The organism is Lapidilactobacillus dextrinicus DSM 20335 (genome assembly GCF_001436095.1).
GTDB lineage: Bacteria > Bacillota > Bacilli > Lactobacillales > Lactobacillaceae > Lapidilactobacillus > Lapidilactobacillus dextrinicus.
Genome location: NZ_AYYK01000004.1, coordinates 344,168 through 399,249, shown reverse-complemented (window position 1 = coordinate 399,249; position 55,082 = coordinate 344,168). Strand labels below are relative to the sequence as shown.

The following is a 55,082-nucleotide window of genomic DNA, read 5'->3' as shown; positions in this document are numbered from 1 at the left end:
CTTTACGTGAGGCGCAAAATAATGGCTATCATGCTTTTTTATTGTTCATTGTTCAAATGACAGGCATGCACGCCATGACGATTAATACCAAACTGCAGCCGGAACTAGCAACAGCTATTCGGTTAGCGCAAGCAGCTGGGGTCCAAGTTTTAGCTTATGACTGTCAAGTAACACCGGCTACAATTACAGTGAATCAACCGGTCATTTTTGATTTGGAACGGGACTATTAGGGCTACTTTTAAGTGTTATCTTCAATATGCTAGAATTAAACTATGAACTATTTTTAAAATAAAGCTGAGGAGGTTATGATGAGTCGTAAATGGGAACGAATTTATTTTGGTTTAGCAATAATGATAATGATTTTAATTTTTATTAGCTCATCAATGACTTACCATCAACAAACGGTAACACCTGAATTAGGGCGATTAAACTTAAATTGGCTACATCGTTGGTTAGATCCGGTTAAAATTAATTATGCTGGCAATATTTATTCTGTTGAAACAGAAGGCTTAGTTGGTATGATTGAATTTTTACTGCGTAAGTTAGCACATTTTGGTAGTAATTTTTTGTTAGGTTTATTTGCATATTGGGGTTTCACTAGTAAAGTTCCCAATAAGTGGTTTAGAGCAGTGTTAATCTGGTTAAGTTGTACGGGTTATGCAGCATTTGACGAATTTCACCAGTTGTTAACCGGTGATCGCACGCCAATGATCCAAGATGTGATGTTAGATGCCACTGGGGCATTATGTGGTGTCATTATCGCGACGATTGTTATGATTATTTTAGAAGCTAAAGCCAACAAGAAAAAACTGTTGGCTGCAAAATAAAAATGACGCTAAAGATTGATGGATTGCCCAGCTAGGCTTGCGCTGACAGTCTGATTTTGATATGATTAATAACGGTTTTAACCAAGTTTGTTAATGAAAGAAGGAGAAGCGAATGTCAGGACATTCAAAATGGCATAATATCCAAGGCCGTAAAAATGCACAAGATGCTAAACGCGGTAAAATTTTCCAAAAATTATCCCGTGAACTATACATGGCTGCAAAGAGTGGTGATCCTGATCCCGCAAACAACGCTTCATTACGCTTGGTGATGGATAAAGCACGCGCTGCCAATATGCCTAAAGACAATATTGAACGCGCCATCAAAAAAGCGCAAGGTAGCGATGGTGAAAGTTACGAAGAAGTTACTTATGAAGGCTATGCACCAGGCGGTGTTGCTGTTTTAGTTGAAGGTTTAACTGATAACAAGAACCGGACCGCATCAAGTGTTCGAGTTGCCTTTACTCGTAATGGCGGTAATTTAGGTGCCACTGGTTCAGTTAGCTATATGTTTGATCGTCGTGGTTATTTTGCAATTGACCGGACAACAACAGATGCTGACGAAGATCAAATGCTAGAAGATGTCATGGATGCTGGTGCTGATGACTTACAAACTTCTGATGAAGCTTTTGAGATCTATACTGATCCTAAAGATTTCACAGCAGTTCGTGATTCTCTTCAGGAAAAGGGTTATCAATTTGCAAGTTCAGAATTGACAATGGTTCCTGAAAACACAACGCCTGTTCCTGCAGACAAAGTTGAACAATTTGAACGCATGATTGATCTTCTTGAAGATGATGATGATATTCAAAATGTTTACCATGCTGGCGAATTACCAGACGAAGACTAATTTAGTTTATGTATGAAGGATTGAGACATTGTCTCAATCCTTTTTTGTTTCAGAGCAATTTTTTTAACTCCTTGTTCTGATGTTGGTAATAAAAATATTGATTCTGCAGATTATCATTTTGCTGCCGGTAATAGCTATGTGCGTAACCAATAATCAATACACAAAACGTCATGATCATTAAGGTTAACAGCGTAATGCTACCTTGAGCTTGTTGCTGACTAGTCTGGGAGTTGCTACTCGTTGGGTGCTGTTTTTTTATGTTTTTGTTGCTTGCTGACATCTGTTTTGTCCTTTTCAGATACGGGATTAATTAAGAATCCGTAAGTGTTTTGCTCGTGGTTCATTGTTTCAAGGGTACAAGTTAGTAGTGGCTGTTGATAAGCAAATTCAACTGTTCGAATCTGATAAAATAAGGGCATGTAACCGAGACCAGATTCGTTACCAAAAACTAAATTAAAACCACCACTACCATATTTTTTGTTCAAGTTATAAGTTTTACCATTATGATGCTTAACGCTTAATTTTTTTGAATTAGAATGCTCTGTTTGTAAATCCGCCTGTTTTAAAAATTCCTCGAGTTGAATGGCAGGTATCCCGGGATCCTCCTTGAGTTTGGTCATCTTGTTAGTCATAGTTAAGCCTGTTTTTAATGAACATACGGCTAACTGACAAATTAATAGTAGAATGAATACGCTAAAAACAGTTTCAATTAAGGTGAAGCCGGTACGTTTACGCTTCATTAGCTGCCACTCTCTCTTTTAGTTGGAGATTTTCTTGTCGGACTTCCACTAACTTGTCTTGGGAGATTTGGACCGATTTTTCACCACTAATGATTGTTTGGGCTAGTGCCAAACTGACTGCAGATAAACTTAAAAGACAGAACATGCTTTCTACGAGGATAAAACCATTTCTACGATGCAGATTTGACATTTAAGCGCCCCCAATATAGTTGTGCTGTTAGTTTATAATCACCACCACGATTATTTAGAAAGACAATGGTCATCGGCTTTTTGGATTTACCATCAACAATTGATGCTAAAAAGGTTGCATTACTGCCAAAGGTAATTGAATCAGGAAACTGAACAACTCGCTGCCAGTTACACTTTTGTGTTTCAAAACAGACCGTTTTATCAGGATTATATTTCACATAGACAACAGTTTGGTGAGTAACACTATAATTAACGGCACTATCCCAGGCTCGTTTATAAGCAAGAACGGCCAACTCTTCACTGAGCTTTGGGGAGGGTGTTCGATAATAGTGGCTACCAATCAACAGCAAGCTAGATAATATAAATAAAGTTAATGTCATTTCGATTAAAGTAAAAGCTGGTAGTAAAATTCTTTTGGTCATCTATTTGGCGATTTCAAGTTCCATTTTGTTAGCTTTATCTGCCTGTTCTTTGGTGATATAACCACTGTTTTGCAAATCACCCCAAGAAGTAGGTTGACCATTCTCACTTTCATAAAGCATGACTTGAGTTTCCATATTTTTGGCAAAGGCTGCGTCAACACTCTTTTGTGCAGAGCCTTTTTGCTGATTTAAATTGGGTAGCATGACGATTAAGAGCATTGCAATAATAAGTAAAACTAGACTCATTTCAATTAAGGTAAAAGCGCTGCGTTTTTTAGAATGTGTTGATAAAAATTTCATGGTTAAATTCCTTTCATAATGTCGTAAATTGGCATCAAAATTTGTAAATAAAGGGCACCGATAATCAAGGCAATCACGATAAATAATAGGGGTTGAACTTGTTCAATCAGTGTTTTCAGTTGGCGCTCCAGTTCTGCAAAGTTTCGCTGCGCTAAAACATTCAATTCTAATGTTTTAAATGCTTTAGTATCGCCTTTAGCCAATAAAAGTTCTAATTCTTGGGGGAGTAGGGGATCTTGTTCAATGATATTAGTTAAGGTTGCGCCCTGTTTTAGCTGTTGCGTAACATTTTGGGCGATGAATGTTTGCAGTGACTGATTATTAAAGCTTGTCATAAAAGTAAGAATCTCTTGAAGTGAGAGTCCGCTGCCTAGTAAATGGGCGAGGTCTGTAAATAAGATAAAGTTATAGTAAGCACGAAAGACTCTTTTTAATACTGGAAGTTGTAATACGAGATAACGCCATTTTTTACGAGAAATTAGTCGACTGACAATTAAAAGAATGACTACCACACTAACTATTAAAATCACAGGCCACATCAGTGAATTTGAGCGTTGATTTGCTGGTAATAGACTTTGCAATTGTGGTTTTAGCACTAATTGAATAAAGATAACTAAGCCGCTCATCATGATGAGTAAAACGATTGGATAGGCCATTAAACTGCGCAATTGTTTTACTTGCTTACGCTGTTCCCGTAAAAAGAGCGCGTTATCTTGACAACAAGCCGCCAGATCACCGTGCTGATCGGCAATTTCAAGCTGCATGATTAAGTTAGGTTGGTCAATAATAGTGGCCAGTGTCTGGGCTAAGCTAGAGCCGTTATTTAATGCTTCTTGCATGATGGTTGCTTGAACATGAGAAATAATCATTAACCGTTCGGCAAACACGATAATATCCTGTGCTGGATAGCCATTATTTAATAATTGACCACTAAGTTCTAGTAGTTCAATCGTCTGTTCTGGTTTTAACTTTTTGAACTGATACTTAACCCCATAGATAATCTTGTAGCGTTTGTTCCGTGATAGTGCCATCTTTTTGTGCGGCTTGCAAATCTGTCCACCAATTATGCAACTCATTGCTGGGTTTATTAATGGCGGCAGTAATCAGATCGGGCGGTAGCAAATCTAAGGCAATTTTAAGTGTTTCGTCAGCAGTAGTGGGAATTAATCTTTGATAGCAACATGCGGTTAGTGCGTTTGTAAGCGATGAATTATGAACGCCTAGATCTAATAGTCGCTTAATAACGCCACTTGCTGAGCGTGCGTGCAGTGTTGCTAAAACCAAATGACCACTTAATGCGGCTTGGACTGCAATAGCAGCTGTTTCTTGGTCTCTAATTTCACCGATGACAAGCACATCCGGCCGTAAACGCAAACTGATTTTTAACAGCGCTGGATAAGTCATTTGCGCCTCTTCATTGACTTGTAGTTGGATAAAGTGCGGCTCCACAATCTCGGTTGGATCTTCAATCGTTAAAACCGTTGCTTGTTGACTTAATTCCTGAGCTAAGTGATACATTAGTGTCGTTTTACCAGACCCAGTTGGTCCAGCAAAAACTAATAATCCACGTCGTTTTAGTAGTTTGTGCAATTCTTGATAACGTTCTGGATTAATAAACGCGCATGATTTTGTTTCTTGTGCTAATAGTCTAACGACGAGCGATTCACGATTAAGATAATCGCCAACTGTTGCTAATCGTAGGTCAATGCTTAAATCATCTTGCTGATAATGCCATGCGCCAATTTGCGGACGTCGGTGTTCACTTAGATCCATTTGCGCTTGGAATTTCAAATAATTAATCATAATTTGTCCTTGTTCGAGTGATAATTCAGCAAGTAACGTTGTTGCTAAAATATTGCGTCCAATTAATTGCCAACCAGCCAATTGGGGCTTAAAAAATAAGTCGTGATATTCTTTGGCTACGGCCGTTCTGATTAATTCGTGAACATCATTTGCAATTGTCACATTTTCACCTCCTTCATGAGTTAAGTACACCATAAAATTCAAAAGTAACTTGAAAGTTAAGAAAAATCGTTTAAAATAATGAGAGTTATGTAAATCTTACTAACCGCGATATAATCGTTTTGAAAATGCTTGCATATCGATAAAGTTATCGGTAAACTAAAACGTAGGCACTAGTGATTGGAGTGACTTTTATAATGGATCCAAAGAAAATTCAAAGTCCCTATGAGTTGGTTAATCAAGCAACTGAAGTATTAAAAGAGGCACTTAAAACAGATTATTTATCAGCTTTAAGTGAAACTTTGGATAATTTACAGCAACGTGAGGTCCACGTTGAAAATGGTGCACCAACACCAGAAACAGTTCAAAAACTGAACCAGCTATATCAACAAATTGAGCTTGCAAATCTCTCGAAAACAGAATTACTGGCGCTGTTTCAATTGTTGTTGATCCGCTGGCAAAAAGTTGATCGTCCTAATGCTAATTTACAAGCAACACCAGGTTCAATTGGTCTTGTTTTAAGCTTACTAATCAATCTTTTTAAAACTGATCAATCTCAACCACTTGTGATTACAGACCCAGTTGCCGGTACTGGCAATTTATTATTTAACATCGCACAACAATTTGCTTTTGAGAAACGTGAGTTATCGTTATTTGGAATTGATAATAATGATGATTTACTAGCACTAGCCGCTGTATTGGCGGATTATTTGCACCAAGATGTGACCTTAATGCATCAAGATGCACTGACACCTTGGTTATTACCAACTCGGCCAGATGTTGTAGTTGCTGATTTGCCAGTAGGTTATTACCCAGTTGATTCACGGACAGAAAAATTTGATTTAAGAGCAAAGAGTGGGCACTCTTTTGCTCATTATTTATTGATAGAACAAAGCATGAAGACTCTAGCACCAGGTGGACTGGGCTTATTTATTGTTCCTGCTAATTTGTTTGAACAATCTGAAGCAACGGATTTACTCCACTGGGTGACGACAAAGGTTCATTTGCAAGGCTTATTGAGTTTACCGCATGGTGTTTTTCAGGATAATGCGGCGCAAAAGGCAATTTTAGTTTTACAAAATCATGGCGGCCAAGCTAAGCAAGCTAAAAATGTCATGATGGCGAATGTTCCCGACTTGAATAACATCACAGAGCTACGCAATTTTGCAGGTCAACTCAAGAGTTGGTCCCAAGAGAACCATATCTGATAAAACAAGGAGAGTTTAGCATGGTAAAAGTTTTAGCTATTAACGCAGGAAGTTCAACATTAAAATGGAAATTGTTTGAAATGCCTCAAGAAACTGAAATTGCTTCAGGAATGGTTGATCGCTTAGGATTACCTGGCTCCAAATTTATTGTGAAATTTAATGGTCAAAAAACCAAAGAAGATATTGATATTCCTAACCAAGACGTTGCGGTTAATTTATTATTACAACGTTTGTCAGAATCTGGCATTATTGATGATATCAATGAGATTAAGGGGGTTGGCCATCGCGTTGTTGCTGGTGGTGAATTCTTTAAACAATCTGCAGAAGTAACACCAGAAAATCTAGAAAAAATTCTTGAGTTAGCTGATTATGCGCCTTTACATAATCCTAATGAGGCTAAGGGGATTGAAGCCTTCCAAAAAGCTTTGCCTGATGCTAAAGAAGTCGCAGTTTTTGACACGTCATTCCATACATCAATGCCTAATGTTAACTATTTATACAGTTTGCCATTGGACTATTATAAAGAATATGGTGCTCGTAAATATGGTGCCCATGGGACTAGTCATCGTTATGTTTCTCAACGTGCCGCAGAAATCTTAGGTGTTCCTTTAGAGAGTCAAAAGATGATTACCATGCATTTAGGTAGTGGTGCTTCAATTACAGCGATTAAAGATGGCAAGTCTTTTGATACTTCAATGGGCTTCACACCATTAGCAGGATTAACCATGAGTACGCGCTCAGGTGATATTGATGCATCGTTAGTTGCCTACTTAATGGAAAAATTAAATATTCAAGATATCAATGACATGATTAATATTTTGAATCAAAAATCTGGTTTACTGGGTATCTCTGGACTTTCGCCAGATATGCGTGATTTACTCAAGACGCGTGAAGACCGTCCAGAATCACAATTAGCAATTGATATTTATGTTAATCGCTTAATTAAATACATTGGTAGCTATGTTGCTGAAATGAACGGTGTTGATACATTAGTCTTTACAGCAGGTACAGGCGAGGGCTCAATTCCTATTCGTAAGATGGTTGTTGAACGTTTAGGCTTTATTGGTGCTAAATTAGATGAAGAAGCTAATAATGTTGAAGCTGAAGAACGCATTATTTCAACTCCAGACTCTAAAGTCAAAGTTCTAATTGTGCCAACAAATGAAGAATTAATGATTGTCCGTGATACGGTGCAATTGACCGGGTTAGTTTAAGAAAGTATTGAGGTTCCTTTATGTCCATAAATTTTTTAATTATGGCGCTACTAATTTGCTTGTTTGATTTGGTTATTTTGCTATTAAATTACACTAAGCTTAAATTTCGCACACCATTTACCATTTGGCGTGCTTTAGCCGGCATCATAATTGCACTTGCGATTATTTTATTGACAATAAATTCAGGCCAAACGGATTTTAATCGTCAGATGGTTATGATGGCGATTGCTTTGACTGCTTTAACGTGGGGACTATTGCGTAAAGGAATTGGTGAGAAGTATGTTTTGGTTTCCCTTAGTGTCAATGGTTTAATGGATTGGCGCAATATTCGCTCGATTAAGGTTGAATCAAGTACAAACAGTCATTTAGTAAAAGTGACGACAACCGACTTCTTAAAGCGATCGCGTATTTTAAAATTACAGGGTGAAGTCGAAGAAATTCGCACTTTTGCCGCAAATAAAATTAAGCAAAATCAACTCTAATGTAAAAAGGTTCAATCCGTTTAAAGGATTGAACCTTTTTTAATCAGATAAATTTTTCAAGTGAAATAATGAACTCGTTGCACTAGAGTGTTATTTTAGAGCGAGGCGTGCTATAATATTTAATGAATTCGGGGGCGTTTCGGATTCGACATGTGTATCTGCGCGTGAATTGCACTTCGTAGGTTACGTCTACGTTAAAACGTTACAGTTAAATATAACTGCAAACAAAGAAAATTCTTACGCATTAGCTGCCTAAAAACCAGCTAGCGTGATCCTGCTGGGTTAGCCTAGAACTCAGATTTAGGGTCTCAAATTGAATAGGCTACGCTTGCTTGTGCCGTTTGAATAAGTAAGAAGAGATGATCAAGCTCGTCAATAATGGTTAGCCATGCGGTGCGGCGCGCATTATTGATTAAATTTTAAATTGTACAGCTATAAGTGTAGATGTTGACGTGGCAGTATGTATGGACAGGGGTTCAAGTCCCCTCGCCTCCATTTTAGTAATAATAAGAATGTTTTTACAAAAATAGAAACCTTGATAAATCAACGTTTATCGGGTTTCTATTTTTGTATGTTGTATTAAAAAATATAAAAAAATAAAATCATTTTGGACAAATTTTGGTCAATTTGGTCGTAATCCATCTAACGCTTTAATTATCTGCTCATCTGTCTTAGCTTTGTATTCATCAATTAGATAAGCATAAACTTGAGCGGTGATTGTCATGTCATTATGACCAAGACGTTTTGATATTGCATAAAGATCTATTCCTTGGGACAGGAGATAAGCCACGTGTGAGTGACGGCAACTATGGAAATGAAAACCGCTACGTTCTATATTGAGATGTTTAAGTATTTTACGAAGTGATTTATTTACCGCTGTGGAAGTAGGGACAGCACCTTGATTAACGAATACTCGATTTAGTGGATCATCTTTTGGCAGTCCATCGATAATGTCTAGCAGCCATTTATCGACAGGAATTGTTCGATATGATGATTCGTTTTTAAGCGGTTCGAATTGTTTCTTAACATCATGCCAAGACCGTTTAATTGTTATTGTGCTGTCTTTAAAGTTGATGTTGTTCCAAGTTAAGCCACCGATTTCACCGGGGCGCATACCGGTCATTAAGGCGGTTAAAATCATATACTGTGATACATATTTATGACTAGCATTATCAACGATATAAGCAACGATACTTTTGATTTCATCAATACTTAGATATTCGATTGTCCAGGTTCTTTTTGGGTCGTAGACAATTTGTGTTCCTTGAATAAAATCACGTTTGATAACACCATCATAGACAGCGTTTCTAACACAAGCATGGTAGAGTGAGTTGAGTTTAGATATTGTAGACTTGGAGTGATCTGCTCCAAAATCATTGAGGAAATGTTGATAGTCTTCACGACTGATTTCTTCAATTGTTTGCGTAGGGAAGTGCTTTTTGAGATGCATTAGCGCATTTTTATAAGTAATCTTTGTACGATCGCGAATTGTTGGTTCTTTATAAATCTCGTACCAGTTTTTAAAGTATTCTGAGAACAGCTTGGGCGCGGTACTGCTTAGCTCACCATTGATTGCTAATACTTCGTTCTCATTAGCAAATAACTGTGCTTCTTTCTTAGTAGCAAAACCACCTTTTGATTTAGTTTTAAACTCGCCGTCTTTATCCTTAAATGAAATACGAGCTTCCCATTTTTTGCCACGTTTTCTAAAACTTGCCATGGTAGATCACTCCTAATCTGGTATAATTAGGGTACACAAAAACTGCATACCTGTATGTATGTTTCTGTTGCTGCCATGTCCTGTTACTTTGCCGAGTGGGGGATATGGCTTGTTATTTATCCTCAATACAAACATATGTTCTTGGGAATGATTTTCATGTATAATTAAATTGAAAGGGTGAAAAAACATGAAGAACTGGAATACTATAAAACTAATTGTGGTTACTTTGATTGCTATTGGTCTATCTTTTTTAGGTTTTATAACCCCAAAAATTAATAGTCAGTTAATATCTGGCATATTAACATTGATTCCAATTTTAACTGCTCTTTTTCAATATTATTATGATAATCAAAACGATTTTTTTATATTGGTTCAGAAAACACTTCAGTGGTTTTCTAATCCAAAAATTGATTGGAAACAAGAATTAGATTTTACATTTATGGATGAGAATTTGAACAATACTTTTTTTAACGATTATACTAATGAACTAGTTGAAGAGCTGAAGAAGAAAAGGCTAAATGCAAAACGTATAGATGATCCAAAAAGTTCACAAAACGAAATATTAATTAATAATCCTGGAGAACAAAGTCTAAAACTTAGTTTTGCTGAAACCAGTGAAGAAGATACTTATCAGATTTACGTTCAATACTCCGCTTCGTTCTCTTATCGTAATCGTCTTAAGGGTGTTGACCAATTGCAACAAATATATCTATTGGCCACTGCAGCACCAAATAATGTAGATTCTACAAAAACGCGATTGAGAATAAACTTATTCTTTGAGAAGGGCAATCCATTTTACGGATATCTTCTTCGAACCAATGGTGCTACCGACGTATCAAATTTTAATTTACAATTTATAATCAACTCTAAGGTTAACGCAAAAGTACAAAAAGGGTATATACAATTAAACTCAGATGATTTCAAAGCATGTAGTGATGCTCTTCGACAATTAGTTGTTTTACAAAATATTAATTAATTATTGCCTGTCACATATCGATAAGTCGTGTATATAAGATTGATTTTTTCGTAATTGCTTAGTGGCTGGTGTGCATTTATTAGTACAATAGCTCCTTTTTGTGAGAAACCGATTGAACGTGCGATATTATCGATGTCTATTGAGACACCAAGGTATGTGGCGGTATGGTCTTCTATCGCTTGAACAACATCGGGTTGATTTTTGACACCTAATCCCATGTAACCTTTTGCTGTCAACCCTGAAACATTAGGTGAGAACCATGCTTGTTTAACAGATGCAAGTCGATTTGATATTCTATCAAAATCGAATTGTACAGCATTCAAGGACACTTTATCATCCAATACCTCATTTATTTTTTTTAAAAAAGCACTGACGACTTTTGATGAACCAACAGCAATTAGCATTGTTCTCCGTGAATTTACATAAATATTAAATTCATTGTGAACGTCATATTCTTCATAGGGATGTGTACCTATGAAAATTGTGGTTTTATGTGTTTGTTGCTGGACGCAATGAAATGTATTCCAATTCTGATTTCCGAAATTAATTATCTCATCACTAGGAGTAATGGTTCCGTATTTGGTAGTATTTGTTTTGCTTTTTTGAATATCAAGTGCTTGATCAATATTAAATTGATTGATACTTTTGAAAGTATAGGTCATCATATCGTAAATTCACCCTCAATTATTAAAAAATTATTTTTCAAAACACCCACCGTCGGAATCGAACCGGCGCACGTCACCAGAGTGGGGGAAGGTGATTTAATTGATGAAGGATGTATTCTTTGCTTTCCAGTCTTCCAACTTTATTTGAACCCAGAAAGAATAAATACCTAATGTGATGATACTTAGCAAGAGCCATTTAATCCAATTTCCAAATAGTCCAATCGCACTGCCGCTAAATTTCATTCTGTGACCATCAATTACCGTGTGGTTGATTTTCCAACCATATATCATTGTTATCGCCCAAGGATAACAAATACCCAATGTACATATTGTAATTAGCGCTCCTAAAAGCGACCATCCAATTAATTGAAGTAGTCCGCCATCAAAAAAAGAGCTTCTACCATTTCTTGTTTCCATGTTTTCTCCTATTTTTATATCTACGAGCTAAGTAATTACTACTTATCTAAATTTTGAATTGCATAATCTGCTTCTGCCTGGGTAAATTTTTCACCTGATGAAGAAACTAATTGTTCCTTGATAGCATCTGTGGACATATTCATTTCTGACTGATAGGTCTTCGCTGTTGCTAAAGCCGCTGCATTGTAGTCAGCTTTTAAGTGATCAACGGCATATTGAGCTTCTGAAGCTGCAAACTTTTCACCAGCATCAGATGTTAACTGATCATAAACACCAGCTTTAGATAGATGCATACTAGTAACATATGTTTTTGCGGTTTCTAGAGCGTTTTTATTCCAGTCTGCTTTCACTTTTGAAATAGCATAATTAGCAGCATCTTCTGGAAAACCCTCGCCAGCATCAGATGTTAACTGATCATATAGGCCGTTTTTTGAAAGATGCATGGTAGAAACGTATGTTTGTGCGGTTGCTAATGCATTGGTAAACTCAGTCGAAACTTCGCTACTTTCTTTTGAAGATGATTCTTCTTCGGAAATTGCGGTTGATTCTTCGCTAGAAGATTCTTCCTCTGAACTTTCTATTGGTTCTTCACTATAAGAGTCATCCGTTTCTTCGGATTCTTCTTTATCAGAAATTTTGCTTGATTCTTCTGTTTTGGCTGCTGATTTGTCGTCTTCATCAGATGAACCACCCATTTGTGATCCAATGCCGCCTACAACCAAGACAACTAAAATCCAGAACCAAACACGTTTGTAGAAAGGTTTTTTAACCTTAACTGTGTATTGTTTCCCATCATCACCCGTAATCTTTTTCTTTGCCATAACTATTCCTCCTGTACCAGCCTTCTGGTATAATTAATTTTGTAACAAGCGTTATGTTTTTATTAGCCGTCCTCGTGCCCAGCGCAGACGGCTTTTTTATGTTTTAAATTCCTAAAATCTGTTTTTTCTTCGAATTAAATTCTTCTTGAGTAATAATGCCATCGTCTAAGAGTGACTTAAGGTTTCGAAGATCATTTATTTCAGTGGGTTTCCTGTCTGTTTCTGTTTTATAATATGAAAGCCGTTTGTCAACATATCTATAGAATTCTTCGGTCTCCTTAGCAAAGCTTTTTTTAAAAGCACGCAGAATTACTGCATTTGGGTCTTTAGAAGCATCTAAATTAGTTTGACCTGTAATACCAACGCTTTGACTAGTTGCCATCTCTGGATTGACAACAAATTGAATATAGCCATTAGCCAATTTTGATGGTTTTTTATACTCAATTGAGATTAGGTCTTTATAGAAGAACTTCTTATTACCTTTATTTCCCTGGGTTATAAAGCCGCCAAGAGATTTTCTAGAAATTTCAACATAATCGTCATAAGCAATTAATACGCCATTCGTTCCTTTTAATTCCATCCTTTGACCTCCAGTATCAAAACCTATTTTGATATAATATATTTGTTCAAGTTATAACGTACTCTACTCGTTTGCGGCGGTAGGGTATTTTTTATGCTTTAATAAATGCCGTATTCTTTCTGAACTTCTTCAAATGTTTCTGGCAAACGGTCGTTATCTTCAACATAGAGAAGTCCTATTAATCCGACACCAAATTCATTGGCTTCATTTTCTAGTTTGTCATGACCACTTGTAATTCCTGTATAGTAGCTATTTAATCCCTCATGCAGAATTACGTGTCCCAATTCATGTGCCATTACAAAATAGCGTTGTGGTGAATACCGTAGAGAATCATTTAACATGACGATCGGCAGCTCTTTATCATACATAGTTTTACCAAGCGGCATTTTACCAAGGACAGCATAATCTACTTCTATATTTAAACGTTCTGCTATAACGAATGGGTCGGCAGTGTGGTAACGATTAATAACGGCCTCAATGGCTTCTTTAATTCGATCCAAATATACTCGCCACCTAGTCGTGCTTATGACGATTCCAAAAAATCTGCGTCATAGCAATTTTCAATTTTTCTTTTTCTTCTTGAGTAAGATCGTCGCCGCCGTAAGTCATGCTGTCGGCGTTGTTCTCAAGAAATTCTTTTAGATCATGAGTATCCTGATCATTTGCCCATTCTGGAGTGTCGTTTTTACCAAGTAGGTAATCGACAGTAACACCAAGGACGTTAGCGACTGCTTCTAAATTAGAAGAATCAGGAGTACGCTTTTTCCACCCATAAATAGTAGTTTCACCAAGACCAGCTTTAGACGCGACAGTACGTAAACCTAAACCGCGCTTTTTAGCGAGAGAACTAATTCTTTCAAATATTGTCATATCAACATTTCTCCAAACTTTACCAAAGAAATGTATTATTCTGAATAATAAAGTGTTGCATTTTTGTATTCAGTATTATACAATAATCTTTGTTAAGAAATACAGTTAATAAATAAGGCAAATTAAAACAGTTATTAATCAACTTGGCAGGCGACGAATAACGTTTTTATTGCTTATTTAACTATGAACTTATTGTATTCCACTGCATACAAAATTTCAATAGTTTTCTTAACAATGTTTAACAGAAAATACAAAGGAGGATAAGTTGATGAACGAATTAATTAAAGTAACAACGAATGAAAATGATGAACAGTTAGTTAGTGCACGAGATTTGCACAAAGGTCTAGAAATAAAAACGCGTTTTAGTCAGTGGGTTACACAAAATTTCAAAAACTTCCGTGAGGGTATCGATTATAGCTCCGTAGTTACAACTACACGGCAAAATCAATATGGCGGTATTAAGCAAATAAATGATTATGCAATCACCACAGAAATGGCTAAACATATCGCAATGATGACCGGAACTGAAAAAGGATATGAAATACGAGACTATTTCATCAAAGTTGAAAAAGCTTGGAACAATCCAGAAATGGTTGTCCAACGTGCATTACAAATTCAAACACGCAAGGTTAAAAAGCTCGAACTTGAGAACGAAAGAATGAAGCCCAAAGCTGATTATTTCGATGATTTAGTTAAACGTAACTTACTGACCAACTTTCGAGATACGGCAAAGGAACTTCATATAAAACAGAAAAAGTTTATTGATTGGTTACTGGATCATAAGTATGTATATCGAGATAAACGTCGTCAGTTAAAACACTATGCAAAATATGATAATGATCTATTTGAATTTAAAGAGTTTGCAAGTGAGTGGACAGATAAAGCACATTTACAGTCGTTGATAACGCCCAAGGGTAGAGCAACATTCAAACTTCTGCTAGAACGGGATAGCTTCAACGAATAATTGTTAACAAAAAATACAAAGGAGGCCAATAATGTTTATCCGAACAGAAACAAATGAACGTGCTAAAGCGATTCTTTCTTGGCTTGGCGCTCATAAAAAGCAAGAAACACAAACTACATTAGCAAAACAATTTGGTAAGTCTAGAACATTTGTAAGTTTATCTTTGAACGCACAGTCAGTTACCAAAGCATCCGAATCATTAGTTAATGATATTTACGAATATCTGCAAAAGAAATATGGCTTTTAGGAGATGAGTAAAATGAATAAACGGCAGAAAAAGAAAAGACTCAAACAGATGTTAGCACCATCGAATGAGTCTTTTGGAAAAGCAATTAATTTAAAAAAACTAAACGGAATAATTTTGCCACGGAATTTGCTCAACGTAGATACCGCTCAAGAAGTTGACAATATCAGGCCGTCCTAAGTATTTGTAACCATCCGTCGTTTGTTCAGCTAGTATGACGGGTCTCGGAAAATTAATTGGCGCCTGGTTTTGTATTGATTGAAGATTTTGTTGAGTTAGATAACCAGGTTTTACCTGAATTATTGAAAAATCAATGCCTTGTTCGTTAATAACAGCTCCAGTAAACTTCATATTAATTCACCACCTTATATTGAGATAACTAAATTATTTTTTGTGAGATTTTGCTTGAGCCAGAGCACTACCAGCTACAGATTTACTAGTTTTACTAGTACGACCATCGCGCAAAATTTTTGACGCTTTTTTAGCAACTTTTGAAGAAGTTGTTTTACGGCTTGAAGATTTTGCCATCTGTTTCACCTCGATTTAATTGAATTAAACGTTTCCTGAAGGAGGGATTGTTCACTAATTATTATAGTGCCATAACTATAAAGTTTCAACTATATGTTGTGTTTTAAAAAATATTGTAACTATATGTAGTACGAAAGAGATGACAATTATGAACGTTTCCACAACGATTAATAGAGTTTTAGAAGAACATCACATGACGGCTTATGGATTATCTAGAAAAACAGGATTACCAACAGCCACTATTTATCAGCTTGAAAAAGGAATATCTAAAGACGTTAAGCTATCAACACTAATTAAAATCGCTGATGCATTAGATATTAGCTTAGATGAATTTAGAAAATAGGAGGTGGGAGCAATGCCTCAAACAATTAAGGCAACAGCAACGATTGAACTACCATCAAATTTCAAAGTTGTTGACACTAGCCAACTCGGTAATGGTGATTCGTTACTCGGAAAGACTTGGAACATCGCGGATTTAAGAGCTTGGACAGGCAACAAATCTAAGGCTTGGATAGAAGATAACATTCTTTATAACCCTAAATACAGTCGTGAGATACAAAAAATGTATGACGACAAATTGATCATTCACTCAGGCAGAAAAGGCAGTCCGTGGAAATTTAAAGCCTACGAAATGGCTAAGTTTATCGACAGACATTGGAGTGAGTTTAATTGGTAAAAGGAGCGTTCAGATGAAACACACAAAATTAATGTTAGCAATCGCAATGTTATTGGTTGGCATGATTGTTCCAATTAATTTGCGAGATGGACTCAGCGATCTATTATTCGGAGCAACTTTCATGTGGATCATCGTCAATCAAGAGGCGTTCTTCGGCAAGAGCACAAAAAAAGCTACCACTCACCGGCATGAGTAGTAGCCAACAAACAAAAACATTATTCGTGGTAATTGTACCACATGGAGGCTAGTTATGTATAAGCAATCTGATATTGATAGGGCGCAAGCAACGTATGAACGTAATCAGCTGCGAAAAGCAGAGGAGTATAGCATTGAAACGGATGGTGACGATAATGACGAGTGACAATCTTGCCAAAGCATTGATCAACGTTCAAAAAGATTTAAAACCAGTGCCGCGAACACAAGAAAATCCATTTGCTGGAACTAAATATGCCAGTTTGGATGACATTATGGCGGTGTTGCGTCCGTTATTGGTTGAGAATGATTTAGCTTTAGTCCAGGATCCTGTCACAAAAAAAGAAGGTGATACTGTGAGTATCGGTATTAATACGGTGTTGATTCATTCAAGTGGCGAACAGATGTCATTTGGTCCTTTGTTTATGATATTGGAAAAAGGCGCCAAGATGAACATGGCACAATCTGCTGGCTCAGTAATTACGTATGCTAAACGCTATGCAATCAGCGCGATTTTTGGAATTGTCACTGATGATGATACAGATGGAGTACAGCCACAAGTAAAAGCACAGCAACGATCATCCAAACGGTCAGCACAGTCTAAACAACCAGTATCAAATGAACCGCTAGCATCAAAAGAGCTGCAAAAAAAGATTAACGACGCGGCGACTGCTATTTGCACACTCAGCAATAACCGCACCAATGAATATTTCAAGAGCGTGCTGTTAGATGCGCAAAAGGCTGGCGGTTACAACAATCTCAAGACCGCCACACAAGCTCAAGCCAATAAGGCATATGAGCATCTCAAGGCATTCTATAAGCAAGTTAGGCATAATCAAGGGCTTGATCAAGCAACGAAACAAGCAGAACAACAAAGTCAAGTGCACTGGGGGCAACAATAATGGCAAATGAAATTATGTTAGAACGGCCGGTTGATTTAGATTTCCAGCCGGCAAAGTTAGAGTTTACGAATTACGAGGAATTGAAGGCGTTAGTTGAGAAATACGCTGATCGATATAAAAATTTGGTCTTTACACGAGAAAATAAATCATCAGCAATCAAAGCACGCACTGAATTGCTATCAATCGTCAATGCCATCGAATCTAATCGTAAAAACGTTAAGCAAGTCTACAACAAACCATTGAATGAGTTTGAGCAACAAATTAAGGAACTGACAGGTTCAATCAATGAACCACTGAACCAAATTCGTTCTGGACTAAAGGAAATTGATGACAACGAAAAGCAAGAACGCCAAGACGTTTTAAATCGCATTTTAAGCAAGTTAGTAGAGAGTAAGTCAATTACATTAGACGACGTGCAAATTGACGCTAAGTGGCTGAATAAGGGCAATTGGAACGACAAATTGCGACCGATTACTAAGCTGCAAGCCGAACTCGAACAAGCTGTTGATGAAGCTGTCAAAGTGAAGCAACAACGTGAGACTGACCTTAAGATTTTGACCGAATTTTGCAAAGCCAAAGATATCGATCCAGTTGGTTGGGTTAGTCAACTTGATTTTAAATCGGTTACCGAGGTTATGGACTTAATCAATACCGACGTTGAACGCAAACGTAAGATTGCTGAAGGACAAGCCGCTAAGCAACAAGAATTTGAGCAACAGAAAGCACAACAAGAAGCGGTTGTTGAAGAAGCAGCTGATTCTGAAGAAACGCCAATACCAGATGATCCGCTAATTACTGACGTTATTCAAGTGACTGGCACATTGAGTCAGCTTAACGGTCTTAACAAATATCTTGTTGAACACGGCATTCAAGTTGCCATGGTTAACGAAAATACGACCGATGATTTGCCATTTTAGTGATGAACTACCAGGGCAAAATCATCAAAGCAACTGGTGATGAAGTGACGTTCAAACTTGACCGTGAATTTGATGCTGAGGAAGCGCGACGTCTGACAATTAAGGGTGCTCCAGAATTCAATGTGAGCATTGTTGATCAACGTAACATTACAAGTGACCAAAGTGGCATGATTTACGGCTTATTTGGGGATATTTCCGACTACACAGGTTATCCAACTGATTTTGTTAAAGCATGGATGAAGACAGCCTTTGCGGGTTTTAAAGGCATTGAAGATTTTAGTCTGGCACGCGATGCAATGAGCCAAGTTATGGCTGGTGACTTTATTGAATTCATATTGGAATTCTGTTTAGAAAATGGCATTCCGTTCAAGTATCAGCAATTCTATTTGGCAGCCGATATTTCACGCGTGCTGTTCTTATACCTCAAGTATCGCATGTGTTTCGTCTGCGGCAAGCCACACGCTGACATTGCCCATTACGAGACCGTCGGCATGGGCAACAATCGTAAGCACATTGATCATCGTAAACATCGATTCATGGCATTGTGTCGTGAGCACCACATTGAACAGCATAAGATCGGCCTCAAGTCCTTCATGGCCAAATATCACTTCGTACCGATCAAGTTAAATGATCAAACAATCGTATCACTTAAAATTATGACAGCTAGTCAGTTACAGCAATTTGATAGAAAGGAGAGCAGGAATGGCTGAACCTAAGAAAAGCTATTACGCAATCATTCCGGCTAATGTCAGATATGACGAAAACCTGATTCAAGGGGCTAAGTTGTTGTACGGCGAAATTACAGCACTATGTAACGAAAAAGGTTATTGCTGGGCAACAGATAGTTACTTTTCATCCTTGTATAAGGTTTCTAAAAAGACGATTCAGCACTGGTTAAAATCTCTCAATGATAATGGATATATTAGTAAAGATATTAAGTACAAAGAGGGTACTAACCAAATTGAGCATAGGTATATACGAATTTGTCCATACCCTATGGACAAAAAGGTGCATACCCCTAGGGAAGAAAAGGTTAGAGATAATAATACATCTCTTAATACTACATTTAATAATACAAATAATATAAAGACTGTGTCGGGCAAACCCGACACAATCCCTTATAAAGAAATTATTGATTATCTGAACAGCAAAGCCAATAAGTCGTTCAAGAACGTTGAAAGCAACAAGAAGTTAATTCGGGCTCGTTTCAATGATGGCTACACCTTAGAAAATTTCAAAAGGGTGATTGATGTTAAGACATTAGAATGGCTTAACGATGGCAAGATGGCCGATTACTTGCGTCCAACAACGTTGTTTGGCAATAAGTTTGATCAGTATCTGAACCAGAAACCTAAGCGAGCCAAAACGGCTGGTGTGGTACCTTCTTGGATGAAAAAACCTAGTCAAACTAAGCCATTACCATCACTAGCAAAAGTAAATGAAGATATGCAAGCAACAATCGCTAAGAAAATGGCGGAATTAAACAATTTGGGGAAAGCAAATGCAAGAAAAGCTGAATAGTCATATTGATTTGCGACTACCAACAAAAGAAGAACATCAAAGAAACTTAGAAATTCTAAGTCAGTTGAGAGAGGGAGTTAAACATGATTAATCGAGTCGTTTTAGTCGGTCGTCTGACTAAAGATGTTGATTTACGTTACACCGGTAATGGCATGGCAGTGGCATCCTTTACTTTAGCAGTTAACCGCCAATTCACGAACGCACAAGGCGAGCGCGAAGCTGACTTCATCCAATGTGTGATTTGGCGTAAAGCAGCAGAAAACTTCAAGAATTTCACACATAAAGGTTCGTTAGTTGGCGTTGACGGCCGTATTCAAACACGTTCATACGATAACCAACAAGGTCAGCGTGTGTATGTCACTGAAATAGTTGTAGACAACTTCTCATTATTGGAGTCAAAAGGTTCAAACAGAGCTGCTAGCAATGATCCGTTTGCTGGTAACGGTGAACCGATTGATGTCAATGATGACGATTTACCATTCTAGCGAGGTGATAAGAAATGGCCTCAATAGTTGATATTGTTCACGAAATTGAAGATGACTACGGCGGTACTGTTGATAATGCTCCAGATAGTGATCCACGTTTTCAAATAACCCACAGAGTTTGGCGTAAAAGTAAAAGTGATACCAGGCATCCAAACCAGAAACTTGATCTAGATGATCTACGTGAATTGTGGGAGCAAGGCATGAGCGATCAAAAAATGGCTGATGAATTGGGCTTTGACTGTTCAACGGTTGTCGCAGCACGGTCTAAACATCTTGGGGAACCAAACCGAAAAAAGTGGATTATTACTCGTGGTAAAGAGAAGCGCTTGATTGAAAATAATATTGAATTAAAAAAATTCTTTGCTACTTCTAGTAGTGAAGCTGGCTTTCTTAAAAATAAAGCCCTGGAACTAGGATGGAAAGCAGTTCGAGTATCAACTCACGATGATGTTCATTTTTATGAAGCTGATAATTCTGAACGTGTTGATAAAAAGAAACTACGTGAGCTGTGGGAACAAGGGCTATCAGACAACCAAATCGCAGATGAGCTCAATATTAGCTCTAAATCAGTTTATAATCATCGAGCAATTCTCGGCAAAAGCAATCGTAAAATATGGCGATTGACTAACGGTAAAGATGAAAAAGTATTCATAACAACCGCAGATTTTGCAAGATACCTTGGATTGCACATTTCAACACCGCCACGAAGATTGATAAGGCGTGCTAAGCATAATGGCTGGAAAGCAGTTCAGGAGTTGACACATGACTATTAATGACGTATTGGTTAAAAATCTTACTTATTATCGGCATAACATGGAATTAAACAAAACATCGTTTGCAAAAGTTTGTGGAGTTAACAGAACAACACTGGAAAATATCTATTCTGGGTTAAACACCATTTCACTTACCACGTTAGAACAAATTGCAGATGGATTGGGTTGCAAACCGTCTGATTTGATACTTGATTGGGACGGTGAGTTAAAAAAATGAAGTTACTAAAAGTATTGGCAATAACGTTTATCACACTAATAATCGTCGGCATGGCAATGTTTGCTTATGCGTACTTTTTAACAGCAAACATTCAACTATTTTTGAGCGGCGTACTTGTAGCAATCGCTGCTGGAACAGCACTCATTATTACACTGATTATTGGTTCGATTATGGAGGGATTCAAATGAGGATAATTAAATACAGAATTTGGGACAGTAAAATAAAACAATACGCTACCGAAGACTATCAATTTTTAATCTCACGTACTGGCGATCTATGGGGATCCGTTGGTGATTGGTTAGGAGTTCATTTTAATGAAGATGCTGGATTTCAAATTGAGCAGTACACAGGTATTAATGATGTTAAGGGTAAACCCGTTTACGAAGGCGACATTGTCAAAGTTTATCGTCAATGGATTGACCAGGTGGTATTTGAACAAGGCTGTTTTGGATTAAAGGCTAGTAATTATCATTCATTCGTTCCGCTAAGTGAGCTTAACGGTGCTATAAAATTAATTGGCAATATACATGAAGATGTCAACGTGGTAGGTGAGTAAATGCCAGCAAGAAAAATCAATATTAACGACGTAGATTATCAGGTATTAACTGGTGCCGAGTTGATTAGGACAGCAATTGATGATTGGCTAAATTTCACGGATAACGACGTAACCTTAATTCAGTGGTATCCAAAATTAGACGTTGTTTTACCAAATAAGAAGTATGTAGTTTCACCAATGCTTGATTTTGAGGAGGTAGAGGATGGAACGAGGAATTTATAAGCACATTGAACAAATCCTCAGAGACTATCCTTATATTGATCAGTACGTGCATGACCGCAAGCAAGAGCTGCTTTACCCGCATGATGAATTCCCTGATGTTAATATCGGTGGCGGTCGTAGTAATGTGCCCGGGACACCGGTTGAAGATTTAATCATCACCATTACAGATGATCGTCGAATTACGGCGCTTGAGAAGAATAAACGGGTTGTACAGGAGTGCTTAGATTGTACAGACTTTGATACTAACTACATCATTAATGAACTGTATTTTAAAAAGCATCCAACGTTGACGTTGAGTGGGGTTGCCGAGTCTTCACACATGAGTATGGCAACCATAAAGCGCAAGCGAACTGAATTCTTTGAGAGCGTCAAGGATAAATTCGGTTGGTGAGCCAAAGTTGAGCTAAACAAGGTTAAGATAAGTGGTAAATTAGTAGTATAGAAAGTTAACGAGAGCGAACCGGGCTGAGGCGGTTCGCTTTTTGTGTATTTTGTAGTTGTTAGCCGAGTAGTTGTTCAATTTGTAGGTGCACAGTTTAATAAAAATACAAATTACATCATTGTTGTAGTATGATAAAACTATAACAAACAGGAGGCTGTATAGATGAAAAATAAATATAAACAGGGAAATATTAATGTGACAGAAGTCACATTAAAGGGATTCCATACATTGGGCTTTAAGGGGAATGCATCAATTAATGGTGCTTATTACCCAGTTATTTCAGGTACTTTTGATGGTCCAAGTGTTGATGTTTTTCAGCCAATTGATCCAGATGCTGAACAATGTTTTGAGGATGAACTAAAAAAATTATTACGAGATTATATTAATGGTCCTTCAGCGTTTGCTGAAGTGTGGGAAGAAATGGCTGAAAAAATCAAGGAACATCAATTTCATTTGGAGTACTAGAAACCTAAACGTCATGCATATTCAGCATGGCGTTTTTATATATAAATTTTTGTGTATAGAAAGGAATGTGAAGACTGTGCCTGTTTTAAAGAACTACCGCTACGAGAAGTTTGTTCAGTGCCTTATTACGGGCATGAGTCAACGCAAAGCTTATCGGGAGGCGTATCCTGCATCAAAAAGATGGAAAGATACAACTGTTGATAGTAAGGCATCGATTTTAAATAAGAATGGTAAGGTTTTGGAAAGGTACAATGAGCTACTTGAAGAGGCTCAAGATGCCGCAATCCTTACTCGAAAAGAGCGTATGGTAACTTTGTCAAACATCGCCCGTGATGCTGATAAAGAAGCCGATTCAATTAAGGCAATCGATGTTTTAAACAAGATGGATAATCTGTACGTCACAAAAACTGAAATGTCAGGTAGCGTTGAGGTTACTAATCCATATGCTGACTTAACAACCGAAGAGCTTCGAAAGCTGGCAGCAGATCATGAATAGAATTGCACAGGGAGCAAAATTGGAATTGTCACGTCGTTTCTTTTGGGACTATTGTCAAACGACCGCGTCGGACTTTTATAAGCCTGAGCGGTCGTTTTTGATGATGTTGTGTGATGAATTGCAGAACTTTCTATCTGATGATCAGCATGATGTGCTAGTTATTAATGAGCCACCACGACATGGCAAATCACGAACTGGTGGTAAATTTGTTGAATGGGTATTAGGAAATGATCAGACTAAGAAAATTATGACTGGTTCGTACAATGAAACTTTATCAACAACCTTTTCTAAGGGTGTTCGTAATGCTATTCAAGAGATTAAAGCCGATGAGAAACGGATTGTTTTTAGTGATGTTTTTCCAGGTGTTGGTATTAAACAAGGCGATGGCGCTATGAACTTATGGAGCCTGACCAAAGGATATAACAACTACTTGGCCACATCGCCGACAGGTACAGCAACTGGTTTTGGTGCTGATATTATCATGATTGATGACTTAATCAAGAACGCTGAAGAAGCTAATAATGCAATGGTACTTGAGAAACATTGGGATTGGTTCGTTAACACGATGCTTTCACGGCTTGAGACTGGTGGCAAGATCATTATTATCATGACTCGTTGGCATAGCAATGACTTGGCTGGTCGTGCCATTCGTGAACTACCAGCAACTGGGTATCGTGTTAAACACGTCAATATGAAAGCTTACGATGAAGAAACAGACACTATGCTTTGTGACGATATCTTAACTAAAGATGAGTATTTCCGTAAGATGAAAACAATGGGAGCTGACATCGCCGCTGCTAACTATCAGCAAGAGCCGATTGATATTAAAGGCCGACTTTACCATGAGTTACAAACGTACGATGAACGATCTGATTACAAGAAGATATGGTCATATTGCGATACCGCTGATACCGGTGCTGATTACCTTTGCTCAATTGTTTGGGGAGAACGCAAAGACGGCATCTGCGAAGTGCTTGATGTGATTTATACGCAAGACTCGATGGAATATACCGAACAAGCTGTGGCCAATCAGTTAATTAATTATCAGGTTAATAAAGCCCGTATTGAACGCAACAATGGTGGACGGTCATTTGCCCGGGCGATAAGAGATCGTGTGCGTGGTAAGTCAGCAACTGCTATTGAGGACTTCTTTCAGTCGGCTAACAAGGTAGCGCGTATCTATTCCAACAGCGCTTGGATAGAACAAAATATCTTATTTCCATCTGATTGGCGGACGCGATGGCCAGATTATTATGATGCTATGACTAAGTATCAACGAGAAGGTAAAAATAAGCATGATGATGCACCTGATGCCACGACGGGTATTGCTGAAACAATGAATGGTAAAACAAGATGGTTAATTTAGAGGTGAGACAATGCTAAATCCGTTATTAAGTGATGATCCAAATACAATTGCATCAAGTTTAAAGCAAGCAATTAGGTTAGATAAGAATTCACCGACTAAAAAAACAGCTCGGGAAGGGATGCGTTACTACGACCACGAAAATGATATTTTGAAGAATCGTATCTTTTATATTGATGATGATAACGAATTGCGTGAAGATAAATACGCATCTAATACGAAGATACCGCACGGCTTCTTTCCTGAAATTGTTGATCAAAAGACTCAGGTATTATTGAGCAATCCATTAACGTTTGACTGCGAAGATGATAGCTTAAAACAAGAATTAGAAACATATTACGATGAAGACTTTCAAGTATTCTTACAGGACACTGTCACTAGTGCTTCACAAAAAGGTTATGAATATATTTTTGCACGCACAACTGCTGAAGATCGATTAACGTTTCAGATTGCTGATTCATTAACAGTATTCCCTGTTTACGATGATACCAACCAATTAAAGCGTATTGTCCGTAACATTGATAAGGATATTGTCAAGAATGGTAGGAAGCTGATCATTCATCTTGCCGAAGTTTGGGATGATAAGCAAGTGTGGTTCTTTAAAGCTGAAGGTACTAAGAACTATCAGCTTAACACTGATATTACGCTCAACCCACGGCCACACGTTGTTGCAGTTAGAGATGATGGTAGTTTATTGAGGCGTGATTATGGTGTGATTCCTTTTTATCGTTATAAAAATAATGCTAAAGAAACGAATGATCTAAAACCGATTAAGGCGTTGATTGATGATTACGATATCATGAATGCTTTTCTGTCTAATAACTTACAAGATTTTACCGAAGCAATTTATGTTGTTAAAGGATACGACGGTGATGACTTATCCAAGTTACGTCAGAATATTCGTGCTAAGAAAACAGTCGGTGTTGATGCAGATGGTGGTGTTGAAATTCAAACCGTCAATATTCCTGTGGAAGGTCGTAAGACGAAGATGGAAATTGATAAGGCCAATATCTATAAGTTTGGTATGGCGTTTGATAGTACACAAATTGGGGATGGCAATATCACAAATGTGGTTATTAAAAGTCGATACAGTTTATTGAACATGAAAGTTAACAAGACAGAAGTCCGTATTCGTGCCTTACTCAAGTGGATTAATCAGATGGTTGTCGCTGATATTAATCGACGCAAGAATACTGCATATGATCCAGCAGATGTGAGCTTTGAATTTACCCGTGAATTAATGGTTAACGAAACAGATATTGCGGCTAATAAGAAAACTGCTGCTGAAACTAAACAGGTTATGATTGCTACTATTCTAGAAGCCGCACCGCAATTACCTGATGATGAAATTTTACGGCTTATCTGCGAGCAATTCGATTTAGACTTTGATGAGATTAAAGATGAACTCGAAGAAGAACCCTATACTCAAGGATTAGCCAGTGGAACTGATCGTGAGGTGATTAACGATGCAACAGTTGGACAAGTGGCAACAGGAACTGGAGAAGTTGACCCAGAAACAGTACAAAAAGACTGATAGTGAGTTGTTTAATACTTATCGTCAAATTCTGATCGATATCAAGAAGAAGCTATATATATTTACTCAAAACTATCCTAACCTTTCGTTTTCTAGTCGCTTAGAAGTCGAAAGGCTTTTTCATGTCGCTGATGAGATTGATGCGATATTATCCACTAGTTCTGATTCAATTGAGAATACGATTAAAGACTACTCAGCCGGACAAGCAGAACAAGGCTATTATGGAGTGTGGTATTCGTTGGAACAATCGCAAGATATTACCATTCAGATACCTTTGATCAACCATGATTATGTGATGAATTTGGTCAATGCTCCAGTGGCTGGTAAACGACTTTCTAAGCGCCTTTACGAGCGACGTAATGAATTAGCCAAAAACGTGACTAATAACATCATACAGGGTTTATTTGAGGGTAAAAGCTACGCTGAAATTGCTAAGCGTGTAAGTAATGAGACAGAAGCGAGTTATAAAAACGCCATGCGAATTGTAGTCACTGAGGGTGGACGTACCTCGTCAATTGCGCAGCAGAGTAGTTCCGAACACGCAAGATCACTTGGTATTGATATGCAAAAGCGCTGGTTAGCAACGTTAGATGGCAAAACACGTAATGATCATCGTGATTTAGATGGTCAAACAGTCGATATTGATGCGGAATTTAAGATTAATGGTCATTCAGCCAAACAACCGCGAATGTTTGGTGTAGCGAGTGAAGATGTTCGTTGTCGTTGTACAACTGTTAATATTGTTAATGGTATTGCTCCTGAAACAAGAATGGATAATGAGACTGGTACTATTATTAAGCGTAAAAACTATAATGAATGGCTTGATAACAAGAAAAATCAAGCAGCTGATGCTATAATTGGGTTAAAGACGCCTGATGGAATAACAATCAATGAACTGTCCGCTCATTTGTATGATAGAAAAAGTGAACGTAGTGTCGATATTAAAAGCATTATTAGGACAGTTAAATATCCTATAAAAGTTGATAGTATTAAATATGATAGTCAAGGAAGGCCAAGTAAAAAATATATCGGTGATTACGCAACAATTGCAATAAATCCTGATAATGGCCGTATTATTACAGTCTATCCAACTACAAGTAAACGTCGAAGAAAAATAAGGAGGGGGAGTGCTGATGGAACTTTATAAACTGTTATCAAAAAATGATCGTCTTTTTTTGAAAGATAAACTAAACATTATTGTCGAAGAACGAAACTATTCAGACGATGAAGTCGATAATGTTTATGAGGCCATTGAGGATTTCCACATCTTAAAGTCCTTTGACAAAAATTATGATCTTACTAAAGATGGTGAACAAGCGCTAGAGTTATTAAATTCAAATATCTGGGATTAGCACTTGATCAAATGATTGGGTGCTATTTTTGTATTCAAAAATAGGAAGTGGTTAATTGAAACGCTGTAAGCTAACGTACTGGACTGGTGATAAGGGCGGTGATGGGGAATTTGTCACCATTGAAGCCTTGTTAAATATCAAGGATATTAATCGCTTGATGTCTGACACGCCGCCAAAGTTTATTGAAGCTATCATAAACGACGGTGAATGGATGGCCATTCCTGTTGAAAATATTAATAAAATGGTTCAAGTGTATTAGATCACATTTATTATGTGGTCTATTTTTGTGTCCTGGTGATGACGTTAAACCCACCATTACCGAGCTGACGGTATATTCAGACACTCTAAGCGGAACCGACCGCTATAAAAGGTATGGAGGAAGAAAAATGGAATGGATTAAAGCAATTCTAGCTAAGCACACTAAGGAAGATGGCACGATTGACGTGGATGCGGCCAATACGGAAATTGATAAAGAATTCCCGAAGAATGCTGTGCCAAAGGATCAGTACAATAATCTTTCAACTCAGTTATCTGATGCAAACAAGACTTTGAAATCTCTTGAAGATAAGACTAAGGATAATCCGGATATTCAACAAGAATTAGCTGATCTAAAAGATAAGGCTGAAGCGTTGGAAAAAGAAAATACTGATTTGAAGATTAATGGTCAAGTGTCGGCCGCGTTACAAGCTGTTGGTGCTAAAGATATTGATTATGCCACTTTCAAATTGGGTAAGTTAGAAATTGATAAAGACGGCAAGGTAAAAGACCTGGACAACAAGATTAAAGAATTAAAATCGAGCATTCCCGATTACTTTGCTGGCAAGGAAGATACAAAGCAGGAAGATAATCCGGGCAATGGTTATCAGACTGTTGACAATAAGCTTGAGAGCGGTCAGCAACATGACGCTGATCCTTTCGCTGATATTATAGCGAAATACGATAAATAGGAGGAATTAAATCATGGCAGTAAAAATTTATTCACAACAATTCAAGGAACTATTACCAGTATTATTTGCAGCTAAATCACACTTCTTAAAATCATTCGGTACATTAGAGGTGTTGGATGGTATTTCTAACAGTGATACAGCCTTTAGCGTCAAAGTGTCAGATATGGACGTTATTATTAACGACTATGACAAGACTAAGAAAATTGACGCTGGTCGTTTAGGTGAAATGACTGAAATTATTTCTACTGACTTGCCAGTTTCTTATGAAGCGACTAAGTCAGTTAACGAAGGTGTTGATATTACGACCGTCAATGATGATTTAGACACAGTCGTTGCTGAGCGAATGGAAAAACAAAGTGCTGCAATCGCATTATTAATTGATGCAACGGCTGGTGCACGTATTTCAGCAAGCGCAGGTAGTACTTTTACTGGTGAGCTCACAGAAGCTGGTGTAACAAAGATGTTCAACGATGCTTCTAAGTACTTCACTAATAATGAAGTTAGCTCTGACATTGTTAAACGCGCGTACGTAACATCTGATGTTTATAACTTCTTAGTTGATAGTGATTTAGCTAAAGCGGATAAGAGTGCACAAGTAAACATTGGTGATAACGTGTTGTATAAGTTCAAAGGCTTCTTCTTGGAAGAAACACCAGATGCTCGTTTTAAAGCTAGTGAAAATGCCTACTTCGTTGCTGATGGTATTGGTAAAGTCTTTGCTGGTTTCAACGAATATCGTGCTTTAACAGAACATCCTGGCTTCTTTGGTACTGCATTACAGTCATTAATTAAGTATGGTTCTTATGTACCTGATAAGAATAAGAAAGCTATTGCTAAGGGTAAATTAACCGTTCCAACACCACCAGCAGAGGGTTAGTTAGGAGTGTGGTCTAATGATTATCACACTAGATGAAGCTAAAGAGATTGATGATAAAGTGACGCAAGGTGATTTGGATGCTTACGAAACTATAGTCAGGAATCTAACCAATAACAATTTTCAAAATACTCTAATTCGTTTTCGTAAGATTAAATTCACTGGCCCACAAGAAATCACACTCTATGATTATCCGCTCGGACTTCGTATAGGTGATACGATTCAGGTCAGCGATTCAACTTACAATGATGGATTAGCAGTAATTAGCTCAATTGAAGATACGACATTGACTGTCACTAATGAGGAACCTTTTTTTGAAGGTTCCTTTTTTGGTGCGTTCATAACAAAAATTCAATATCCAAATGACATAAAATACGGGGTCAAAGGCTTAGTTGAATACAAACACAAAATGGGTAGCAAGTTAGGAATTAAGTCAGAAACAATCGCACGAATGTCAGTTACCTATTATGATATTAATGCTACCGATAATATCGAAGGCTTTCCCGCAGCAAAGTTTAGTTTTCTAAAAAAGTATAAAAAAATGAGGTGGGGTTGATGTTTAAACCACAGCCATTTGAACTGCAAGAAGTCACCCAAGAAAGTGATGGAATGGGTGGGCTAATAGATACGTGGAAACCTGTTAAAAAGATTAATGGTTATTTGGATCTATTGACCGGAACGAATGAAAACACACTTCAAAATGCACGCGTGGAAGACTCAACACATATTTTGATAGTTCCTGAATATACACCAGGTATAACAGATAAAATGCGAATTATTGACTCAGAAAACCGTGTTTATGAAGTCACTTATTCAGATGATCCAGTCGGTGTTCATCATCACAACGAAATTTACCTTAAGTTTGGTGGTGATCTTGATGAGTGATAGCAGTTTTAAGTTTGTTAGCAATAAAAGCAAAGTACTGGCGCAAATGGATGCGGCAGTTGAACGTGCAATGACTATGGTACTTGAGATTATCAAATCTACTGCTAAATCTAATGTTTCAGTGAATACCGGACAACTTCGAAACAATATCGATTATCAGTTGAAGAGCATGAATGGAAAAGTAGTTGGGATTGTTGGATCACCAGAGCAATATGCGATTTATGTTGAGTTTGGTACTGGGGAATTTGCTGAAAATGGTTCAGGTCGCAAAGGGGGATGGGCGTATCAAGACGCTGGTGGTGATTGGCATTTCACTTGGGGTCAAAAGCCACAATCGTTTATGCGTAAAGCCTTTAGACAAAATAAGCAACAAGTTAAAGAAATTCTTAGTCGAGAACTAGGAACAACGTTTAAGGGGGCATAATCGTGGAGGAGTTGTTAAAAGAGCTAGCGAAGATATTGCAATCCGTACACGATCAAACCTTTTTTGAAATGAACACATCTAAAAAAATCGCTTACCCATATGCAACGTATAATTTCGACAGTGAAGCTATTAGACGTAATCAAGATGGTTTCTATCTCGACATAGACATCTTTGATTGGCATGACACATCTGCTCGTGTAGCACTACTAGAAGACAAATTTAAAGATGCCTTGATATCTCGTAGAGATTTAACGAGTAGTCTTTCATTAGTATTTAGTTTTCAAGGATCTAATAAAGTACCTACCAATGATGAACAGTTAAAACGCAGGAATGTACGGTTCTATGTAGCCGTAGATTGGAGGAATAAAAAATATGGTATTGCCTAAGACAGGATATACAGCTAAGTCCGCAGAAAACTATGTTATTGATGCGGCAACAATTTTTACAGATTTTAAATATGATACTGAAGCAAAAGAATTTACAGGTACACCACTTGGCTCAACTCAAGGTGGTGTCGAAGTAAACATTGAACTTGGTTATCGCAAAATTGAGGCCGATGGTACTTATATTATGGATGTTCAAGGATTAAATGTAATGGAATCAGCCACTGCGACTGTTAAAGCGAGTCTACTAGAATTGACCGCAGAGAACTTACGTCGCTCGTTAAATGCAACAATGACTGACGCAACCGCGGATGAGGCACCAACAGGATATAAAGTTATTCGTGCTAAACGTTATTTAACCAATGAAGACTATATTAAGTCGATTGCAGTTGTTGGTGTTCATCGTGGTACACAGAAGCCAATTATCTTTGCCTTGGATAATGGTTTGGTTAAGAGTCCAATGGATCTCAAGACAGAAGACAACAAAGAAGCTGTAGTTGAACAAGAAATTACGGCTAACGCTTCATATGAACAACTAGTTAAAGATGAATTTCCATGGCGTATTTATTATCCAAATACGGATGGCACAATTGAAAATGGCGGTGAAGAGTAATGGCAATTGAGATGCGTGAGTTACGTGGTGATGACTTATTTAGTTTACTAGCAATTGTCGGCAAACTTGATATTAAAGACGAATTCGTCAAGATGTTTGAGCGTAATGTGGAGGCAACTAATGTTGTACCAATGGATCATCAATCCAAAAAGCCAACTAAGGTTGAGCAGGCAAAAATTGATCTGTCAGAAAAAGAAGTAGAAAAACGCGGTATGGAAATGGCTGCGAGTATGCTACAGAAAGTTTTAGTCAATCTTAAGGCTATTAAATACGAAGTTAACGAATTATTAGCTGATTTGACGGGCTTAACACTAGCTGATATCCAATCTTTGGGATTGAAAGACTATACAACATTGCTTATCAGTTTCTTCAAAAAACCAGAGTTAAAAGATTTTTTCGAATCTATCGCGTCCTTACTATAGACCTAGAGGACGGCGAATATCTCTTAAAAGATACACTATTTAAACGTTACGGAAATCCATTGGCGTTGCTAAAGACATATCTTCTTAGTAACTCAATGGATTTTATTTTATATTTACTGGAAACCGAGCGAGATGAGCGTCTGTATAACCAGTGGCTTCATACTACTATGCAACAATCATTTAAAGATTTCCGTAAGGCACAAGGTCTTAAGAGTATTCGAAATAAGGAAAAAGAACCAATTACTAAAGAGCAAGAGCAAAAAATGTTCGATTTTGCTACTCAATTTGTTAAACCCAATAAGCTAAAGCCTGAAAGTGAGGTGGACTAATGGGAGAAATTTTTAAGTTATTCGGGACTATCGGTGTCGATAACAAAGAAGCTAATAAGGCTTTAGATGAAACTGAGAAAAAAGGTCAAGGAACCGGAAACAAACTAACGAACTTTTTTAAGAAAATGTCGACAAGTGTCGGCAATACTTTTTCGGGCCTAGGAAAGAAAATAGATTTTAGTGGCGTTAGCAAACAGTTTAATTCGTTGGGCGGAAAAATTAATAGCTCGCTAGCAAACGGCGTAAAAACGGGTGCTAAAGCTATAGTGGTTGGTGGAACTGCTGCAATGGCAAGTGCTGGTGCTCTGCTTGTAAAAAGTATGAACATGGGCGGTGAGCTTGAACAAAATATGGGCGGTAGTACTGCCGTATTTGGTAAGTATGCTCAACAAATGCAAAAAACTGGTGTTAATGCATTCAAGAATATGGGATTATCTCAGTCAGATTTTTTAGCGAATGCTAATAAGATGGGATCCTTATATCAAGGTGCTGGTTTCTCTGTTAAAGAGAGTATGACCATGACAAGCGACTCTATGCAACGGGCTGCCGATGTTGCATCAATCATGGGTATTAATGCCGATGATGCTATGGAAGCAGTTAGTGGCATGGCCAAGGGTAACTTCGAAATGATGGATAACCTTGGTGTCGCCATGAATGACACAACAATTGGTAACTATGCATTGTCTAAAGGCATTAAGAAATCTACAGCCGACATGACGACACAAGAGAAAGTCGGACTTGCCACTCAAATGTTCATGGAGAAAACAGCAAAGTATGCTGGTAATTATGCTAAAGAGAATGACACGTTATCTGGATCATTTCAGACCGCAAAAGGTGCGTTAAGCAACTTTATGTCTGGTGCCGGTAATATTGATTCTGTTATTCAATCTGGAATGAAATTTGCTGGTGTGGCTGGTAAGGCTGCGATGGAATTGGCGCCAAAATTGTTCGAGGGAATTTCAAAAGCTGTTCAAACATTAGTCCCTAGAATCCCATCGATGATTGGATCGTTAGTCAATAACCTAAGCAAAACAATCGGCGAAATGTTTGGTCAAAATGCTAAAACAATGTTTGATAGTTCAGTCGATGCAATTTCTCAGGCACTAGATGGCCTTAAATCTGCTTTTGATTTCATTGTGAAATACAAGGATATCTTCATGCCGATTGCTGTTGGTATTGGTGCAATTGTTGGATTCTTAGCAGCGTGGAATGCTATAACAACCATCGCAACGGCGGTTCAAACAGCATTTAATATTGTTTTAAATGCCAATCCAATTTCGTTAATAATTTTAGCGATAGTTGGATTAGTGGCTGGGCTAACTTATTTCTTTACCCAAACAAAGCTAGGTCAGCAAATTTGGCAGAACTTTACGCAATTTTTAAGTAATGCCTGGAGCAATTTAAAAACACTGGCGGTCCAGACGTTTACTGCATTAGGACAATTCTTTACTAATTTATGGCAAGGTATCAAGGATGTTGCTGTTATTATCTGGAATGCTATTGTAACAGGAATTGTGTCGTTAATAATATCGGTTGTTAGTACTGCTGTTAATCTATTTAATAGTTTAAAAAATGGAATTTCAAATATTTTTAATGGTATCAGCATTGTTGCATCAACAATTTGGAATGCCATTAAGGCTTTTCTTTTAAATGTGGTTAATGGTATTAAAAATACCATTATAAATATCTTTAATGCGACTAAAAATACTATTTCAACTATTTTTAACGGTATTCGTAATATAGCATCAACGGTTTGGAACGGAATTAAGAGTACAATTTCGAACATTGTAAATGGAATTAAGAATACTGTTTCTAATGTTTTTAATGGTGTGAGGGGTTTAGTTTCAAGCATCTTTAACGGCATTAGAAGTGTTACCTCAAGCGTTTGGAATGCTATTAAATCAACTATTTCTAATGTAGTTAATGGTGTCAAGAATACAATTTCAAATGTTTGGAGTGGGATAACAGGAATAGTATCGCGAGTATTTAATGGTGTTAAATCTGCAATTGAAGGGCCAATGAATTCTGCAAAGAATATTATTCGACGCATTATCGATACAATTAAAGGCTTCTTTAATTTCAGTATTTCTTGGCCGCATATTCCTGTACCAAGTTTTTCAATTAGTCCAGCAGGCTGGAAGATTGGAGATTTGTTAAAAGGTAAAATTCCAAGTTTAGGAATTAGTTGGCATGCTGACGGTGGTATTTTTGATGAGCCTACATTGTTATCATCGGGTGGTGGTCAATTACATGGTGTTGGTGAAGCTGGTGCAGAAGCAGTTGCACCAATTGATACGTTGCTTGACTATGTCCGACAAGCTGTTATGGAAGTGATGGGGCAAGATGACGGTGACATTAATGTAACGCAGTATATTACATCACCGCACCCATTAACACCACGGGAGATTGCAAGGCAAACTAAGTTACAATTGCAGGATTTGGCGGCTTTAAGAAAGAAGTAGGAGGTGGGAATAGTGTACGAAATTATCTATACCAATGCTGATGGTGTACAGGTTTCGTTCAGTGCCCGACCACCTTTTGTTGTTATATCTAAACAAGGTTTTGGATCGGTAGAGAATACGATTACTACTGAAAAACAATATGGACTTGATGGCGCTATTCTGGTTTCTGAACAACTCGATACGCGTGATTTAACAATTAAAGGTGAAGCTGTTGGAATAAGTCCACAGGATTTAGATATGCTGCGTAAAGAGCTTATTGGAGTGCTTAATCCTAAAGTAGCCGGTACTTTAACTTATCGAGCTTTTAACAATGAATATTCAATAGATGTGTTGGTCGTTAAGGCACCAGAAATGGATGATCCAATTAAAAATATCACTGAGACGTTTACCGCTACTTTCCTGGCTTTAGACCCCTATTGGCAAGATATGAGTGTTTACAACTCGTTAATACCGTTAGCGGTAGCGACGAAGAAACATCATTTTCCACTTGAAATAGTTGCTAATTATGAATTTGCTACGTTGAAGAGTGGTGAAATTGTACCAGTTGAAAATAATGGAGATGTTGCAGTAGGAGGTACTTTTTATATTACTTTAGGAGCCGAAGCAAGTGACCCTGAAATCTATAACGTATTAACTCAACAATTCTTCCGCTTCAAAGGAGCTTACCCTGCTGGAACACGGTTTAAATTAGTTACTACACGAGGTAAAAAAGAAGCGATTATGACAACTCCAAGTGGCGTAGATAGTAATGCTATGCCTTTGCGAGACCCTAACTCTACATTCTTGCAATTAGAGAAAGGTAATAACTATTTTCAAGTTAAAGCTTCATCAGGTATTGGTAATGTGATTGTTCAATTGGACTTCCAACCGTTAGTAGGTGGTATTTAGTGGAATTAGAGATTTTTACTCAAGATAAAACAGATCAATGGAAGTTCATGTCAGAAAAAGTATTTGACGGCTTCAAGAGCTTGCAAATCAGTCTTAACTATTACACGTATTCGACATTTGAATTACATGTAGGTTTGATTAACGAGCATATCCGTATGTTTATTCCGGATACTGTTATTTATATGGAGGGTATGTATTTCTATATAGATAACGCAATTGTTGATGATCAGGCTACTGCACAGCTTAAGGTTACGGGCAATTCGCTATTGGGTAAAACCGCTGATCGTATTATCATGCGAAATTACAATCGTTCTGCTAGACCCGAGCAGATTGTTTGGGACCATTTAAATAACGAAGTTGTTAATCCGTCTGACACTAAACGTAAGATCGAATACTTGAAATTATCAGGATCACCAAACCTGGGTACTGATACGATTCAATATCAAAATAGTTATGGCACAGTTTCTGAGGAATTAACAACACTATGTACGTCATATGATTTTGGAATTGGCGAGAGAGCAACGAGCCTGGGTAGTCCAGGTAACACATTGACAATTTTTAAAGGCAAAGATGTTTCGGATGTGGTTGAGTTCTCTGATGATTATGAGAATCTAACAAAAGCCGGTTATCAGAATAACAATTATGACGAATCAACAACAGCAATCGTACTTGGTGAAGGTGAAGACAATGCTCGCAAAAAAGTTGTTGTTGGGGACAATCAAGCAGGTTTGAATCGTAAAGAATTGTATGTCGATGCACGTGATCTACAAAAAACGTCAAATGATATTACATTAACTGATGCGGAATACAATGCGGCTTTAGTTAATCGCGGTAATTCTAAATTAGCAGAACGTAAGCGCATATTGACATTAACCGGTGAAGTTCCAGTCAGTTCAAAACTATTTAAACTTGGTGAAGACTATAACCTTGGAGATACAGTTACAGTTCGCTCAGAGCTATATAATTTAAAAAAACAATCCACAATTACGACAATTAAAAAGACATACGACGAAAAGGGACTGTATATCGAGCCGGTTTTTGGCAAGGAAAGTCCAACGATTTATGACGTATTGGGAAGGAGCTGATTGAATGGAATGGAGTTATCCATGGTTATCAATTGATGGTGATCGTATGTATGATGACAGTGATTTTGCACGCTTTTATAGCAATTTGTTTACTGATGGTGTTTCAATGACTACTGCCAACGGGCTCAAAGTAACTACAAGTTCGACTGGCGGCATGCAAGTACAAGTATCGTCTGGTGCAGCAAATATTGAGGGGCGTAGCTATTTTAACAGTACTTCGTTACCGCTTAACATTAATGTTGCCAGTTCCTCACAAGATCGGACAGACAGCGTTGTTTTGAGAATGGATAAAGGTTTGAGAACTATGACTCTTATGGTTAAGCAAGGTAATACTCAAGTTATTCGAACGACGGATATTGTGGAATTACAACTTGCAACTATTGAAATCAAACGCAATGCATCGAATATTACAGCCGACTTAATTACTGATAAGCGCGCCGATGAAAATGTTTGTGGGTATTCAACACCTTTTTCAAAAGTTTCTGTTTCTGGTCTTGAAGATCAATATCAAGCGCTATTACAAAAAATTATTGATGAAATGAATCAGTATACCGAAGATGAAAAAGGTAAATTCGAAACTGATATGCAAATGATCATCGATAAAGGTACAGCACAGTTAAATAATCAGCAAGCGGATTGGCAAGCATTCTTGAATTCGATTACTGACCAGCTGACTAGTAATCAGGCAGTTAATTTACAAAATCAAATCAATCTTTTAAAAGCTGATCAGCAAACTTGGACGATTACCAATACGCCAATTCCGTATCCACAGATCATTGTAACTGGTTGGCAGAACGGTTTCGGTGTGACTGCTTTAGGCGAATCGAATTGGCTAGGCGATGTTCCAGAAACAATACCTGCAACGATTGGCTATCCAAGTAAGAATGAGGTTTATGTCAAAGTTCCGTTAATTTGGAAGATGATGGACCCTGTAATTACTGAGACTGAACCATATAGTTATTTGGTTGCAGAGGGTACAAGAGCATTACGGATTAGATTATTAGGGGTGAAATAAATGGAATTAAAAATTTTAGAGCGTAGTCAAGAAAACGCACAAGACGATATTAATGAAAATTTTGCAATATTAAATGAGTCAATAATTCAAATTGGCAATCAATTTTTAACAAAACACTATGGTTCTAACGAAAATCCATTAATCAAAGCAGGATCAATCGATATTGCACGAAGTATTAATAATGTTACAGTTACCGGCTCTTTTCAGCTATCTAAAGACATGGCTGCTAATGAAGCGATCCTGACATTGCCAGCTGGATTCTCTGCTCCTGATTTCTCAATACGTACAGTATCTATGCTTACTGACACGAGTAATGTGTTGCTTGTAATCGAACGTAATATTTTAAAATCATCAAAGGCGGTATCAGCTAATAGTTACCTTTCATTTACAGTAAGCTATCCAACAAACGATGATTTTCCAACAACAGAATAGGAGTGATATTAATAATGAGTTTAATTAAATTGAAATTAGCAGCAGACAACACGGTAACGGCCAGCGGATGGGCCAATCCCGACACACGTCAAGTGGGCGAAACGACAACTGACGGTTTTACTATCTACGACATTAATCAAGATGAGATTGATGCGTTAGTTGTCAATCACACTAAGTTAATCAACAATCATCTAGTCATTGACGCTGATTATGTGCCACCAGTGGAGACGCCAAACGATCCGGAACCGAGCGACACTGACAAAGCTTTAGCTGCATTAAGTTATCAACAAATGACAACTACACAAGACGTTACGGCTTTGCAAACGCAGAATGCGCAAATGGCATATCAATTAATGATGATTCAACAAGGAGGAGAAGCATAATGTTTCCAGACTACAACACGATTAAGAGTTTTTATGATATGAAATTATGGACTAAAGAAATGGTAGCTGACGCAGTTAAATGCAGTCGGATTACTGCTGAACAGTATCAAGAAATTACAGGCGAGGAGTACGCTGCTTAGGAAGTGAGTAAATGCACGGTATTAACTGGGAGTCCCTTGCTGCGATTGTGGCGGTTGTGGGAACTGTTTATGGTGGTGCTTCACGATTGTTGCACAACTTTAAGGATTCAATTTCAGCTCCCTTGAGTGAGCAAATGACTAGACTGTCTCAATCAATCGACAATTTAACCGCTCAAGCAGAACGTGAGCGTAAAGACTTTGATGAGCGCTTAGATAAACATGAAAATGCTCTGACACAGCATGACACAGAAATTGGAACACTATACAATCACGCAGGATTAACACGGAGTAGCCATCATGAAAATTAATTGGAAAGTACGAATCAAAAACAAATCGTTTTGGGCAGCGATCATTCCAGCATCGTTGCTATTGATACAAGTGATTGCTGTCCCATTCGGTTACGATTTTCAAATCGAAAAAATCAATAAACAACTACTAGATATCGTCAATGCAGCGTTTGCTGTCTTATCAATCGCTGGCGTTTTGAACGATCCAACCGTTGACGGTATCGGCGATAGTACGCAAGCACTTGAATATAAGACACCTAAAAAGAATGCGGAGGCAAAATAATGTCAAAAAAAGTAATTGATGTATCAAGTCACCAGGACGTTTCAGTTGTTCAAAATACCGACGCCGAGGGCGTTATCATTAAGACGACCGAGGGCACGGGTTATGTAAATCCGTTAGCAGATGCGCAATATCAAGCAGCTAAAAAGCGTGGCAAGCTGTTAGGCATTTATCATTATGCACGCGGTGGTGATCCGATTAAAGAAGCAGATTTTTTCTATAATAATAGTAAAAACTATTTTGGAGAGGCAATTCCAGCTTTGGATTGGGAGGAATACACTAACGCAGCATGGTCAAATGTTAGTTGGGGTCTCAAATTCGTTAATCGAATTCACGAATTGAGCGGTGTTTGGTGCTTGTTGTATACAGGTATGGATGGCGCAAAGCAAAATGCTAAGCTGGTGCCAATCAGTGGTTTGTGGTTAGCAGCTTATCCTGATGATCGACAAAACTGGACGGCGCCAAACTTTACTTATTCAACTGCACCTTGGAAGTCGTTGACTGGCTGGCAATATACGAGTGGCGGTGGTGCGCTTGATCGTTCAATCTTTTATCTAGATGCGGCTGGTTGGAAAAAGATTGCAGCCGGTGACAAGAAAGCCACCGAGCCTAGTAAACCGTCAACGCCAAGTACACCAGCTTATAGTACAGCCGGTAAGAGCTTAGAACAGATGGCAAATGATGTTCTCAATAAAAAAGTTGGCACTGGGCCAGCTCGTACAAAAGCACTTGGCAAGTTCTACACGGGTGTTCAGGCTATTGTTAACCACAAGCTCAAGACTGGTTCTATTTCATTAACTAATACAATTCTAGCTAATGAAACTAAGAAAGATGTCTATGGAAAAGGTGACACACGTAAAAAGCTACTTGGTTCTTACTACAATGGTGTACAAGCTGTAATCAACAAGACGGCTGTTGTATATCATACTGTTAAGCCCGGTGAAACGGTAAGCGGAATTGCATCTGCATATAAGACAAGTTCAGCTAATATTGTTAAGTTGAATTCTTTGAAGAACGCTAATTTAATCTACGCTGGCCAAAGATTACGTGTAAAATAAAAAATAATTGCAAAATTAAAAAACAAATAAGCAGTTTTGCGTATTTAATAATGTCAGGGTAAAAACCTGACATCGTTCTTCTATGAGCGATTTTTGACACGAGCCTCACTCTTGATTGAGTGGGGCTTTTTTATTATGTAAGCAGGTAAACTTATTGAAATTAAAAAAATTTTTGTTCATAATTTGAATAAAATAGCGTAAATAATAATTAGCAAGATTCAGCATATCAACTGAATTTTTCTAATTTTTTAACCAAAATATCTTGTATGTTATTCAATCTATCCACAGATTTATCCACAATATCTAGTTGCTAGCAGGTTGTTATTTCAAGATATGGTGTGTATCATTAATATTGTTAATGAAATAGCAATATTAGGTAGTTCGAGCCTTGACGATCGTATATCCCTAGTATATACTTGTGAATGTATTATAAGAAGTATCAACATAAGAGTGCATACTAGATGGGAGGAAAAAGCTTATGACTAACGTAGTGAAAACCTCTAAAATTGTAAAATGGGGCAATTCCCAAGGTGTTAGATTACCAATTGATTTATTGAAGCAAATTGGAATAGACAACCCAGATAATCAGGAGATTGTTTTAAAAGTAGAGGGAAACAAAATTATACTAAAAAAAGCACCAAGCTTATCGAAACTAGCTCAGCGCTTTGATGGTTTTGATTTAGATAAATATTTTGAAGAAAATCCTGTTTCAAGTGAGCTTCTCGATGCACCAAGTATGGGTAACGAAGCCCTGTAATCTTGCCGGAGCCAGAACAAGCCAGCATTAAATAGGTGACGGCAAGCTATATGATAATAGAAGGGAGTGAAATAATGCTGAAACAAGGATCGATTATTTGGGTTGATTTGAATCCTACTAAAGGACATGAGCAAAAAGGTCTACGGCCAGCTTTAGTCATTTCAAATGATGACTTTAATCGTTTTACAAAGCTGACCAAAGTAGTTGCGATTACCACAAGTAATAACGGATTTCCGCTTCACAAACAGCTGCCAGATGGACTACAAACAGTAGGTTTTGTTGAAGTGGAGCAAGAGCGTACTCTTGACTTGAGTACTAGGAAAGCCACTCTTATAGAAATGGCGCCAACGGATTTTGTTTCTGAAATCATCGAAATGGTTAAAGAAGCGTATTAAAAAAAGCTAGTCCAGACCAAGACTAGCGACACAGCGTGATTGACATATCAACGTCAATATAATAACACGCTGTGAATACATATAGCAATACGAACGCTTGTTTAAATTTTATATATGAACAATATACTCTATTTTCAAAATCAAATAGTTGTTTTGCTTGTGGATAAGTCATAATGCGGTACAGATGTGGTACAAGTATCTATTATTGCCGGTATAACAAGCAATGCCACTATTTCTTACAAATAATAAGGCATTTAGTTGAACTAATTAAGGTTCCACTCAATCATATCTTTGTTTAATAGGTGATCAAATGATTAATTTAAATGACCCCAATATTATGAGTGCTAAAGACGCTGCTCAAATTTGGGGTAGAAATGATACGTATGTTAGAACGTCATTGCGACAGAACCCAGATAAGTGGCCAGAAGGTTCATGGCGAAAATTCGGCAAGCAATTAGTTGTAACGACCGAAGGAATGGAAGCAGTGACTGGTGAAAAAGATCCTAGAACAAAATAAAACATAGCAAATTATTTTGGACAAATTTTGGTCAAAGTAGTGTCAAAATACTGCTATATATAATGGTAGATTTCCCCTCGCCTCCAGCTAGATAGGATGAATGAAGATTACTTCGTTCATCCTATTTTTTATACAAAAAGAAGCTATGATAAAATAGGAGTAGTTTAAAATATTACGTCAAATCATAATGAGGTAGTTATCTTGCAGGAACAAGTTAATATTATGGTCACCTTAGATAGTGCTTATTTACCGCCTTTACAAGTTATGCTGACGTCTTTACGTCAAAATAATTTAAGCTTGAATATAAAAGTTTGGTTAATCCATACTGATATTCCTGAAAAACAGTTAGTTGAACTTGAGCAATTCTTACAACAGCTTAAGATGTCATTGACAAGTATTAAAATACCAGCAGATTTATTTAAAGATGCACCAACTGTCGAGCGTTATCCTAAAGAAATGTATTATCGTTTAGTTTGTGGTGATATTCTACCTAAAGAAGTTAATCGAGTTATCTATTTAGATCCAGATATTTTGGTGATTAATTCGTTAGAGCCACTCTGGCAACTTGATTTAGCAGACAATATTTTTGCGGCGGCAGTTCATTCGGGATTAACTAATATTAGCGAAGGTATTAATAATATTCGTTTGGGAATTGATCACGGCTATTATAATTCTGGTGTCTTATTGATTGATGTTGAAAAAGCACGACAATTAATTCATTTAAATGATATCTATCAAACCATTGATCAGCATGGCAAGTGGCTATTACTGCCAGATCAAGATGTGATGAACTATCTTTATGGGAAAGTAACTAAGGAGATTCCAGAAGAAATTTGGAATTATGACACACGGCAAGCCGCTGCTTACCTGACACGTAGTTTGGGCAAAGCCAATACCCATTGGGTTGCTGAAAATACCGTTGTCCTTCATTACTGCGGTAAGCCTAAACCTTGGGATAGTAATAGTAATAACCGGTTTACTTTGTTATATGCGCACTACCAACAATTAACCAAGCGAATTGCTATGCGAATCGCGAAGTAGTCAAAAATCAAAACGGTTAAAATATAAAGTTGCGATAAATAAAAAAGGCCAGCCATTAATCAATGGATTCAGTGCAATACCATTGTTAAAGATTGGTCTTTTTTATTTGTTTAAACAGTTGCGTTAAATCAGATTGAAGTGTTTTAAACCATTGACAATGCCATGATCGGTATTAGCAGTGGTGACAAATTCAGCCGCAGCTTTAGCTTCAGGGATGCCATTGCCCATTGCAACTGGGTGGTCAACAAATTCAAGCATGCTCAAATCATTAGGGCCATCACCAAAGCCATAAGTAGGGACATTGGTTAATTCAAGTTGCTGCAAGAGCTGTTTGATCCCATTCATTTTAGAATTACCTGATAGCACGGTGTCAATAGAGTAGGGACTGTTACGGTAATAGGTAAATTGTGGGAATTTGTCAAAATAAGCTTGATCGTGATCTTTGTTTAATAATAACAGCATCAAGATTTCTTGATCTTGGTAGAAGTTAGGATCAACTTCAGGAATAGGGGTGTGAATCAGATTGTAAGCATCATTAACATTGGCATCTGACTTTAACGTACGAATTTCAGATGTGGTATAAAAAGAAACCCCATCATTTAGTTGATTAGCTAGCTCAACGACAGCTGTGATTAATTGAGTATCTATTTGACTTTTATATAGTGCTTGATGATCATGTTCCAGGTAACTACCATTTAATGAAATAAATGTATCAATACCGGTAACTTGTCGAATATCTAAAATTTCACGAGGCGCACGACCAGTATTAATAACTGGTAAAAATTGATTTTGTTTTAATTGTTGCATAGCTGTGGCGACTTCGGTTGTTATTTGCGAGTGTTCGTCTAACAACGTATTATCTAAGTCGAAAAAAACCGCCCCACGATAATTAGTTTGCATAGTATAACCTCCACTTTTATTCCTGTTTATTCTAACAAACTTTACGATTAGCAACCAGTTGATTTAGAAGTTCAAGTAAAATTATATCTAACAAAAGGCATTAAACTTAATGATTAGTTCGCTAATAAATATGCAAACATGGTATACTTATGGTGATAATGGAGGGTATAGTGTATGGTCTATTTAATTTGTGGTATGGTAATGTTGTTTATTGGTATTTGGTATTCAATTCGTCCAGCAAAGACACCTCACACTTTACATAGTTATAGTTCGATGCTGGCAATGATTTCACCGCAAAGCTTTTATTATGCACAACGTTGGTTTCGGAATGCTTTGTTAACGGTTGGATTAATCGATTTAATCTTAGGAATGCTGGTTAACTATTTTCAGTTGAACCAGTATGCTAACTTTTGGTTGCTAACAATTGTGGCTTCAATTGCGTTGATGATTGTCCATACAGAATCACGCTTAAAAGATTATTTAATGCGCATGGGTCAATTGCCTTATCGTGATACTTTGAAGAAATAATATTAACAAATATTGAAACATTTATGCCTTTTCGTTGAAAAGGCAGCTTTTTTATCTTTAAGTTCGTATAATAGTTTAAACAGGATGTGATAACATGAAAATATTGATGATTGAAGACAATACCTCAGTTTCAGAAATGATGGGGATGTTTTTCCAAAAAGAAAAGTGGCAAGCGGAATTTGCTTATGATGGCAATGAAGCTGTAGATAAATTTAAAACCGATCCAGAGGGTTGGGATATGATTACGCTTGATTTGAACTTACCTGGTAAGGATGGCATGCAAGTAGCTAAAGAAATTCGTGCTATTTCTAAAACCGTTCCAATTATTATGTTGACTGCGCGAGATAGTGAAAGTGATCAAGTTCTAGGCTTAGATTTAGGTGCTGATGACTATGTTACCAAGCCCTTTAGTCCCATCACTTTAATTGCTCGGATCAAAGCAATTCATCGTCGAGCTGATATTAATGCAAGTGTTAACGAAGCCGCTCAAAATGCACCAACCATTGATCAGGGCGAGTTTGATGTGATGACGGATCATTTCAAACTAAGCTCAAATACGCGCGAGGCGTTTTTGAATGGTAAAGAAGTACCTGGCCTTACGCCTAAAGAATTTGATCTATTAAAGACATTAGCAAAAAAACCACGTCAAGTTTTCTCACGGGAACAATTATTAGAATTAGTTTGGGATTATGAATACTATGGCGATGAGCGCACAGTTGATGCGCACATCAAGAAATTACGACAAAAAATCGAAAAAGTCGGTCCCCAAATTATTCAAACAGTTTGGGGGGTTGGCTACAAATTCGATGATTCGGAAGCGGGTCTTGAATGAAATTAATTTATCAACAAATGTTAGGCTTCTTCGTGGTTATTTTAACAACATTGCTGATTATTAGTGCGGTAATTGTGAATTATAATAACCGCCAGACTTATGAGGCCACTTGGCGCCAATTAGAGGGCTATGCCGATAAATTTGGCCAAATGTTTACACAAAGCAATTTTCGACCTGATAGCAATCAGCTAATGACATCGGAGTTTTTAGATCAAGTTAAGTATGTGCTTAGTGATGATCAAGTTGTTTATGCAATTTACAATGAGAAGAATCAACAAATTTATCCTACTGCTGCAGAGCCAACTAGAAACTCCAGTTTGAGTAAATCAGTTTGGAAGCAATTAAAAAAAGGCAAAATTGTCCGTGCGCAAACGAATCGCATGCAGACACAAGGCCCAACGATTGGTAATGGTGTAGAGTTAACTTACGTTGTTTATCCTTGGTTTGATCAAGATCATAATTTTGTAGGGGCAATGTTTATTGCTTCACGGGTCAATCGGATTAAGTCGACTTTAAGAGAAATGCAGCGTAATTTATTGTTAGCGTTAGGTATTTCAACTTTGGTTGCGTTAGCCATTAGCTTTTTAATCGCACGCTTTTTAGTACGACGCATTAATCGTTTGCGCCAAGCAACTCGTGCTGTTGCTGATGGTAATTTTGATGTCGAGCTGGTTTCTAATGGTCGTGATGAGATCGATGATCTCGCAAGTGATTTCAATGTGATGGTGCAATCGTTAAATGAGTCTAATCGTGAAATTGCTCGTCAAGAACAACGTCGACGAGAATTCATGGCTAATGCGGCCCATGAAATGCGGACGCCATTGACGACGATTAATGGCTTATTAGAGGGACTTGAGTATGATGCAATTCCTGAGGAAGCCAAAGGCAAAAGTATCGAGTTAATGCAAAAGGAAACCCAACGTTTAATTCGATTGGTTAATGAAAATTTAGATTACGAAAAAATTCGTTCTAACCAAATTGTGTTAAGTAAGCGTAAGTTCAACGGAACTGAAGCCATTCAGAATATTATGGAACAACTTACTCAAAAAGCAGAAGCTGCTGGTGATCAATTAATACTAAAAGATGATCACGTTGTCGAGGTTTATGCTGATTATGATCGTTTTGTTCAGGTGATTTTTAATGTGACGCAAAATGCGATTCAATTCACTGAAAATGGTCAAATTAACTTAGCAATCGATGCATTGAATAATGGCGCTCAAATTACCATTTCAGACAATGGTATTGGAATGAGCGATGATCAACTGAAGAATATTTGGGAACGTTATTACAAAGCTGATCCATCCCGGAAAAATACTAAATATGGTGAATCTGGTCTTGGCTTAGCAATTGTCCATTCTTTAATCGAACAACATCATGGTAAAATTGAGGTAAGTAGTAAACTAAATCAAGGCACAACGTTTACAATTTTCTTCCCTAATGAAAAAACAGCGAACTTAACTGCCAAAACGAAGTAAACAAAAAGACACACAGTAGCTTAAGCTACTGTGTGTCTTTTTGTTATTAATAAGTGAGTTACTACTTTTGACTTGAGATATTGCTGGAAGAACTAGCGCTATTTGTGGTCGTTTCACCATCAGTACTTGATGATTTTGGCAAGGAATCAATATCAGTTTCCGGATCGGTTAATTCTGGCGCATCGGTTATATAAAGTGACGTTGTTGATTTACCTTTTTCACTATAAAGCGAGGTTGATCTGCCTTTCAATTTTTCACGCGTTTGAATTAATTCGTTGACCTGATCTAAATAATTAAACTGACTTGGATCAACGGGTTTAAATCCACTCGGTGTATAAAAACGTAATAAATTCTTCATGTTCAGAGAGTCGGATAAAGATAGAGCATGATCGACTTCAGCTTGCCATTGATTAATTTGCTTAGTTAATGCTGGACTGAGTTCAGTCAGTAATTCGCCAGTTTCATTGTCGTAGATGGAACCATTTGCACCATTACCGCCTAGCACAGTATATTTGTTTGTCACGAAATTATTATTACGGAAGGCAACTAATTGTTGCAGCTTGCTAGACATTAAATCCTGACCGAATAAAACATACTTATTGGTATTAATACCAAGTAGATGGAGAAGGGTTGGTAAGACATCGATTTCGCCACCATATTGTGTTTGAATACCGCCTTTTAGGCCGTCCATATGCAGCATGAAGGGAACGCGTTGTAGATTCATATTATCCAATGCTGTCCAATCATCTGAACTACGATTCATCAAAGTGGCTAGTGATTTATTGTCTTTGTCAGAAAGACCGTAATGATCACCATAAATCATGACTAACGTATTTTTGGCTAAGCCCGATTTGTTCAAGTAGTCGAAGAATTCTTTCACAGCTTGGTCAAGATAATGAGCAGTTGCAAAATAGTTGTTGACAGCTTTATCATCTGTTTCTGGTCGTTGAAAATCGGTATCTGAATCTGCCAATGGGAATGGGAAATGATTGGTAACAGTAATGAACTTAGTATAGAAAGGTTGTTGCAGTTGTTCCAAATATTTAATACTTTCGGCGAATAATAACTTATCCTTCAAACCGTAACCAATATTTGCTTCGGTTGAGGTATTAAAATAACTTGAATCAAAGAAATAATTATAGCCAAGATTTTTATAGACGTGATTACGATTCCAGAAACTACCAACATTACCATGAAAAACAGCACTGCTATATCCGGCGCTCTGTTGCAAAATGGCAGGAGCACCTTGGAACGTGTTGTCTGTCCCTAATGAAGTGAAGACAGAGCCTTCTGGAAGCCCAAAAACGCCTGTTTCTAACATGTTTTCAGCATCAGAAGTCTTGCCTTGACCAACTTCATGATAAAAATTACTGAAAGCTAAGGTGTTTTTATTATGGTACAAACTATTTAAGAACGGGGTAACTTCTTGGCCATTAACTTTGAAGTCAATTAGGAATTGTTGGAAACTTTCTAAATGGAGAATAATAACATTTTTACCCTTAGCTTGACCAAAATACTCGGGATTAGCAGGAACTTGGTGGGACTTCGTATAATTGAGAACACTATTGATATCAGTACCATCTGCGGAAGAACGAATTTGATTATTTTGAGCGGTTTTGACACTATCATAGACCATAAATGTATCAAGACCGAGATATTTGACGATATAGTTACGGTCAAAAGTTCGCGTTAATAGTTGCGGACGGTTGGCTTCACTTAAAGTTAAGTTCAACAAAAAGACAAAGACAGCTAAAGTAGTTGCTGTAAAAGCATGCTTGGTCGGTAAAGGTTTGGGATCAATTTTTATAACGTGCCGTGCTAAAGCAATTGCGATTAAAATAACATCAAGCCAAAGCAAGAGATCATACCATTGTAATAGTGAAATGGTACTTTTGCCCAAACCACTGGAAACTTTACCAACACTAAAAATCGTATTAAAAGTCAGAAAATCGGTAAATTGCCGATAATAAATAACGTTGGCAAACAATAAAATAGTATTCAACAAATAGATGATGAACATGACGGCGTAACTGATTTTGGGTTTCTTAATATAAAGTGCCATTGAGAAAAGAAGCAGGGTAGTGCCAATCGGATTGAAGAACATTAAAAAATGTTGTAGTGGATCACTAGCACCTAACGAGAAGTCAACGTAATAGGCAAAGACGGTTTTAATCCAGAAAACGGCTGTTAACAAGGCAAAGAAGCCTAAGCGGGTCTGAACAAATTGACTAATTTTTAGTTTTTTCAAAGTTTAACCTCACACATTAAAAAGCGCCATCAACAAACGGGCTTTGATCATAAAAGTAGTGTTCTGTTTTTTCTATTGCTTCATTTTACAACGAAACAGCCTAGACAGGCAATTTTACTCATAAATGATAGGAAAACTTAGAAGTTATGCTAATTAACCTTAAAATAAACTTTTTAAAAATTAAAATTTGTTAACGTCATGGCTTTAAAAATGGGCAGTTGATCAGTTTTTGGTAGACTAAAGAAACGACAGGAAAGTGGTGAGATTTTATTGTATTTACTTGGACCAATCTATCAATACGTCGATGCAAACTATCGCAACAGTTTTAATCATTTTCCGTTAATACGACTTATTTTTTATAGTCTGGATAAAACAATCCTTTATTTTCTTGCCTTTGCTTTGTTACGACTTATTTATCTCAAGTTTAAAAAACAACGTATTAATTGGCGACACGAAGTATTGTTAGGCGTGTTTGTCTTCTATTTACTATTGTTATTAGCCTTAACTGTTTTTCGGGGGATTTATTTTCCTTGGCAAATTAAAATTTATTGGCAGCGCCCAGTTAGTGACATTAATCTGACGCCATTTGTCGAAACCTGGAAGTTGCAAAACGGTCTTTCAATTTTGGATTTTGTTTATAACTTATATGGTAATATTGCTTGGTTTGTTCCCTTTGGCTTGCTTTTACCAGTCTTACGACAAAAACAGGGCTTTTTTATGACGTTCTTCAGTGGGGCAGCATTGTCCTTCATGATTGAAACCGTGCAGTTTTTTATTGGCACGGGTGTGACGGATATTGATGATTTAATCTTTAATACCACAGGTGCGGTATTAGGTTATCTCATCTTTTGGTTATTTTTCCGTAAACGCTATCCGCGTTAATTCGGGCTTAGTTTTCAGAAATTAGCGTCTTTTTCAAAAAAATTTACAAAACATTACCATTTTCTCTAAAAAAATGATAAAGTATCTGTTGTAGGAAAAAAATATTTTTTCACGTACAGGAGGATGTATACAATGCCATTAGTTCATGGTACAGAATTATTTAATGCTGCTCGTAAGGGCCATTATGCTATCGGTGCATTTAACACAAATAACTTGGAATGGACACGCGCTATTTTAGGTGCTGCTCAAGAAAAGAACGTTCCCGTTTTGATCCAAACATCAATGGGTGCTGCTAAATATATGGGTGGCTACGAACTTTGCAAAGGTTTAATTGAAGCTACTGTAAAGAGCATGAATATCACTGTTCCTGTTGTTATTCATTTAGACCACGGTGATTATGAAGCTGCTAAAGAAGCAATCGCTGCTGGTTACAACTCAGTTATGTTTGATGGCCATGATTTGCCATTTGCTGAGAACGTTGAAAAGACTAAAGAAATCGTTAAATTAGCTCACGCTAAAGGCATTTCTGTTGAAGCCGAAGTTGGTTCTATCGGTGGTGAAGAAGACGGTGTTGTTGGTGAAGGTGAATTAGCATCTGTTGAAGAAGCCAAAGAATTAGCTGCAACTGGTATCGACTTCTTAGCTGCAGGTATTGGTAACATTCATGGCCAATATCCAGACAACTGGACTGGCTTACACTTCGATCGTTTACAAGAAATTGCAGACGCTGTTGACTTGCCATTAGTATTACACGGTGGTTCAGGAATCCCTCAAGACCAAGTTGAAAAAGCTATCTCAATGGGTATTTCTAAGTTGAACATCAATACTGAATGCCAATTAGCATTTGCTAAAGCAACTCGTGAATACATCGAAGCTGGTAAAGACCAAGAAGGCAAAGGTTACGATCCTCGTAAATTACTTGCACCTGGTACTGCTGCTATCGGCGATACTGTTAAAGAAATCATTGACTGGATGGGTACTCGTCCTGTCAAATTGGTTCCAGAAGAAATCTAATTTGAATTTTAACTGGGCTGAAGTCATTTTGACTTCAGCTTTTTTATTAGGTTTAAGTAGACAATATTTAAATGAAAATCGTTTTTAATAGCGAGTTAATCATTTACTTAAGTTTCTGAAAATGTTTTTAACTTTCGCTGTGAGCTAATTTTATCATTAGCGAGACTTTCTAATCTAACGGTCATCAGCAATTATTTTTGATGAAAAATAGTGCTAAAAATAATTAGACCAATTTGACCAGAATTCTTGCAATCGTTATGGAAAACGTCTAAAGTAAATTCTTGGAAAGAGACATAAATTATATTTGGAGGAAAATTCTAATGGCACATATTTCATTTGATAGTAGCAAATTGACAAAATTCGTTCACGAAAACGAATTAGGTGAAATGCAAGCATTAGTTAATGCAGCAGATACTGAATTACGTGAAGGTACTGGTGCTGGTAATGACTTCCGTGGCTTCATCGACTTACCTGTTGATTATGATAAAGATGAATTTGCTCGGATTAAAGCCGCTGCAAAGAAAATTCAATCTGATTCTGAAGTTTTCGTTGCAATTGGTATTGGTGGTTCATATTTAGGTGCTCGTGCAGCAATCGACTTCATGAACACAACTTTCTATAACATGGATCCAAACCACAAGGGCCCACAAATCTTATTTGCTGGTAACTCAATCAGCTCTAATTATTTAGCTGATGTTGTTAACTTGATTGGTGATCGCGACTTTAGTATCAACATTATTTCTAAATCAGGTACAACAACTGAACCTTCTATTGCATTCCGTATCTTAAAGGCTAAATTAGTTGAAAAGTACGGTGAAGAAGGCGCTCGTGAACGTATCTACGCTACAACAGACCGTGCTAAAGGTGCTTTGAAGACTGAAGCTGATGCAGAAGGCTACGAAGAATTCGTTGTTCCAGATGACATTGGTGGTCGTTTCTCTGTTTTAACTGCTGTTGGCTTGTTACCAATCGCTGTTGCTGGTATTAATGTTGATGATTTAATGAAAGGTGCTGCTGATGCTCGTGAAGCATACAGTGACGCTGATTTAACTAAGAACGAAGCATACCAATATGCTGCATTACGTAATATTTTATACCGCAAAGGTTACACAACTGAATTGTTAGAAAACTACGAACCAACATTGCAATACTTTGGTGAATGGTGGAAACAATTAATGGGTGAATCAGAAGGTAAAGACCAAAAGGGTATCTATCCTTCATCAGCTAACTTCTCAACTGACTTACACTCATTAGGTCAATATATCCAAGAAGGCCGTCGTAACTTGATGGAAACTGTTGTTAAGGTTGAAAAACCACGTGTTGACGTTGAAATTCCTTCTGAAAAAGAAGATCTTGATGGCTTAGGCTATCTTGAAGGCAAGTCAATGGACTATGTCAACGACAAAGCATACAACGGTGTTGTTTTGGCTCATACTGACGGTGGTGTACCTGTTATGACAGTTAGCATCCCTCAACAAGACGCTTATACTTTAGGCTACTTAATCTACTTCTTCGAGATTGCTGTTGGTATTTCTGGTTACTTGAACGGTATTAATCCATTCAATCAACCAGGTGTAGAAGCATATAAGAAGAACATGTTTGCCCTTTTAGGTAAACCAGGCTTCGAAGATTTAGCTAAAGACTTAAACTCTCGCTTATAGGAGTAGGGTTACAGCGTTTTAATAATCTCTGATTCTCTAATCATTTGACGCTTAAAAAATTGAATGGTTAAGAGATTGGTTAAGACACGAAAAGGGACGCATTAATTTGCGTCCTTTTTTTGTACATATTTTTCATATTTTTCTGATGCTTGTTGGATTACTTTTGGAGTTACTTCTGCATAGATTTGTGTTGTAGAGAGTTCTTTATGTCCTAGAGTGTCTTTTATATCGTCAAGACTAACGCCAGCCTCACGCATGAATACGGCGTGTGTGTGACGTAAATCGTGGATGTGGATCTTAGGCAAATCCAGTCCTTTGCAAATTCTCGTGAATGCACCATCGACTGAGCGTTGACGGATAACCGCACCTCGTTTATGAGTTGTATATCTGAAAATGAATTCATCATCGTTTTTTGCTTTTAAATTAATATTGATGACGTCTGAATTATCATCACAGCAACTATGATTTAAGAACCATTTAAGCACAGTTTTAAGGCGTTCAGTCATTTGAAGGGTTCTTCTACCTGCTTCTGTTTTAGGAGTGTCTAGGACGATAGAATTGGCTAAATTGCCTACTTCTTTTCGGTAAAGGCGTGTCTTATTTATCGAAACAGTTTCACTATCGAAATTGATGTCACTCCACTTCAAAGCCATAGCTTCTCCCTTTCGCAATCCTAAGTCGAGAACAGTTAAGAAGAAAACATACCACACTGGTTCTTTGTCCTCAATAGCAGCTTTTAGAAAGATTTCAGTTTGATCTACCGTCCAATAATGAAGCCTTTTGGTTCTATTATCATATTTTTTATTGATCTCTAAAAACCTGGTCGGATTGTCTCTGATATAACCAATTCTTGTAGCTTTTTCTAAGGCGTTTGAAATAGTAGCATTAATTATTTTCACAGTGTTCCAGGAGAGCGGAGTGTTATCTTTTTTGCCATGTTCCAAAAGACTGTTAATGAATTGTTCATGTACGGCACGAGTATAATCTTTTAATTTATAATCACCTATATTTGGTATCAAATAACGTTGGACTTGATAACGGTAAATAATCATAGATCCTTCTTTGACATTAATTTTCCATTTATCAAGCCATTCGTTAAGCCAATCAGCCATTAGCATATTGCTATGGTCATTAACCGTTAATCTTCCATTATCAATATCAGCTTCTGTATTTTTTGCCCACGATCTCGCTTGTTTTTCAGAAGTAAAACCACGTTTATGAATATTTCGCTGCTTTTTTGTTTGTGGATCTATGCCGAGATATATTTGGACTTCATAACGTACTTTTCCATTTTTTAATTCATATTTATTAATTTGAGCCACTTTATTTCTTCCTTTCTGGAAAAACAAGAGATAAATTTCATAAAACACAAACGTATGTTCTTTTTATCTTTAAAAAAATAAGCCAAATCAATGACTTGTTTTTTTAATGTCTATTTTTTCGTTTTAAATGTATTGCCACAATTATTACAATGCCATTCGTTTTTGCCTTTTTTACCAGTAAAGCCAGCTAGCGCACCGATACCACCTGTAAGAACTGCTCCGCCGATAGCTTTACCGGTAGAAAAAGCTTTCTTATTATTTTGCATGAATACAACGTCGGTACTACCACACTTAGGACATTTAACAGCATTTTTATATGCTTTACGGTCAGCCTTTTCTTGCTTTGCTTTTTTGCTATCTTCTTCATACTTATCAAGCTTAGCTTGAAAATCTGCTTTACGTTGTTTTTCTTCAGGCAGATAGTCAGCAACGTGGCTTGGATCATTTAACATTTCAAGGAATTCCACAAGAGTAGGTAAGTTATCTCCCTTTTTAGTCTTACCAAGAAAGACTT

The 55,082-nt window shown here is 37.3% G+C and carries 77 protein-coding genes and 1 other RNA gene (2 of these 78 running past the window's edge); 60 read left to right on the top strand and 18 right to left on the bottom strand.

The window, feature by feature from the left end; translation table 11 throughout:
* The 3 genes from sfsA to FC84_RS04255 form a co-directional block, all read left to right on the top strand.
* Window positions 1–230 carry the 3' portion of a DNA/RNA nuclease SfsA gene (sfsA, locus tag FC84_RS08965; RefSeq protein WP_057755951.1) on the top strand. Its footprint begins 478 nt before the window's first position, so 230 of the gene's 708 nt are visible here — the last part of the coding sequence; its start codon lies beyond the left edge, outside the window; its stop codon occupies window positions 228–230.
* 78 nt (window positions 231–308) lie between these two features.
* Entirely contained in the window at window positions 309–827 is a 519-nt protein-coding gene (locus FC84_RS04260) for a VanZ family protein (RefSeq protein WP_057755945.1), read from the top strand.
* A gap of 112 nt (window positions 828–939) precedes the next feature.
* Window positions 940–1,674, top strand: a complete 735-nt coding sequence (locus FC84_RS04255) for a YebC/PmpR family DNA-binding transcriptional regulator (RefSeq protein WP_057755942.1) — start codon at window positions 940–942, stop codon at window positions 1,672–1,674.
* A 233-nt stretch (window positions 1,675–1,907) separates the two neighbouring features.
* Here the strand turns inward: FC84_RS04255 and FC84_RS04250 are convergent, their stop codons facing one another.
* The 5 genes from FC84_RS04250 to comGA form a co-directional block, all read right to left on the bottom strand.
* Window positions 1,908–2,414 (bottom strand): competence type IV pilus minor pilin ComGF, encoded by a 507-nt coding sequence (locus FC84_RS04250; protein ID WP_057755939.1) that lies wholly within the window; start codon window positions 2,412–2,414, stop codon window positions 1,908–1,910.
* A 170-nt stretch (window positions 2,415–2,584) separates the two neighbouring features.
* Window positions 2,585–3,025 carry a hypothetical protein gene (locus tag FC84_RS04240; protein WP_057755934.1) on the bottom strand — a complete coding sequence of 147 codons (441 nt, stop codon included), beginning with the start codon at window positions 3,023–3,025 and terminating at the stop codon, window positions 2,585–2,587.
* Window positions 3,026–3,325 carry a competence type IV pilus major pilin ComGC gene (gene comGC / locus FC84_RS04235; RefSeq protein WP_057755929.1) on the bottom strand — a complete coding sequence of 100 codons (300 nt, stop codon included), beginning with the start codon at window positions 3,323–3,325 and terminating at the stop codon, window positions 3,026–3,028.
* Window positions 3,326–3,327: 2 nt separating this feature from the next.
* Complete coding sequence (locus tag FC84_RS04230; protein WP_057755926.1) at window positions 3,328–4,356, bottom strand: type II secretion system F family protein; 1,029 nt, start codon at window positions 4,354–4,356, stop codon at window positions 3,328–3,330.
* Window positions 4,310–5,290 (bottom strand): competence type IV pilus ATPase ComGA, encoded by a 981-nt coding sequence (gene comGA, locus FC84_RS04225; protein WP_057755924.1) that lies wholly within the window; start codon window positions 5,288–5,290, stop codon window positions 4,310–4,312. The genes FC84_RS04230 and comGA overlap by 47 nt, the downstream gene beginning before the upstream one ends.
* Before the next feature lie 194 nt (window positions 5,291–5,484).
* Here comGA and FC84_RS04220 point away from each other — a divergent pair, with 194 nt between their 5' ends.
* From FC84_RS04220 to ssrA, 4 genes are all read left to right on the top strand, one after another.
* A complete protein-coding gene (locus FC84_RS04220; protein WP_057755922.1) occupies window positions 5,485–6,495 on the top strand; it encodes a class I SAM-dependent methyltransferase in 1,011 nt (336 codons plus the stop codon).
* A 20-nt stretch (window positions 6,496–6,515) separates the two neighbouring features.
* Window positions 6,516–7,709, top strand: a complete 1,194-nt coding sequence (locus FC84_RS04215; protein WP_057755920.1) for an acetate/propionate family kinase — start codon at window positions 6,516–6,518, stop codon at window positions 7,707–7,709.
* Between the two features lie 20 nt (window positions 7,710–7,729).
* On the top strand, window positions 7,730–8,191 hold the full coding sequence (locus tag FC84_RS04210) for a hypothetical protein (protein WP_057755917.1): 462 nt from the start codon (window positions 7,730–7,732) through the stop codon (window positions 8,189–8,191).
* Between the two features lie 130 nt (window positions 8,192–8,321).
* Window positions 8,322–8,689, top strand: a transfer-messenger RNA (tmRNA) gene (gene ssrA, locus FC84_RS08875).
* 124 nt (window positions 8,690–8,813) lie between these two features.
* On the opposite strand, the gene FC84_RS04205 is transcribed toward ssrA, so the two are convergent.
* Window positions 8,814–9,911 carry a site-specific integrase gene (locus tag FC84_RS04205; protein ID WP_057755915.1) on the bottom strand — a complete coding sequence of 366 codons (1,098 nt, stop codon included), beginning with the start codon at window positions 9,909–9,911 and terminating at the stop codon, window positions 8,814–8,816.
* Between the two features lie 187 nt (window positions 9,912–10,098).
* On the opposite strand from FC84_RS04205, the gene FC84_RS04200 reads away from it, so the two are divergent.
* A complete protein-coding gene (locus FC84_RS04200) occupies window positions 10,099–10,887 on the top strand; it encodes a hypothetical protein (RefSeq protein ID WP_057755913.1) in 789 nt (262 codons plus the stop codon).
* Here FC84_RS04200 and FC84_RS04195 read toward each other — a convergent pair.
* From FC84_RS04195 to FC84_RS04170, 6 genes are all read right to left on the bottom strand, one after another.
* On the bottom strand, window positions 10,884–11,552 hold the full coding sequence (locus tag FC84_RS04195) for a hypothetical protein (protein ID WP_057755910.1): 669 nt from the start codon (window positions 11,550–11,552) through the stop codon (window positions 10,884–10,886). The two genes, FC84_RS04200 and FC84_RS04195, sit on opposite strands and share 4 nt — an antisense overlap.
* A 96-nt stretch (window positions 11,553–11,648) precedes the next feature.
* Window positions 11,649–11,969, bottom strand: coding sequence for a DUF898 family protein (locus FC84_RS04190; RefSeq protein ID WP_057755907.1), 321 nt, complete (start codon window positions 11,967–11,969; stop codon window positions 11,649–11,651).
* A gap of 38 nt (window positions 11,970–12,007) precedes the next feature.
* Window positions 12,008–12,790 (bottom strand): Ltp family lipoprotein, encoded by a 783-nt coding sequence (locus FC84_RS04185; protein WP_057755904.1) that lies wholly within the window; start codon window positions 12,788–12,790, stop codon window positions 12,008–12,010.
* A gap of 103 nt (window positions 12,791–12,893) precedes the next feature.
* Window positions 12,894–13,370: an SHOCT domain-containing protein gene (locus FC84_RS09080; RefSeq protein WP_057755890.1), complete on the bottom strand. Its 477-nt coding sequence runs from the start codon at window positions 13,368–13,370 to the stop codon at window positions 12,894–12,896.
* A gap of 98 nt (window positions 13,371–13,468) precedes the next feature.
* On the bottom strand, window positions 13,469–13,870 hold the full coding sequence (locus FC84_RS04175) for an ImmA/IrrE family metallo-endopeptidase (protein WP_057755889.1): 402 nt from the start codon (window positions 13,868–13,870) through the stop codon (window positions 13,469–13,471).
* A 13-nt stretch (window positions 13,871–13,883) separates the two neighbouring features.
* Window positions 13,884–14,240 (bottom strand): helix-turn-helix domain-containing protein, encoded by a 357-nt coding sequence (locus FC84_RS04170; protein WP_057755886.1) that lies wholly within the window; start codon window positions 14,238–14,240, stop codon window positions 13,884–13,886.
* Between the two features lie 268 nt (window positions 14,241–14,508).
* Here FC84_RS04170 and FC84_RS08870 point away from each other — a divergent pair, with 268 nt between their 5' ends.
* Complete coding sequence (locus tag FC84_RS08870; protein ID WP_083479523.1) at window positions 14,509–15,204, top strand: antA/AntB antirepressor family protein; 696 nt, start codon at window positions 14,509–14,511, stop codon at window positions 15,202–15,204.
* A 31-nt stretch (window positions 15,205–15,235) separates the two neighbouring features.
* Entirely contained in the window at window positions 15,236–15,451 is a 216-nt protein-coding gene (locus tag FC84_RS04160) for a hypothetical protein (RefSeq protein ID WP_057755884.1), read from the top strand.
* 99 nt (window positions 15,452–15,550) lie between these two features.
* On the opposite strand, the gene FC84_RS04155 is transcribed toward FC84_RS04160, so the two are convergent.
* Both FC84_RS04155 and FC84_RS09025 read right to left on the bottom strand, forming a co-directional pair.
* Window positions 15,551–15,799, bottom strand: a complete 249-nt coding sequence (locus FC84_RS04155; protein ID WP_057755881.1) for a hypothetical protein — start codon at window positions 15,797–15,799, stop codon at window positions 15,551–15,553.
* Between the two features lie 33 nt (window positions 15,800–15,832).
* Window positions 15,833–15,976 carry a hypothetical protein gene (locus tag FC84_RS09025; protein WP_164477387.1) on the bottom strand — a complete coding sequence of 48 codons (144 nt, stop codon included), beginning with the start codon at window positions 15,974–15,976 and terminating at the stop codon, window positions 15,833–15,835.
* Between the two features lie 148 nt (window positions 15,977–16,124).
* Between FC84_RS09025 and FC84_RS04150 the strand changes: the two genes are divergently transcribed.
* From FC84_RS04150 to FC84_RS03940, 44 genes are all read left to right on the top strand, one after another.
* A complete protein-coding gene (locus FC84_RS04150; RefSeq protein ID WP_057755878.1) occupies window positions 16,125–16,319 on the top strand; it encodes a helix-turn-helix domain-containing protein in 195 nt (64 codons plus the stop codon).
* A 12-nt stretch (window positions 16,320–16,331) separates the two neighbouring features.
* A complete protein-coding gene (locus FC84_RS04145) occupies window positions 16,332–16,652 on the top strand; it encodes a DUF771 domain-containing protein (RefSeq protein WP_057755872.1) in 321 nt (106 codons plus the stop codon).
* A gap of 13 nt (window positions 16,653–16,665) precedes the next feature.
* Complete coding sequence (locus FC84_RS04140) at window positions 16,666–16,848, top strand: hypothetical protein (RefSeq protein ID WP_057755868.1); 183 nt, start codon at window positions 16,666–16,668, stop codon at window positions 16,846–16,848.
* A gap of 154 nt (window positions 16,849–17,002) precedes the next feature.
* The gene (locus FC84_RS04135) at window positions 17,003–17,746 is read left to right on the top strand and encodes an ERF family protein (protein WP_057755866.1); all 744 of its coding nucleotides are present in this window, start codon (window positions 17,003–17,005) and stop codon (window positions 17,744–17,746) included.
* Window positions 17,746–18,663, top strand: coding sequence for a DUF1351 domain-containing protein (locus tag FC84_RS04130; protein WP_057755865.1), 918 nt, complete (start codon window positions 17,746–17,748; stop codon window positions 18,661–18,663). The genes FC84_RS04135 and FC84_RS04130 overlap by 1 nt, the downstream gene beginning before the upstream one ends.
* Window positions 18,664–18,665: 2 nt before the next feature.
* The gene (locus tag FC84_RS04125) at window positions 18,666–19,373 is read left to right on the top strand and encodes a putative HNHc nuclease (RefSeq protein WP_057755863.1); all 708 of its coding nucleotides are present in this window, start codon (window positions 18,666–18,668) and stop codon (window positions 19,371–19,373) included.
* Window positions 19,366–20,184 (top strand): conserved phage C-terminal domain-containing protein, encoded by an 819-nt coding sequence (locus FC84_RS04120; protein WP_057755861.1) that lies wholly within the window; start codon window positions 19,366–19,368, stop codon window positions 20,182–20,184. Before FC84_RS04125 ends, FC84_RS04120 begins: the two co-directional genes overlap by 8 nt.
* 83 nt (window positions 20,185–20,267) lie before the next feature.
* A complete protein-coding gene (gene ssb, locus FC84_RS04115) occupies window positions 20,268–20,669 on the top strand; it encodes a single-stranded DNA-binding protein (RefSeq protein ID WP_057755852.1) in 402 nt (133 codons plus the stop codon).
* A 14-nt stretch (window positions 20,670–20,683) separates the two neighbouring features.
* Window positions 20,684–21,442, top strand: a complete 759-nt coding sequence (locus FC84_RS04110; RefSeq protein ID WP_057755847.1) for a LuxR C-terminal-related transcriptional regulator — start codon at window positions 20,684–20,686, stop codon at window positions 21,440–21,442.
* Window positions 21,432–21,659 (top strand): helix-turn-helix domain-containing protein, encoded by a 228-nt coding sequence (locus FC84_RS04105; RefSeq protein WP_057755837.1) that lies wholly within the window; start codon window positions 21,432–21,434, stop codon window positions 21,657–21,659. The genes FC84_RS04110 and FC84_RS04105 overlap by 11 nt, the downstream gene beginning before the upstream one ends.
* Window positions 21,656–21,847, top strand: coding sequence for a hypothetical protein (locus tag FC84_RS04100; RefSeq protein ID WP_057755825.1), 192 nt, complete (start codon window positions 21,656–21,658; stop codon window positions 21,845–21,847). Before FC84_RS04105 ends, FC84_RS04100 begins: the two co-directional genes overlap by 4 nt.
* Window positions 21,844–22,215, top strand: a complete 372-nt coding sequence (locus FC84_RS04095; protein ID WP_057755823.1) for a YopX family protein — start codon at window positions 21,844–21,846, stop codon at window positions 22,213–22,215. The genes FC84_RS04100 and FC84_RS04095 overlap by 4 nt, the downstream gene beginning before the upstream one ends.
* Entirely contained in the window at window positions 22,216–22,437 is a 222-nt protein-coding gene (locus tag FC84_RS04090; protein WP_057755821.1) for a hypothetical protein, read from the top strand.
* On the top strand, window positions 22,418–22,828 hold the full coding sequence (locus FC84_RS04085; protein WP_057755819.1) for a hypothetical protein: 411 nt from the start codon (window positions 22,418–22,420) through the stop codon (window positions 22,826–22,828). The genes FC84_RS04090 and FC84_RS04085 overlap by 20 nt, the downstream gene beginning before the upstream one ends.
* Before the next feature lie 213 nt (window positions 22,829–23,041).
* Complete coding sequence (locus FC84_RS04080) at window positions 23,042–23,344, top strand: hypothetical protein (RefSeq protein ID WP_057755817.1); 303 nt, start codon at window positions 23,042–23,044, stop codon at window positions 23,342–23,344.
* Between the two features lie 76 nt (window positions 23,345–23,420).
* On the top strand, window positions 23,421–23,840 hold the full coding sequence (locus tag FC84_RS04075) for a terminase small subunit (RefSeq protein WP_057756090.1): 420 nt from the start codon (window positions 23,421–23,423) through the stop codon (window positions 23,838–23,840).
* Entirely contained in the window at window positions 23,833–25,206 is a 1,374-nt protein-coding gene (terL, locus tag FC84_RS04070) for a phage terminase large subunit (protein ID WP_057755816.1), read from the top strand. The genes FC84_RS04075 and terL overlap by 8 nt, the downstream gene beginning before the upstream one ends.
* Window positions 25,207–25,216: 10 nt before the next feature.
* Entirely contained in the window at window positions 25,217–26,737 is a 1,521-nt protein-coding gene (locus tag FC84_RS04065) for a phage portal protein (protein ID WP_057755813.1), read from the top strand.
* Window positions 26,670–27,884, top strand: a complete 1,215-nt coding sequence (locus FC84_RS04060; RefSeq protein WP_057755811.1) for a phage head morphogenesis protein — start codon at window positions 26,670–26,672, stop codon at window positions 27,882–27,884. The genes FC84_RS04065 and FC84_RS04060 overlap by 68 nt, the downstream gene beginning before the upstream one ends.
* Window positions 27,871–28,089: a hypothetical protein gene (locus FC84_RS04055; protein WP_057755809.1), complete on the top strand. Its 219-nt coding sequence runs from the start codon at window positions 27,871–27,873 to the stop codon at window positions 28,087–28,089. Before FC84_RS04060 ends, FC84_RS04055 begins: the two co-directional genes overlap by 14 nt.
* A gap of 55 nt (window positions 28,090–28,144) precedes the next feature.
* The gene (locus FC84_RS04050; protein ID WP_057755808.1) at window positions 28,145–28,348 is read left to right on the top strand and encodes a hypothetical protein; all 204 of its coding nucleotides are present in this window, start codon (window positions 28,145–28,147) and stop codon (window positions 28,346–28,348) included.
* Between the two features lie 127 nt (window positions 28,349–28,475).
* The gene (locus FC84_RS04045) at window positions 28,476–29,036 is read left to right on the top strand and encodes a phage scaffolding protein (RefSeq protein WP_057755806.1); all 561 of its coding nucleotides are present in this window, start codon (window positions 28,476–28,478) and stop codon (window positions 29,034–29,036) included.
* A 13-nt stretch (window positions 29,037–29,049) separates the two neighbouring features.
* Window positions 29,050–29,913 carry a hypothetical protein gene (locus FC84_RS04040; protein ID WP_057755804.1) on the top strand — a complete coding sequence of 288 codons (864 nt, stop codon included), beginning with the start codon at window positions 29,050–29,052 and terminating at the stop codon, window positions 29,911–29,913.
* 16 nt (window positions 29,914–29,929) lie between these two features.
* Window positions 29,930–30,466 carry a hypothetical protein gene (locus tag FC84_RS04035; protein WP_057755801.1) on the top strand — a complete coding sequence of 179 codons (537 nt, stop codon included), beginning with the start codon at window positions 29,930–29,932 and terminating at the stop codon, window positions 30,464–30,466.
* Window positions 30,466–30,795: a phage head closure protein gene (locus FC84_RS04030; RefSeq protein ID WP_057755800.1), complete on the top strand. Its 330-nt coding sequence runs from the start codon at window positions 30,466–30,468 to the stop codon at window positions 30,793–30,795. The genes FC84_RS04035 and FC84_RS04030 overlap by 1 nt, the downstream gene beginning before the upstream one ends.
* Window positions 30,788–31,219 carry an HK97-gp10 family putative phage morphogenesis protein gene (locus FC84_RS04025; RefSeq protein WP_057755798.1) on the top strand — a complete coding sequence of 144 codons (432 nt, stop codon included), beginning with the start codon at window positions 30,788–30,790 and terminating at the stop codon, window positions 31,217–31,219. The genes FC84_RS04030 and FC84_RS04025 overlap by 8 nt, the downstream gene beginning before the upstream one ends.
* A gap of 2 nt (window positions 31,220–31,221) precedes the next feature.
* Entirely contained in the window at window positions 31,222–31,605 is a 384-nt protein-coding gene (locus FC84_RS04020; protein WP_057755796.1) for a hypothetical protein, read from the top strand.
* Window positions 31,592–32,215, top strand: a complete 624-nt coding sequence (locus FC84_RS04015) for a hypothetical protein (protein WP_057755795.1) — start codon at window positions 31,592–31,594, stop codon at window positions 32,213–32,215. The genes FC84_RS04020 and FC84_RS04015 overlap by 14 nt, the downstream gene beginning before the upstream one ends.
* Window positions 32,215–32,637: a hypothetical protein gene (locus tag FC84_RS04010; RefSeq protein WP_057755792.1), complete on the top strand. Its 423-nt coding sequence runs from the start codon at window positions 32,215–32,217 to the stop codon at window positions 32,635–32,637. Before FC84_RS04015 ends, FC84_RS04010 begins: the two co-directional genes overlap by 1 nt.
* Before the next feature lie 95 nt (window positions 32,638–32,732).
* Window positions 32,733–32,966, top strand: a complete 234-nt coding sequence (locus FC84_RS04005) for a hypothetical protein (RefSeq protein WP_057756085.1) — start codon at window positions 32,733–32,735, stop codon at window positions 32,964–32,966.
* Window positions 32,966–35,428, top strand: a complete 2,463-nt coding sequence (locus FC84_RS04000) for a phage tail protein (RefSeq protein WP_057755790.1) — start codon at window positions 32,966–32,968, stop codon at window positions 35,426–35,428. The genes FC84_RS04005 and FC84_RS04000 overlap by 1 nt, the downstream gene beginning before the upstream one ends.
* A gap of 12 nt (window positions 35,429–35,440) precedes the next feature.
* Window positions 35,441–36,316, top strand: a complete 876-nt coding sequence (locus tag FC84_RS03995) for a distal tail protein Dit (RefSeq protein WP_057755788.1) — start codon at window positions 35,441–35,443, stop codon at window positions 36,314–36,316.
* Complete coding sequence (locus tag FC84_RS03990; protein ID WP_057755786.1) at window positions 36,316–37,401, top strand: siphovirus ReqiPepy6 Gp37-like family protein; 1,086 nt, start codon at window positions 36,316–36,318, stop codon at window positions 37,399–37,401. The genes FC84_RS03995 and FC84_RS03990 overlap by 1 nt, the downstream gene beginning before the upstream one ends.
* Before the next feature lie 4 nt (window positions 37,402–37,405).
* Window positions 37,406–38,416, top strand: a complete 1,011-nt coding sequence (locus tag FC84_RS03985) for a hypothetical protein (protein ID WP_057755784.1) — start codon at window positions 37,406–37,408, stop codon at window positions 38,414–38,416.
* Window positions 38,417–38,848 (top strand): hypothetical protein, encoded by a 432-nt coding sequence (locus tag FC84_RS03980; RefSeq protein ID WP_057755782.1) that lies wholly within the window; start codon window positions 38,417–38,419, stop codon window positions 38,846–38,848.
* A gap of 14 nt (window positions 38,849–38,862) precedes the next feature.
* Complete coding sequence (locus FC84_RS03975; RefSeq protein WP_057755781.1) at window positions 38,863–39,231, top strand: hypothetical protein; 369 nt, start codon at window positions 38,863–38,865, stop codon at window positions 39,229–39,231.
* The gene (locus tag FC84_RS08865; protein ID WP_083479521.1) at window positions 39,231–39,371 is read left to right on the top strand and encodes an XkdX family protein; all 141 of its coding nucleotides are present in this window, start codon (window positions 39,231–39,233) and stop codon (window positions 39,369–39,371) included. Before FC84_RS03975 ends, FC84_RS08865 begins: the two co-directional genes overlap by 1 nt.
* Before the next feature lie 11 nt (window positions 39,372–39,382).
* Window positions 39,383–39,679, top strand: a complete 297-nt coding sequence (locus FC84_RS03970; protein ID WP_057755779.1) for a hypothetical protein — start codon at window positions 39,383–39,385, stop codon at window positions 39,677–39,679.
* Entirely contained in the window at window positions 39,669–39,941 is a 273-nt protein-coding gene (locus FC84_RS03965) for a phage holin (protein WP_057755776.1), read from the top strand. The genes FC84_RS03970 and FC84_RS03965 overlap by 11 nt, the downstream gene beginning before the upstream one ends.
* On the top strand, window positions 39,941–40,996 hold the full coding sequence (locus tag FC84_RS03960) for a GH25 family lysozyme (RefSeq protein ID WP_057755773.1): 1,056 nt from the start codon (window positions 39,941–39,943) through the stop codon (window positions 40,994–40,996). Before FC84_RS03965 ends, FC84_RS03960 begins: the two co-directional genes overlap by 1 nt.
* A gap of 478 nt (window positions 40,997–41,474) precedes the next feature.
* Entirely contained in the window at window positions 41,475–41,753 is a 279-nt protein-coding gene (locus tag FC84_RS03955) for an AbrB/MazE/SpoVT family DNA-binding domain-containing protein (RefSeq protein ID WP_057755770.1), read from the top strand.
* 74 nt (window positions 41,754–41,827) lie between these two features.
* Window positions 41,828–42,148: a type II toxin-antitoxin system PemK/MazF family toxin gene (locus tag FC84_RS03950; RefSeq protein WP_057755768.1), complete on the top strand. Its 321-nt coding sequence runs from the start codon at window positions 41,828–41,830 to the stop codon at window positions 42,146–42,148.
* Window positions 42,149–42,458: 310 nt separating this feature from the next.
* Window positions 42,459–42,665: a helix-turn-helix domain-containing protein gene (locus tag FC84_RS03945; RefSeq protein WP_057755767.1), complete on the top strand. Its 207-nt coding sequence runs from the start codon at window positions 42,459–42,461 to the stop codon at window positions 42,663–42,665.
* Between the two features lie 201 nt (window positions 42,666–42,866).
* Complete coding sequence (locus tag FC84_RS03940) at window positions 42,867–43,706, top strand: glycosyltransferase family 8 protein (RefSeq protein ID WP_057755766.1); 840 nt, start codon at window positions 42,867–42,869, stop codon at window positions 43,704–43,706.
* 123 nt (window positions 43,707–43,829) lie between these two features.
* Here FC84_RS03940 and FC84_RS03935 read toward each other — a convergent pair whose 3' ends face one another.
* A complete protein-coding gene (locus FC84_RS03935) occupies window positions 43,830–44,606 on the bottom strand; it encodes a Cof-type HAD-IIB family hydrolase (RefSeq protein WP_057755765.1) in 777 nt (258 codons plus the stop codon).
* A 174-nt stretch (window positions 44,607–44,780) separates the two neighbouring features.
* Between FC84_RS03935 and FC84_RS03930 the strand changes: the two genes are divergently transcribed.
* The 3 genes from FC84_RS03930 (at window position 44,781) to FC84_RS03920 (ending at window position 47,441) form a co-directional block, all read left to right on the top strand.
* Complete coding sequence (locus tag FC84_RS03930) at window positions 44,781–45,134, top strand: hypothetical protein (protein WP_057755763.1); 354 nt, start codon at window positions 44,781–44,783, stop codon at window positions 45,132–45,134.
* 94 nt (window positions 45,135–45,228) lie between these two features.
* The gene (locus FC84_RS03925) at window positions 45,229–45,966 is read left to right on the top strand and encodes a response regulator transcription factor (RefSeq protein WP_057755762.1); all 738 of its coding nucleotides are present in this window, start codon (window positions 45,229–45,231) and stop codon (window positions 45,964–45,966) included.
* Window positions 45,963–47,441, top strand: coding sequence for a sensor histidine kinase (locus FC84_RS03920; protein WP_057755759.1), 1,479 nt, complete (start codon window positions 45,963–45,965; stop codon window positions 47,439–47,441). The genes FC84_RS03925 and FC84_RS03920 overlap by 4 nt, the downstream gene beginning before the upstream one ends.
* Window positions 47,442–47,502: 61 nt before the next feature.
* Here FC84_RS03920 and FC84_RS03915 read toward each other — a convergent pair whose 3' ends face one another.
* A complete protein-coding gene (locus tag FC84_RS03915) occupies window positions 47,503–49,689 on the bottom strand; it encodes an LTA synthase family protein (RefSeq protein ID WP_057755756.1) in 2,187 nt (728 codons plus the stop codon).
* 270 nt (window positions 49,690–49,959) lie between these two features.
* Here FC84_RS03915 and FC84_RS03910 point away from each other — a divergent pair, with 270 nt between their 5' ends.
* The 3 genes from FC84_RS03910 (at window position 49,960) to FC84_RS03900 (ending at window position 53,246) form a co-directional block, all read left to right on the top strand.
* The gene (locus FC84_RS03910; RefSeq protein WP_057755754.1) at window positions 49,960–50,571 is read left to right on the top strand and encodes a VanZ family protein; all 612 of its coding nucleotides are present in this window, start codon (window positions 49,960–49,962) and stop codon (window positions 50,569–50,571) included.
* Between the two features lie 132 nt (window positions 50,572–50,703).
* Window positions 50,704–51,585, top strand: coding sequence for a class II fructose-1,6-bisphosphate aldolase (gene fba / locus FC84_RS03905; protein WP_057755753.1), 882 nt, complete (start codon window positions 50,704–50,706; stop codon window positions 51,583–51,585).
* Between the two features lie 320 nt (window positions 51,586–51,905).
* The gene (locus FC84_RS03900; protein ID WP_057755751.1) at window positions 51,906–53,246 is read left to right on the top strand and encodes a glucose-6-phosphate isomerase; all 1,341 of its coding nucleotides are present in this window, start codon (window positions 51,906–51,908) and stop codon (window positions 53,244–53,246) included.
* Between the two features lie 101 nt (window positions 53,247–53,347).
* Here FC84_RS03900 and FC84_RS03895 read toward each other — a convergent pair whose 3' ends face one another.
* Window positions 53,348–54,568: a site-specific integrase gene (locus tag FC84_RS03895; protein ID WP_057755749.1), complete on the bottom strand. Its 1,221-nt coding sequence runs from the start codon at window positions 54,566–54,568 to the stop codon at window positions 53,348–53,350.
* 110 nt (window positions 54,569–54,678) lie between these two features.
* Window positions 54,679–55,082, bottom strand: the 3' portion of a protein-coding gene (locus FC84_RS03890) for a zinc-ribbon domain-containing protein (RefSeq protein WP_057755742.1). Its footprint extends 286 nt past the window's final position; 404 of the gene's 690 nt are visible here — the last part of the coding sequence; its start codon lies off the right edge, out of view; its stop codon occupies window positions 54,679–54,681.

Bases quoted from the DNA above. Each gene is read 5' to 3' on its own strand.
- FC84_RS04260 (WP_057755945.1), top strand. From the start codon at position 309: ATGAGTCGTAAATGGGAACGAATTTATTTTGGTTTAGCAATAATGATA.
- FC84_RS04255 (WP_057755942.1), top strand. From the start codon at position 940: ATGTCAGGACATTCAAAATGGCATAATATCCAAGGCCGTAAAAATGCA.
- FC84_RS04250 (WP_057755939.1), bottom strand. From the start codon at position 2,414: ATGAAGCGTAAACGTACCGGCTTCACCTTAATTGAAACTGTTTTTAGC.
- FC84_RS04240 (WP_057755934.1), bottom strand. From the start codon at position 3,025: ATGACCAAAAGAATTTTACTACCAGCTTTTACTTTAATCGAAATGACA.
- comGC (WP_057755929.1), bottom strand. From the start codon at position 3,325: ATGAAATTTTTATCAACACATTCTAAAAAACGCAGCGCTTTTACCTTA.
- FC84_RS04230 (WP_057755926.1), bottom strand. From the start codon at position 4,356: ATGGCACTATCACGGAACAAACGCTACAAGATTATCTATGGGGTTAAG.
- FC84_RS04220 (WP_057755922.1), top strand. From the start codon at position 5,485: ATGGATCCAAAGAAAATTCAAAGTCCCTATGAGTTGGTTAATCAAGCA.
- FC84_RS04215 (WP_057755920.1), top strand. From the start codon at position 6,516: ATGGTAAAAGTTTTAGCTATTAACGCAGGAAGTTCAACATTAAAATGG.
- FC84_RS04210 (WP_057755917.1), top strand. From the start codon at position 7,730: ATGTCCATAAATTTTTTAATTATGGCGCTACTAATTTGCTTGTTTGAT.
- FC84_RS04205 (WP_057755915.1), bottom strand. From the start codon at position 9,911: ATGGCAAGTTTTAGAAAACGTGGCAAAAAATGGGAAGCTCGTATTTCA.
- FC84_RS04200 (WP_057755913.1), top strand. From the start codon at position 10,099: ATGAAGAACTGGAATACTATAAAACTAATTGTGGTTACTTTGATTGCT.
- FC84_RS04195 (WP_057755910.1), bottom strand. From the start codon at position 11,552: ATGATGACCTATACTTTCAAAAGTATCAATCAATTTAATATTGATCAA.
- FC84_RS04190 (WP_057755907.1), bottom strand. From the start codon at position 11,969: ATGGAAACAAGAAATGGTAGAAGCTCTTTTTTTGATGGCGGACTACTT.
- FC84_RS04185 (WP_057755904.1), bottom strand. From the start codon at position 12,790: ATGGCAAAGAAAAAGATTACGGGTGATGATGGGAAACAATACACAGTT.
- FC84_RS09080 (WP_057755890.1), bottom strand. From the start codon at position 13,370: ATGGAATTAAAAGGAACGAATGGCGTATTAATTGCTTATGACGATTAT.
- FC84_RS04170 (WP_057755886.1), bottom strand. From the start codon at position 14,240: ATGACAATATTTGAAAGAATTAGTTCTCTCGCTAAAAAGCGCGGTTTA.
- FC84_RS08870 (WP_083479523.1), top strand. From the start codon at position 14,509: ATGAACGAATTAATTAAAGTAACAACGAATGAAAATGATGAACAGTTA.
- FC84_RS04160 (WP_057755884.1), top strand. From the start codon at position 15,236: ATGTTTATCCGAACAGAAACAAATGAACGTGCTAAAGCGATTCTTTCT.
- FC84_RS04155 (WP_057755881.1), bottom strand. From the start codon at position 15,799: ATGAAGTTTACTGGAGCTGTTATTAACGAACAAGGCATTGATTTTTCA.
- FC84_RS09025 (WP_164477387.1), bottom strand. From the start codon at position 15,976: ATGGCAAAATCTTCAAGCCGTAAAACAACTTCTTCAAAAGTTGCTAAA.
- FC84_RS04150 (WP_057755878.1), top strand. From the start codon at position 16,125: ATGAACGTTTCCACAACGATTAATAGAGTTTTAGAAGAACATCACATG.
- FC84_RS04145 (WP_057755872.1), top strand. From the start codon at position 16,332: ATGCCTCAAACAATTAAGGCAACAGCAACGATTGAACTACCATCAAAT.
- FC84_RS04140 (WP_057755868.1), top strand. From the start codon at position 16,666: ATGAAACACACAAAATTAATGTTAGCAATCGCAATGTTATTGGTTGGC.
- FC84_RS04135 (WP_057755866.1), top strand. From the start codon at position 17,003: ATGACGAGTGACAATCTTGCCAAAGCATTGATCAACGTTCAAAAAGAT.
- FC84_RS04130 (WP_057755865.1), top strand. From the start codon at position 17,746: ATGGCAAATGAAATTATGTTAGAACGGCCGGTTGATTTAGATTTCCAG.
- FC84_RS04125 (WP_057755863.1), top strand. From the start codon at position 18,666: ATGAACTACCAGGGCAAAATCATCAAAGCAACTGGTGATGAAGTGACG.
- FC84_RS04120 (WP_057755861.1), top strand. From the start codon at position 19,366: ATGGCTGAACCTAAGAAAAGCTATTACGCAATCATTCCGGCTAATGTC.
- ssb (WP_057755852.1), top strand. From the start codon at position 20,268: ATGATTAATCGAGTCGTTTTAGTCGGTCGTCTGACTAAAGATGTTGAT.
- FC84_RS04110 (WP_057755847.1), top strand. From the start codon at position 20,684: ATGGCCTCAATAGTTGATATTGTTCACGAAATTGAAGATGACTACGGC.
- FC84_RS04105 (WP_057755837.1), top strand. From the start codon at position 21,432: ATGACTATTAATGACGTATTGGTTAAAAATCTTACTTATTATCGGCAT.
- FC84_RS04100 (WP_057755825.1), top strand. From the start codon at position 21,656: ATGAAGTTACTAAAAGTATTGGCAATAACGTTTATCACACTAATAATC.
- FC84_RS04095 (WP_057755823.1), top strand. From the start codon at position 21,844: ATGAGGATAATTAAATACAGAATTTGGGACAGTAAAATAAAACAATAC.
- FC84_RS04090 (WP_057755821.1), top strand. From the start codon at position 22,216: ATGCCAGCAAGAAAAATCAATATTAACGACGTAGATTATCAGGTATTA.
- FC84_RS04085 (WP_057755819.1), top strand. From the start codon at position 22,418: ATGGAACGAGGAATTTATAAGCACATTGAACAAATCCTCAGAGACTAT.
- FC84_RS04080 (WP_057755817.1), top strand. From the start codon at position 23,042: ATGAAAAATAAATATAAACAGGGAAATATTAATGTGACAGAAGTCACA.
- terL (WP_057755816.1), top strand. From the start codon at position 23,833: ATGAATAGAATTGCACAGGGAGCAAAATTGGAATTGTCACGTCGTTTC.
- FC84_RS04065 (WP_057755813.1), top strand. From the start codon at position 25,217: ATGCTAAATCCGTTATTAAGTGATGATCCAAATACAATTGCATCAAGT.
- FC84_RS04060 (WP_057755811.1), top strand. From the start codon at position 26,670: ATGCAACAGTTGGACAAGTGGCAACAGGAACTGGAGAAGTTGACCCAG.
- FC84_RS04055 (WP_057755809.1), top strand. From the start codon at position 27,871: ATGGAACTTTATAAACTGTTATCAAAAAATGATCGTCTTTTTTTGAAA.
- FC84_RS04045 (WP_057755806.1), top strand. From the start codon at position 28,476: ATGGAATGGATTAAAGCAATTCTAGCTAAGCACACTAAGGAAGATGGC.
- FC84_RS04040 (WP_057755804.1), top strand. From the start codon at position 29,050: ATGGCAGTAAAAATTTATTCACAACAATTCAAGGAACTATTACCAGTA.
- FC84_RS04035 (WP_057755801.1), top strand. From the start codon at position 29,930: ATGATTATCACACTAGATGAAGCTAAAGAGATTGATGATAAAGTGACG.
- FC84_RS04030 (WP_057755800.1), top strand. From the start codon at position 30,466: ATGTTTAAACCACAGCCATTTGAACTGCAAGAAGTCACCCAAGAAAGT.
- FC84_RS04025 (WP_057755798.1), top strand. From the start codon at position 30,788: ATGAGTGATAGCAGTTTTAAGTTTGTTAGCAATAAAAGCAAAGTACTG.
- FC84_RS04015 (WP_057755795.1), top strand. From the start codon at position 31,592: ATGGTATTGCCTAAGACAGGATATACAGCTAAGTCCGCAGAAAACTAT.
- FC84_RS04010 (WP_057755792.1), top strand. From the start codon at position 32,215: ATGGCAATTGAGATGCGTGAGTTACGTGGTGATGACTTATTTAGTTTA.
- FC84_RS04005 (WP_057756085.1), top strand. From the start codon at position 32,733: ATGGATTTTATTTTATATTTACTGGAAACCGAGCGAGATGAGCGTCTG.
- FC84_RS04000 (WP_057755790.1), top strand. From the start codon at position 32,966: ATGGGAGAAATTTTTAAGTTATTCGGGACTATCGGTGTCGATAACAAA.
- FC84_RS03985 (WP_057755784.1), top strand. From the start codon at position 37,406: ATGGAATGGAGTTATCCATGGTTATCAATTGATGGTGATCGTATGTAT.
- FC84_RS03980 (WP_057755782.1), top strand. From the start codon at position 38,417: ATGGAATTAAAAATTTTAGAGCGTAGTCAAGAAAACGCACAAGACGAT.
- FC84_RS03975 (WP_057755781.1), top strand. From the start codon at position 38,863: ATGAGTTTAATTAAATTGAAATTAGCAGCAGACAACACGGTAACGGCC.
- FC84_RS08865 (WP_083479521.1), top strand. From the start codon at position 39,231: ATGTTTCCAGACTACAACACGATTAAGAGTTTTTATGATATGAAATTA.
- FC84_RS03970 (WP_057755779.1), top strand. From the start codon at position 39,383: ATGCACGGTATTAACTGGGAGTCCCTTGCTGCGATTGTGGCGGTTGTG.
- FC84_RS03965 (WP_057755776.1), top strand. From the start codon at position 39,669: ATGAAAATTAATTGGAAAGTACGAATCAAAAACAAATCGTTTTGGGCA.
- FC84_RS03960 (WP_057755773.1), top strand. From the start codon at position 39,941: ATGTCAAAAAAAGTAATTGATGTATCAAGTCACCAGGACGTTTCAGTT.
- FC84_RS03955 (WP_057755770.1), top strand. From the start codon at position 41,475: ATGACTAACGTAGTGAAAACCTCTAAAATTGTAAAATGGGGCAATTCC.
- FC84_RS03950 (WP_057755768.1), top strand. From the start codon at position 41,828: ATGCTGAAACAAGGATCGATTATTTGGGTTGATTTGAATCCTACTAAA.
- FC84_RS03945 (WP_057755767.1), top strand. From the start codon at position 42,459: ATGATTAATTTAAATGACCCCAATATTATGAGTGCTAAAGACGCTGCT.
- FC84_RS03935 (WP_057755765.1), bottom strand. From the start codon at position 44,606: ATGCAAACTAATTATCGTGGGGCGGTTTTTTTCGACTTAGATAATACG.
- FC84_RS03930 (WP_057755763.1), top strand. From the start codon at position 44,781: ATGGTCTATTTAATTTGTGGTATGGTAATGTTGTTTATTGGTATTTGG.
- FC84_RS03925 (WP_057755762.1), top strand. From the start codon at position 45,229: ATGAAAATATTGATGATTGAAGACAATACCTCAGTTTCAGAAATGATG.
- FC84_RS03920 (WP_057755759.1), top strand. From the start codon at position 45,963: ATGAAATTAATTTATCAACAAATGTTAGGCTTCTTCGTGGTTATTTTA.
- fba (WP_057755753.1), top strand. From the start codon at position 50,704: ATGCCATTAGTTCATGGTACAGAATTATTTAATGCTGCTCGTAAGGGC.
- FC84_RS03900 (WP_057755751.1), top strand. From the start codon at position 51,906: ATGGCACATATTTCATTTGATAGTAGCAAATTGACAAAATTCGTTCAC.